Here is a 56240-nt window from a genome sequence, read left to right as displayed (position 1 = left end):
GATGAACGGCTTTCGCGCCGAACTGCTCGAGAAGATCACCAGCCTCAACGGCCATGCCGTGGTGCAGGCCTATGGCGGGCGGATCGAGGACTGGCAGCGCATCATCGCCCGGCTCGAGCGCACGCCCGGGGTGCGCGAAGCCTCGCCGCTGATCGAGCAGCCCCTGCTCGCGAGCTACGGCGGGCGGGTGGAGGCGGTGTTCGTGCGCGGCCACACCGATGCCGATATCCGCGCGCTTTCCGACAAGGTGCTGATCGGCGATATTGCCAATGTGCTCGACGGGTCAGGCCGGGTCGCGCTCGGCAGCCGGCTGGCGCAGAACCTCGGGGTGCGGGTGGGCGATATCATCACCATCATCAACCCCCAGGGCCGCACCACGCCCTTCGGCACCTCGATCCGCCAAGTGGGCTACGAGGTCGGCGCGATCTTCGAGGTCGGCATCTACACCTTCGACGAGAAGTTCGTGGTGATGCCCTTGAAGGACGCGCAGACCCTGCTGCTGATGGGCGATGCCGTGGCGCAGATCGAGGTGACGGTGGACGATCCCGACCGGGTCGGCACGATCCTTGCGCCCGTGGCCGAGAGCCTGTCGGGCAAGGCGGTGATTGCCGACTGGAAGACCATGAACGCAGCGCTGTTCGAGGCCCTGCAGGTCGAGCGCGTGGCGATGTTCTTTGCCTTGAGTTTCATGGTGCTGGTTGCGGCCTTCAATATCCTTTCGAGCCTCGTCATGCTGGTGCGCGCCAAGACCCGCGACATCGCGATCATGCGCACCATGGGGGCAACCCGGCGAAGCCTGCTCAAGATCTTCGTCACCACCGGCACCACCGTGGGGGCGATCGGCACCGCGGCGGGCCTGGTGCTGGGCGCAATCGTGCTGTTCTTCCGCGAACAGATCGTCGCGGCCATCGCCTTTGCCACCGGCCAGCAGATCTGGGATCCGGAGGTGCGCTTCCTTTCCACCCTGCCGTCGCGCACCGATCCGTGGGAGGTGGCCGGGATCATCGCGCTGGCGCTCACCTTGAGCTTCCTTGCCACGCTCTACCCCGCGCTCAAGGCTGCCAACACCGATCCGGTGCAGGTGCTGCGCTATGAATAGGGTGGAGCCGATCGTGGCGCTGCGCGGCCTTAAGCGCAGCTTCATCCAGGGGGGGGAGCGCATCGAGGTGCTGCGCGGGGTCGATCTTGACATCATGCCGGGCGAGATCGTCGCGCTGCTCGGGCCTTCGGGCTCGGGCAAATCGACCATGCTCCAGGCGGTCGGCCTGCTCGAGGGCGGGTTTGAAGGCTCGATCCGCATCGCCGGGGTCTGCGCCGAGGAGCTTTCCGCCGATGCGCGCACGCAATTGCGGCGCGAGCACCTTGGCTTTGTCTATCAGTTCCACCACCTGCTCCCCGATTTCGACGCGCGCGAGAACGTGGTGATGCCGCAGATGATCCTTGGCCGCCCGCGCGCCGAGGCCGATGCGCGGGCCGAGGCGCTGCTTGCCGGGCTTGGGCTTGGCGCGCGGCTCACCCACCGGCCCAGCCAGCTTTCGGGCGGCGAGCAGCAGCGCGTCGCCGTGGCCCGGGCGCTGGCCAACCGGCCGGCGCTGGTGCTTGCCGACGAGCCGACCGGCAATCTCGACGAGGCGACCTCGGACGTGGTGCTCGCCCAGTTCCTCGCGCTGGTGCGGGGCGAGGGCAGCGCCGCGCTGGTTGCCACCCACAACGAACGCCTCGCCGCAAAGATGGACCGGGTGGTGCGGCTCAAGGACGGGGTGCTGCACGAACAGGAAGGGCAGATGCCATGACCACGATTGCCGATTTCACCGTTACCACCAACCGCGGCGAGCCGCTCGATCTCAAGGACAAGCTCGGCAAGGTGCTGCTCGTGGTCAACACCGCCTCCAAATGCGGCTTCACACCGCAATATGAAGGGCTCGAGGCGCTCTATCAGCGCTACAAGGACAGGGGCTTTGAGGTGCTGGGCTTTCCCTGCAACCAGTTCGGCGCGCAGGAGCCGGGCAGCAACGAGGAGATCGCCCAGTTCTGCAGCGTCAACTTTGGCGTCACCTTCCCGCTGATGGCCAAGATCGAGGTCAATGGCCCCGATGCCTCGCCGCTGTTCGACTGGATGAAGCGCGAGGCCAAGGGGGTGCTGGGCACCAGCGCGATCAAGTGGAACTTCACCAAGTTCCTGATCGACCGCGAGGGCAGGGTGGTGCGCCGCTATGCCCCCACCGATACGCCCGAGCGGATCGCGCGCGATATCGAGGCGCTGCTGTGAGGCGCGCCGGGCGCGGCTGTGGACAACCCGCGCCGCGGCGGGCTGCGGGAATCGCCGCCATGGCCTAGGCTTGGCCCATGCCCTTTGCCCGCTTCGTCCCGCTGCGCGTGTTTTCGAGCTATTCGATGCTCGAGGGGGCGATCGATCCCAAGGCGATCGCCAGGCTCGCGCGCGAGCGCGGCTTTCCCGCCATCGCCATCTGCGACCGCAACGGGCTTTATGCCGCGATGGCCTTCGCCGCGGCGTGCAAGAGCGAAGGGGTGCAGCCGATCATCGGCGCGCTGCTGGGGGTGGCGCGCGAGGAGGGCGGGGCGGCGATCGATCACCTGCCGCTCTATGCCAAGGACGAGGCGGGCTATGCCAATCTGTGCCACCTCGTCTCCAGGGCCCATCTCGATCGCCCGCTCGAGCGCGCGCCGCATGTCACGCTGGCTGATCTGGAAGGCCGCAGCGAGGGTCTGATCGCGCTCACCGGGGCGGAAGAGGGGGCGCTCACCCGGCTGCTTGCCGAGGGCCAGCACGAGGCGGCCGCGCGGCTGGCCGAGCGGCTGATGCAGCTTTTTCCCGGGCGGCTCTATGTCGAACTGGCGCGCCATGGCGATCCGGTCTGCGCACGCGCCGAGGAGGCGCTGATCGATCTGGCCTATGCGCGCGATCTGCCGCTGGTGGCCACCAACCCTGCCAATTTCGCCGAGCCGCAGATGCACGCCGCGCATGATGCCATGCTGTGCATCGCCCATTCCACCCACCTTGAGGCGGAGGAGCGGGTGCGCTCGAACCCGCAGGCCTTCGTCAAGTCGGCGGCGATGATGGAGGAGCTGTTTGCCGACCTGCCCGAGGCCATCGCCAACACCTTGGTGATTGCCCAGCGCTGCGCGGTCGCCCCGCCCTATCGCAAGCCGATCCTGCCGAGCCTCGCCGGCGACCAGGCGGGCGAGGCGCGGATGCTGGCCGAGGATGCGCGCCGCGGGCTCGAGGCGCGGCTGGCCGCCTATCCCGATCTCAGCGAGGAGGAACGCCGCGCCTATTTCGATCGCCTCGCCTTCGAGGTCGAGGTGATCACCAAGATGGGCTTTCCCGGCTATTTCCTCATCGTTGCCGATTTCATCAAATGGGCCAAGCAGCAGGGCATTCCGGTGGGGCCGGGGCGCGGTTCGGGGGCGGGCTCGCTGGTCGCCTGGGCGCTCACCATCACCGATCTCGATCCGATCCGCCTGGGGCTGCTGTTCGAGCGCTTCCTCAATCCCGAGCGCGTCTCGATGCCCGATTTCGATATCGACTTCTGCGAAACCCGCCGCGGCGAGGTGATCCGCTATGTCCAGGCCAAATACGGGGCCGATCACGTCGCCCAGATCATCACCTTCGGCAAGCTGAAGGCGCGCGCGGTGCTGCGCGATTGCGGGCGCATCCTGCAGTTGAGCTATGACCAGGTTGATCGGCTGTGCAAGATGGTGCCCAACCATCCCACCGATCCCTGGACGCTGCCGCGCGCGCTCAACGGCGTGGCCGAGTTCAAGCGCGAATATGACAATGATCCCGAGGTCAGGCGCATGGTTGACCTCGCCATGCAGCTTGAAGGCCTGCCGCGCAATTCCTCCACCCATGCCGCCGGTGTGGTGATCGGCGATCGCCCGCTGGCAGAGCTGGTGCCGCTCTACCGCGATCCGCGTTCGGACATGCCGGTGACCCAGTTCGACATGAAGCATGTCGAGAGCGCCGGCCTCGTCAAGTTCGACTTTCTCGGGCTCAAGACGCTCTCGGTGTTGCGCAAGGCGGTCGATCTGCTCGCCGCGCGCGGCATTGGCATCGATCTGGGCGCCCTGCCGCTCGACGATCCGGCGGTCTATCAGCTGATGCAGGCGGGCAACACCGTGGGGGTGTTCCAGCTTGAATCGGAAGGGATGCGCCGCACGCTCAAATCGGTAAAGCCCACCAATTTTGGCGACATCATCGCGCTGGTCTCGCTCTACCGGCCCGGGCCGATGGACAATATCGACCTGTTCGGCCAGCGCAAGGCGGGGCTGGTGCCGATCGAATATCCCCATCCCAGGCTCGAGCAGATCCTCGCCGAGACCTACGGCATCTTCGTCTATCAGGAACAGGTGATGCAGGCCGCGCAGGTGCTGGCCGGCTATTCGCTGGGCGAGGCCGACCTCTTGCGCCGGGCGATGGGCAAGAAGATCAAGGAGGAGATGGACGCCCAGCGCGCCCGCTTTGTCGAGGGCTGCGGCAAGGTTTCCGATATCCCGCCCCAGCGTGCCAACGAGCTGTTCGACCTCATCGACAAGTTTGCCGGCTATGGCTTCAACAAGAGCCACGCCGCGGCCTATGCCCTGCTCGCCTATCAGACCGCCTGGCTCAAAGCCCATTATCCCGAGGAGTTCTACGCCGCCTCGATGTGCTTCGACATGCACCAGTCGGACAAGCTCAGCGTGTTTGTCGATGACGCGCGGCGCTATCCCAATGGGGCGGGCGGCGTTGCCATCCTGCCGCCCGCAATCAACGCCAGCGAGGCCGAATTCACCGTAGAGCAGACCGATGCGGGCTATGGCGTGCGCTATGCGCTCGCAGGCATCCGCAATGTCGGGGAAAAGGCGATGGAGGCGATCGTCGCCGAGCGCCGGGCGCGCGGGCCCTTCGCCAGCCTCAAGGATTTCTTCGAGCGCCTGCCCCCGGGCAGCATGAACCGCCGCCAACTGGAAGCGCTGATCGGTGCGGGCGCGCTCGATGAGCTCGAGCCCGATCGCGCCCTGCTCCACGCCAATGCCGAGCACCTGATGGCGCTTGCCGAGGCGGCCGCGCGCGAGCGCAGCAGCGGGCAGGGCGGGCTGTTCGGCGGCGATGCGGGCGAGGCCGCGGCGCTGCGCCTGCAGCCGGCCGCGCCCTGGAGCCGGGCCGAGCGCATGGCCAAGGAACGCGAGAATTTCGGCTTCTTCTTCTCCGCCCACCCGGTGCAGCAATATCGCGCCATCGCCTCGGCCAATGGCGCGCGCTCCTACCAGAGCCTGATCGAGGCCGGGGCGCCGCCGGGCGGGCGCGGCACCGCGGTAATGGCGGTGATGGTCGAAGGGCTGACCAAGGCGCGCACGCGCAAGGGCGGCGCCTTCGTGCGGGCCGATTTTTCTGATGCCAGCGGGCAGTTTTCCGCCGCCTGCTTCGAGGAGGCGCTGATCCCTTCCTTCGAGCGCTGGGCCGAGGCGGGCGAGTGCCTGTTGCTGACGGTGGAACTCGATGCCCCCAATCCCGACGAGCCGCCGCGCCTCACCGTGCGCGGGGCGCGGCCCTTGAAGGAGGTGAGCGGCACCACGCCGATGCAGCTTGCGCTCGAGATCGCCAGCATCACCGCGCTAGGCGAATTGAAGCGCGAGCTCGAGGCGGCGCGGAGCGAGGGCGAGGGCGGCAATGGCGAGGTGGTGGCGTGCCTCAGGCTTGCGGGCGGGGGGACGGCGCACGTGAGGCTCGGCACGCGCTTCGTGCTCTCGGGCGAACTTGCCGAAAGGCTCGGCGCGGTCGAAGGGATCAGCCAGGTCGCGCTCGCGCCCCTCAAGCGCCGGCCCCAGCTGCGGCTGGTGGCCTGAGAGCGCCGCAAAACAGGGGCATGCCGCGCCCTGCGGGGCTGAAGCGCGCGGGCCTTGCGCTCGCCCCTGGCGCTCAGCCGCCGCGATTGCCAAGCGCGCGGCAGGCGGGCATGAAATCGGGCGCGATTCCGCGGGGCTCAGGGCACAGCGCCCGGCCGCGCCAGCCAGACAGGGAGAGAGAAATGGCCGCCACCAGGCTCGGAGCGATGCAGGACTGGACCATGCGGGTGACCGCGGTGATCGATCATGCCGCGCGCGAGGCGCCGACGCGCGAGATCGTCAGCCGCTGGGCCGATGGCAGCATCACCCGCACCAACTGGGCCGGGATCCGCCGCGATGCCCTCAAGATGGCGCAGGCGCTCCAGCGGCTCGGGATCAAGCCGGGCGAGCGGGTGGCGAGCCTTGCCATGAACCATTCGCGCCACCTCGTCAGCTGGTATGGCGTGGCGGGCATGGGCGGGGTGCTCCACACCGTCAACCCGCGGCTGTTTGACGACCAGCTCGAATATATCGTCAATCACGCCGAAGACCGGGTGCTGTGCTACGATGCCGCCTTCCAGCCGATTGTCGACCGGATGCGCGATCGCTGGCCCACGGTCGAGCACTATATCTGCTACGATAGCGGCGCCAACGCGCCGGCCTTCGAGGACTGGATCGGGGCCGAGGACGGCGATTTCGCATGGGTCATGGGCGCCGAGACCGACCCTTGCATGATCTGCTACACCTCGGGCACCACCGGCAATCCCAAGGGGGTGCAGTATGAGCACCGCTCGACCGTGCTACACGCCCTTGCCGGCCTGCAACCGGCGGCGTTCAACTTCAGCGCCTCCTCGGTGATGCTCCCGGTGGTGCCGATGTTCCACGCAGCCAGCTGGGGCCTGCCCTATGCCGGGGCGATGGCGGGGATCAAGTTCGTCTTTTCCGCCCTCAACGATCCGGCGGTGCTGCACCAGCTGATGCTCGATGAGGGTGTGACCGACAGCGCCGGGGTGCCCACGGTGTGGCTTGCGCATTTCCAATATTGCGATGCCAACGGGCTCGATCTGCCGCCGCTCAAGGCCGCCACCATCGGCGGCTCGGCGGCGCCCCGGTTCATGATCGAGCGGCTGCTCAAGAACGGCACAAGGGTGCAGCACGCCTGGGGCATGACCGAGACGTCGCCCATCGGCACGGTGGGTGGGCCGACCTGGGACTGGGACAGCCTCACCCTTGAAGAGAAGGTCGAAAAGACCGCGATGCAGGGCCGCCCGATCTTCGGCGTCCAGCTGCGCACGGTTGATCTTGATGACATGACCACCGAACTGCCGCGCGACGGCAAGACTGCGGGCGCGCTGCAGATCCGCGGGCCCTGGGTGATCAAGCGCTATTTCAAGGCCGATAAGGACGCGGTCAACGACGAGGGCTGGTTCGATACCGGCGATGTCGGCATTCTCCATCCCGATGGCACGCTCCAGCTCACCGATCGCACCAAGGACGTGATCAAGTCGGGCGGGGAGTGGATCAGCTCGGTCGAGCTGGAAAACGCCGCCTGCGGGCACCCGGGCGTGGCCGAGGCAGCCTGCATCGGCGTGCCCCACCCCAAGTGGGACGAGCGCCCGGTGCTGTTCGTGGTGAAGAAGGCCGGGGCCGAGGTCAGCGCAGAGGACATCATCGAGCACCTGCGGCCGCTGGTGGCCAAGTGGTGGCTGCCCGATGCGGTCGAGTTCGTCGACGAGATCCCCCACACCGCCACTGGCAAGATCAGCAAGAAGGATCTGCGCGATCGCTTCCGTGACTACCAGCTCGCCTGATCCGGCGATCCGCAGAGGCGCGCCCGCCGATGCCGGCGCGATCGCGGCGATCTATGCCTGGCACGTGGCAAACGGCACCGCCACCTTCGATCTCGAGGCGCCAGGCGCCGAGGCCTGGGCAGCGAAGATCGCCGAATTTGCCGCACGGGGCTTGCCCTTCCTCGTCGCCGAGCGCGGCGGTGAGGTGATCGCCTATGCCTATGCCGCGCGCTTCCGCGAGCGGCCGGCCTATGCCCCGACCTGCGAGGACAGCATCTATGTCGCCGCCGATGCGCGCGGGCAGGGGATCGGCAGCGCCCTGCTGCCAGCGCTGATCGAAGCGGCGCGCGCGGCCGGGTTCGAGCAGATGATCGCGGTGATCGGCGGAGGCGAGCCGGCCTCGGTGGCGCTCCATGCCAAATGCGGCTTTGTCCATGCCGGGCGGATGCGCAAGGTTGGCAGGAAATTCGGCCGCAGGCTCGATACGGTCTATATGCAATACGATCTCAAAGGAAAGGGATGGGACGGGGATGACAGCCTATATTGATCCGGGCGCGGCCAATTTTGCCGCCTTCAAGGCCCTGCCGCGCGACACGCCGATCCACATGCTCAACCTGCTCGCCTATCGCGCGCTTGCCGACTATCCCGAAGGCCACGAACATGCGGGCAAGGGCTGGAGCGGGCGGCGCGCCTATGAGGAATATGGCCGCACCAGTGCGCCGATCTTCCAGCGCGTGGGCGGCAGGATCGTGTGGCGCGGACGCTTCGAGACCATGGTGACCGGGCCGGAAGGCAAGCGCTGGGATGATGGCTTCATCGCCTTCTATCCCAATGCCGCGGCCTTCTTTGCCATGATCAAGGACCCTGACTATCAAAAGGCGGTGATCAACCGCAGCGCTGCGCTTCTTGACAGTCGGCTCATTCGCTTTGCGCCCTTGGAGGCGGGCGAGGGGTTCGGCGCCTAATCCGCCGCTTCGCCTTCCTCACCTGCCGCCGGCGGGCCGAAGGGGGCAATGCGCGGGTTGGAAAACACCCCGCCCGGTTCCTCGGCCCCGGCAAAGCGCGGATCGACGCGCGCGGCCCAAGCGCGCGACACCAGCACGCAGGCGAGCCTTTCGGCCTCGTCGGTGACGATCACGCCGAAATCAGGATCGATGACGTCGAGCGGGATCGCAAAAAGGGCGGCCACGCCCTCACGGTCAGGCGGAGCTTCGCCATCATAGCGAAACTGCACCATCACCTTGTCACCCGGCTCGGGGGCATCGGCCGCGGTGTTCTCGGGTTCGGGCATGGCCGCAAGTCCTTTCTGCTTGCCTCGCGGCCTAGCCGCCGCAGCCGCATCCGCCCCCGGCGGGCCTTGCCGGGGCCGGAGCGGGCGGAGCGGTGAGCGCGGCGCCGGCACGGGCATCAACCTGGCCGAGATAATAGAACAACTCGGCCAGATCATCGAGACCAAGCTGAGAGAGGGCGCTGCCATCGCCAAGATCGAGCATGCCGCCCATCGGCGCGGCGCCTGGCCAGCCCCAGGCGTAAGGATCGCCCGCGCCGGCATCGAGCCCCGGGCGCGGCGGGATCGGCGGCACCGGGGGCACGGGCGGGATCGGCGGGATCGGGGGGATGGGCGGGATCGGCGGGATCGGGCGGCACAGTTGAGGGAAGCGCCGGCACAGGTCGGGCGGCACCGGCACCGGGCGGCACAGGTGGGGGAAGCGCCGGCAAATATCGATGACCAGCGGCTGCAACTGCCGGGCGATGGCGCAGCCATTGACCACCCCGAAGCCGTGGAGGAAATCATAGCCGCTGCTGCCAAGGTCCTCGGCGGTGCCGGTCACCAGCGCACGGATCGCCGCCGGGCTGCGCGCGGGATTGCCGGCGACGAAGGGGCGCTTGGTGCGGATCGCGGCGACCACGCCGGCCACCACCGGGCAGGCCGCCGAGGTGCCGCCATCGGCCGCATAGACCCCCGAACCGCTGAAATGGGTGTAGCCCGAAATATCGGGCTTGGTGCGCGCCAGCCGCCCGGGGCCCTTGCTCGAATAGCCCACGCGCGTCTTGCCAGTGTCCACCCCGGCGACCGAGAGCACCTCGGGGTGGCTGTTGGCCCCATAGATGGCGTTGGCGGTCACCCCCTGGCACCGGCCATCGGGGCAATCGCTGCCGCAATTGCCCGCGGCAAAGAGGATATCGGCGCCGTGGCTGGCAAGCGTGGCGACGATGCGGTTGAAGGGGTGGTTGGGGTTGTCGCTGTAATTGCCCGGGTGGCCGACCGGGAAGTCCCACGAGGGGTGGAACATGCCCCAGCTGTTGTTGACCACCAGCGAGCGGGTTTCGCCCGGGCGCCGCGGGGCGCGCATCACGGCGATGAGGTGGTTGTAGGCCCGCACCGCATCCGAAAGGAAGCCCTCCATGCGGGTGGCGCCGGTCGCGGTCGATTGCAGCAGCGCGATATCGAGCAGGGTGCACCTGGGCGCGGCGATGCAGACATCAAAGGCGCACATGGTACCGTGGCCCACCGGCAGATTGCCCGGCACCAGGCCCACGCGCGGCACCCAGCTGCGCGTTGCATCGAAGGCGGGATGCTTGCCCCTGGCGGCAAGGTGGGCAAGGTTGATGCCGGTATCGACGATCGCCACCAGCACACCTTCGCCCGTCGCCCCGGCGCGGTGCAGCGCATCGGTGCACAGCAGCCGTTCCACGGTGTGATGATCGCCGAGCGGCGGCGAGCCGGGGCAGATCAGGCAAGGCTCGATCGCGACATCGGCAAACACCCCGATCACCCCGTCCTGCGCCAGCAGCTCATCGGCGATCCTCTCGGCCTCGCCGGCCTCGCATTCGGCGCGCATCAGATATGTTTCCGAGATCGGCGGCTGCATGTCGAAGGCGGCCGGCTCATCGCCCGAAGCCGTATCGCCATCGGCCGCGGCAAACCCGGCCGCGGGGCCCCCGGCGGCGATATCGGTGACCACCGCCACCCCGAAATCGGTATCGATGCTGAGGCCCTTGACCCCATCTGCGGCGCTGACGGTCTTCGATTTCATCATCGCCTTGGCGCCATCGGCTCCGCCTTCGGCGGCGACATCGGCGGCAAAGGCGGCGGCGGCCTTGGCCACATTGGTATCGCCCGCCATCTCGATGAGTATTCTGATCTTGCCCATGATCGTGATCCTTCCCTGCGCTGGTGTTGGCGGCATGATTGCGCGACCATGTTCTTGTGCAGTTTCAATCAGGCACACGGCAGCAATCCCGAAAATCGAGTGAAATATTCAGAAATTCGAAACAGGATTGCGCCGATTCTGTTTATACAAGAAAATTGTCGGGCAAAGATGTAGAATCGCGACAATATTGATTAATACAAATAGTCAATTATTAGCTAAATATTAGTCATGTTGCTCTGGCGATCCGCCAAGGCGCCCGTGCTGGCCACGCGCCAGCAAGGTTGAGTCACCGGCGCCGGGCCGGGCGCGGTCAGAACAGCGCCAGCTGTGCGCTGCTGGCGGGCGGGCGGAAACGGGTGCAATCGAGTTCGAAGCGCACCCGCTTGGCGCCCGTGGGAATCCCCGATTTGATGCAGGCAAGGCGGATGCGGCTGCGAATGAGATCGGCCCACACCCCTTGCGCCTTCATCCGGCTAAAGAAGCGCGGATCGTTGTCGCGGCCTGCGCGCATCTCTCGCACGATTGCCATCACCTTGGCGGCACGCTCGGGGAAATGGACCGCGAGCCACTCGCGAAACAGCGGCGCCACCTCGTGCGGCAGGCGCAGCGGGATCCAGCCGACGCTTCTCACCCCCAGCGCGGCCGCGCGGGCGATGATCGCCTCGATGAATCGATCGGTGAGCGCGGGGATGACGGGCGAGAGTGAACAATGCACCGGCACGCCCGCCTCGACCAGCCGCCCGAGCGCGGCGAGGCGCTTCTCGGGCGTGGGGCAGCGCGGCTCGAGCTTTGCTGAAAGCCCAGGATCGAGGCTGGTGACCGAGATCGCCACGGCCACCAGGTTTTCCTGCGCCAGCTCTGCGAGCAGATCGAGATCGGCCAGCACCCGGTCGGACTTGGTGGTGATCGTCACCGGGTGACGCGTTTCGCGGCAGACCTCGAGCAGCTGGCGGGTGAGGCGATAGCGCCGCTCGATCGGCTGATAGGGATCGGTGTTGGTGCCCATGGCGATCGGGCGGGGCTGGTAGCCGGGCCGCGCCAGCGCCGCGCGCAGCAGCGCCGCCGCATCGGGCTTGGCGAAAAGCTCGGTCTCGAAATCAAGCCCCGGCGAAAGATCGTGCCAGGCATGGGTGGGCCGGGCATAGCAATAGATGCAGCCATGCTCGCAGCCGCGATAGGCATTGACCGAGCGGTCAAAGGGAATATCGGGCGAGGCGTTGAAGCTGAGGATGCTGCGCGCGCGCTCCTCGTGCACCCGGGTCTTGAGCTTGACCGGCGCTTCGCCCAGCATGCGCACATGCTCGCGCCAATCGCCATCCGCTTCGCGCGCGGGCAGGCCGAATCTGGCCGAAACGGCCCGCGATTGCGCCCCGCGCCCCTTGATCCGGAAATGTTCCACGTGGAACATTTACGGAACGAAAGTGCGCTTGCCAAGCCTTGGGGGCGCAGGCCGGGCCGCGCGCCGCGGCGGTGCTATTCGCCGTAGAGATAGCCGAAGAAATCGACCACCGAGCCAAACCACAGCCCGATCTGGCGGCGATAGTTCTCGCGCGTGATCCCGCCATCGGCGATGATGTACATGCGCACCGCGATGGTGCCATCGGGCTCGGTATAGGCGCGGCCGAAGTTCTCGCGGTAATTGTAAGTGTTGATCGCCGCGACGATCTGCTCATCGGTGGTGCCGTCATCGGGGGTGAAGGTGGCGAGCATCGAGCTGCCGAGGCAGTTGGTCTTCTTCTCGTTGTCCTCGCAGGCCATGAGCAGGGCATCGGCGAGCACCCCGTCATTGAAGGTGAAGTCGATCCTTTCGGCCGTGCGCGGCGAGGTGATGGTCGCCCCGGCATCGCGCAGCGCCGCCTCGAACTCGTCGCGGGTGAAGTGGGTGAGCGTGCCGCTGGCCTGTGCCAGAGCAGGTGTGCTGGCCAGGGCAAACAGCCCGGCGGCGAGAATCATTGCGGTTTTCATGGGGCCCCTCCTCGTGATGAGGCCATGGGGCTAACAGAAATCCCAAGCCTGAACAGGGGGCGCAGCGCGCGTGCGGGCTATTTTTCGCGCAGCCGCGGCATCAGTTCGACAAAGTTGCAGGGGCGGTTGCGGCTGTCGAGCTGTTCGGCAAGGATGCCGTCCCAGCCATCCTTCACCGCGCCGTTCGATCCCGGCAGGGCGAAGATGTAGGTGCCCCGCGCCACCACCGCCATGGCGCGCGATTGCACCGTGCTGGTGCCGATGGTCTTGAAGCTGATCCAGCGGAACAGCTCGCCAAAGCCGGGGATCTCGCGCGCTTCCCGGATCATCGCCAACGCCTCGGGGGTCACGTCGCGGCCGGTGAGGCCGGTTCCGCCGGTGCTGATGATGGCATCGATCGCCGGATCGTCGATCCAGGCTTCAAGCTTCGCGGCAAGCGTGGGCGCATCGTCCTTGACGATCTTGCGCGCGGCAAGCTGGTGGCCGGCACCGGTCACCCGCGCGGCAAGGATATCGCCCGAGGTGTCGGTCTCGGCCGTGCGGGTGTCCGATACGGTCAGCACCGCGATGTTGATCGGCTTGAATGGGCGGGAAGGATCGATCGCCATCAGCGCTCCAGCCGCGCGGCGCGCATCGGGCGGGCATCGGGGAAGGTCGGCCAGCGCCCTTCGGCGAGCGCCCGGCGGCTGGGCGAGGCAGTCCCGGCGAGCCGCTCATACATCCAGTAATTGCGCATCACGATCGCCACATATCCGCGGGTTTCCCAATAGGGAATCGATTCCATCCACAAGAGCGGATCGCCTTGATCGTTGATCTCGGCGTTCCAGCGCGCCACCGGGGTCAGCCCGGCGTTGTAGGCGGCCATGATCTTGGGCAGCACCCCGCCGGTGGCGGGATGGTCGCGCAGCATGGCGAGGTGGCGCTGGCCATAGGCAAGGTTGACTTCGGGATCGTTCAAATCGGCCCAGCTCGCCCCGAGATTGAGCCGCCCGGCATGATCGCGCGCAGCCGCCGGCATGATCTGCATCAGCCCGCGGGCATTGGCCGGGCTGACCGCATCGGCCCGGAAGTTCGATTCCTGCAGCGCATGGGCAAAGGCGAGCGCCGGATCGACCTGCCAGCCGCCCACCGGCTGCCAGCGCGCCAGCGGAAAGCGCAGCGCCGGATCGCTGCTGGTGCCATAGGGGGCGTTGTGGGCCATGAACAGCTGCGTGCCAGGCAGGCCCAGCTCGCGCGCCAGCCGGGCGAGCGCGGCATAATGGCTCACCGGGCCGATCTTCGCCTCGTGGCGCAGGACGGTGTCGGCGAGCGCCGGGCGGCCGATCTCGGCCAGCGCCACGGCCACCGCGACATTGCTGCGCGTGGCAAGCTGCTGCCAGTCCTCGCGGCTGAAGGGCGCGGGCGGGGCATGGGCGGGAAGCTCGATCCCGAGCTGATCGGCCGCGAGCATCCCGTAGAGCGTCTCGTGCAGCTGCGCCGCGGCGGCAAGGTGCTGCTGCGCGGCGCCCGGCTCGCGGCAGCGGATCGCAGCGCGGTGCGCCCAATAGTGGCCCGCAGCGGCGAGTTCGACATTGGCAGCGCGCCCCGCCACCCGATCAAAGGCCTCGCCCGCGAGCGCGCAATAGCCCAGCCGCCAGGCCGCGAGGCCCTCGACCCAGGCGGCCTCGGCCACCCATTCGCCGGTGCCCTCGGCGGCGGTGCGCGCCAGTTCGAGCGCGGCATTGTCGTCGTTCTCGATGTAGAAGCTCCAGGCGACGCGCTGGCGCCATTCGGCCCGGGCATCGGCGGAAAGCAGCGGATCGACCTCGGCGAGCAGCCTCTGGGCCTCGACCGGATTGTCGCCCTTGATCGCGGCGAGGATGGCGCTGGCGGTGGCGGCGGGCATGGTGCCGTCATTGACCGGTCGGGGCAGGATGCGCCGCGGCGCCGAGGGCTGGCGCACCAGCGCCTGCGCGCTCGGCAGCGCCGGCAGCACGGCCAGCCCGCGCTTGGCCCCCATGCGCACCAGCTGTTCAGCCTGGGGCAGATCGGTGCCGCGCGCAAGCCAGGCGGCGATCGCCTCGGCGCTTACCTTGGGGCTGCGGGCATGGGTGTAATATTCCGCCTCGGCCACCTGGGTGAGCACCCCGTCGGGGCGCTGGGCGAGCAGGCTTTCCACCTCAGCCCATTGTTCGGCATCGATCGCGGCAAACAGCGCGCGATAATGCGCGCGTTCCTCGGGCGAAAGCAGGCTCGGCACGGCGGCGCTGGCCTCGGCGCGCGCCTCACCGCGCCAGTCGGCCACGAGATTGCCGACCTGCGCTGCGGCCGCGCCCGGCAGGGCGAGGGCGGCAAGGCCGATCATCCCCAGCGCTGCCCGAAGGTGCCTCATGCCTCGCGCGACCATTCCATCCATCTCCGCCAGAACCGGGGCTTGAGCCGGGGCATCGCCAGCATTGCCTCGAGCGCATCGCCAATCATCACTGGAGCCTTGCCCGAAGCATGGTTGAATTCACGTAAAGACGTCCCCGCCTGCGGTGCCAGCAGCGGCCCGAGCGCGCTGCCGAGCACCAGGAGGCGCTGCGGCGCCACCAGGGCGATGTGATGGGCGAGCACCTTGTCCCACCCTTGCGCTGCGAGCGCGGCATAATCGGCAAGCGGCATGTGGCAGGGCAGGGCGCTCGCCAGATAGGTCTCGTCGGCCCCGAGGCCCATGGCGCCAAGCATATTGGCAAGCAGGCGCCCCTGCGGCCCTTCGAGCAGGGCGGCGCTATCGCCTTCCTCGGGCTGGGGCACCAGCACCATCAGGGCGGCGCCTGCCACCCCGCGCGGGGGCACGCGCGGATAGAGCCCGCGGGGGAGGAGCGCCGGATCGTTCAGCCACCATTCGCGCCAGGCGGCAAGATCAGCCGGGGGCGATTCGCCCATGAGATCGGGCTGGGGGGCGGGGGCAGCAGTGGATGGGGCGGGGGCCGAGGCTGCCGGCGATGCGGCGGGCGTGCCGCGCGGCCCTGCTGGCCCGGCAGCGCCCTGGGCCTCGTCAAGCGGCGCCTCGGCCAGCAGCGCCGTAGCGTCATCGTGGAAGGCGCAGTCCACCCCCGCGGCCTGCCACCAGGCCAGCGTTGCTGCCACATCGCGGGCGAGCGAAAGGTCTGCCAGGCTCATTGCGATCCCATGTCAAGAAAGGCAGGTCTTGACTGTCCCACACCCTGTTAGCAAGTGAGCCGCACAGCCAATTCGCCGGATTGTGCGGCGTGCGCGCCCAAACCGGCCAAGGATCAGGATAGCCCGATGAGCGAACGTGAATCCATGCCCTGCGATGTGGTGATCGTGGGCGGCGGCCCGGCCGGGCTTTCCGCGGCGATCCGGCTGAAGCAGATCAACCCCGAGCTTGAGGTGATCGTGCTCGAGAAGGGCTCGGAGATCGGCGCCCATATCCTTTCGGGCGCGGTGGTCGATCCCCGGGCGCTCGATGAGCTTTTGCCCGAGTGGCGCAGCATGGGCTGCCCCATGGCCGAAACCCCGGTGACCGACAATTGGCACTGGGTGCTCTCCAAGAGCGGCAAGACCGCGCTGCCCCATGCCTTGATGCCGCCGCTGATGAGCAATCACGGCTGCTACACCGGCAGCCTCGGCAACCTGTGCCGCTGGCTGGCCGAGCAGGCCGAGGCGCTGGGCGTGATGGTATTCCCCGGCTTTCCCGCGGCCGAGGTGATGATCGATGAAGAAGGCCGGGTTGCCGGCGTCATCACCCAAGACATGGGCGTTGCCGCCGATGGCAGCCACAAGCCCGATTACCAGCCGGGCATGGAGATCCACGCCAAATACACCCTCTTTGCCGAAGGCGCGCGCGGGCACCTCACCAAGCGGATGAAGGCCCGTTATGACCTTGAAGCCAATTGCTGCCCGCAGGTCTATGGCCTTGGCATCAAGGAGTTGTGGGACATTGATCCCAAGAAGCACGTGCCGGGCCGGGTGATCCACACCCAGGGCTGGCCGCTGTCGGAAAGCGACAGCTGGGGCGGGGGTTTCCTTTACCACCAGGCCAATGGTCAGGTGGCGCTCGGCTTCGTCACCGCGCTCGATTACAAGAACCCCTGGGTCTCGCCCTATCAGGAGTTCCAGCGCTGGAAGCAGCACCCGGCGATCCGCGAATATCTCGAAGGCGGCAAGCGCGTGGCCTATGGCGCGCGGGCAATCAACGAGGGCGGCTGGCAATCGGTGCCCAAGCTCGCCTTCCCCGGCGGCGCGCTGATCGGCTGCGCGGCGGGCTTCGTCAACGTGCCGCGGATCAAGGGCAGCCACACCGCGATGAAGAGCGGGATGCTGGCGGCCGAAAGCGTCGCCGCGGCGATCGCGGCGGGGCAGGAGAAGACCGAGCTTGCCGATTACGACGCGGCGGTGCGTTCAAGCTGGATCGCCACCGAATTGAAGCTGGTGCAGAACGCCCAGCCGGCGGTCGCCAAGTTTGGCGGCGATGTCGGCACGCTGCTTGCGGGCATCGACATGTGGATGCGCACCTTGAAGATCGGTCTGCCGATCAGCATGAAACACAAGCCCGATTATGCGCAGATGGGCCGCGCCGATCTCTATCCCAGGATCGACTATCCCAAGCCCGATGGGGTGATCAGCTTCGACCGGCTCACCAACGTCGCCTACAGTTACACCAACCACGCCGAGGATCAGCCCTGCCACTTGCAGGTCAAGGATCTGGCGCTCCAGGTGGAAAGCGAGCTTGGCGTCTATGGTGGGCCTTCGGCGCGCTATTGCCCGGCGGGGGTGTATGAATGGCTGACCGACGAGAAGACCGGCGCGCCCAGGTTCCAGATCAATTCGCAGAACTGCGTCCACTGCAAGACCTGCGACATCAAGGATCCCAACCAGAACATCAACTGGGTGACGCCGGAAGGCGGGGGCGGGCCGAACTATCCGAATATGTGAGCGGCGCCTTGCCGCTCAAGGAAACCGCCTATGCCAAGCTCAACCTCGCGCTGCATGTGCGGCGGCGGCGCGAGGACGGCTATCACGCGCTCGAGACCCTGTTTGCCTTTGTCGATGCGGGCGATGTGCTGAGGGCGTCGCCCGCCGATCAGGACAGCGTCACCACGCTGGGCGAATTTGCAGGCGTGCTCGACAACCCGCTCGACAACCTCGTCGCCCGCGCCCTCAACGCCCTGCCGCGCCCGCAGGGCCTTAGCGTGACGCTGGAGAAGAACCTCCCCGTCGCCGCGGGCCTTGGCGGCGGGTCGGCCGATGCCGGGGCGGTGTTCCGGATGGTCGAGGCGCTCCACGGCCTGCCCGATGACTGGCCCGTGCGCGCGGCCAAGATTGGCGCGGATGTCCCGGCATGCGTTTTGAGCCGCACCCATATTGGCCTTGGCACCGGCACCGAGCAGGCCGAGGTGGAAGACGATCTTGCCGGAACCCCGGTGCTGCTGGTCAACCCGCGCTTGCCGCTGGCGACCGGGCCGGTGTTCAAGGCCTGGGACGGGGTGGACCGCGGGCCGCTGCCGCAAGGCCCGGCGAGCCGCATCGCAAGGGAAGGGCGCAACGATCTTGAAGCCCCCGCCATCGGCCTGTGCCCGGTGATCGCCGAGGTGCTCGCCGCCCTGCGCGCCACCGGCCCCTGGCTTGCCCGCATGTCGGGCTCGGGCGCGACCTGCTTTGCGCTTTACGAGACGAGCGCGGCGCGCGACGCAGCCCGCGCGGCGATGCCGCAGGCGTGGTGGACCATGGCGGGGCGGCTGCGGTGAGCGGAGTCTTTCGCCAGATCGGCACGCCCGCGCCCGGCGGGATCGTCTGCGTGGTCGATCACGCCAGCAACCACGTGCCGGAAGATATCGACCTTGGGATCCCTGAGAGCCTGCTTGACGACCACATCGCGCTCGACATCGGCACCGCGGCGATCGCCGCGCGCCTCGCCCGCGATCATGCCATCCCCGCCCATCTTGCCGCGGTCAGCCGTCTCGTCTGCGATCTCAACCGCGAGGAGGATGCCCCCGGCCTCGTGCCCGAGGTGAGCGATGGGCATGCGATCCCCGGCAATATCGGGGCTGACCGCGAGCTGCGCCTCGCCCGCTTCCATCGCCCCTATCACAGCGCGCTGGCGGCGTGGCTCGAAGCGGCGCAGCCATCGCTGATCCTTTCGCTCCACTCCTTCACCCCGCGCCTTGCCAGCCGAGATGAGGCGCGCCCGTGGCAGGTCGGCGTGCTCTACAACACCTACGCGCGCGCCGCGCGCATCGCCATCCCGCTGCTGGAGGCCGAAGGGCTGATCGTGGGCGACAACCTTCCCTATTCGGGGCGCGATCTCAATTACACCATGAACCGCCACGCCGAAGGCAGGGGGCGCGCCTATCTCGGGCTTGAGCTGCGCCAGGACCTGGTGCGCACCCCTGCCGACCACGCCCGCTGGGCCGCGCGCATCGCCGGCATCGCGCAAAGGGTTGCGCAGCGGCTCGGCTGAAGGCAGGGGACATTGCGTCACACCCCGCGCAACAGGACATTCCATGTCGCACACCTTCGACAAGACCAGGCTGCCGAGCCGCCATGTCTCGCTCGGGCCCGAGCGCGCCCCGCATCGCTCCTATTACTATGCCATGGGCATGAGCGAGGAGGAGATCAACCGCCCCTTCGTTGGCGTGGTCAGCGCCGGGAACGATTCGGCGCCCTGCAACACCACCCTCAATGCCCAGGCCGATATCTGCCGCGAAGGGGTGATCGCCGGCGGGGGCACGCCGCGGCGGTTCAACACCATCACCGTGACCGATGGCATCGCCATGGGCCACCAGGGGATGAAAAGCTCGCTCGTCAGCCGCGAGGTGATCGCCGATTCGATCGAGCTTTCGGTGCGCGGCCATTGCTATGATGCGCTGGTGGGCTTTGCCGGGTGCGACAAGAGCCTGCCGGGCATGATGATGGCGATGCTGCGGCTCAACGTGCCGTCGATCTTCGTCTATGGCGGCTCGATCCTGCCCGGCACCTATCGCGGCGCGGATGTCACCGTGGTCGATGTGTTCGAGGCGGTGGGCCAGCACGCCGCGGGCAAGTGCCCCTTGAGCGAGCTGATCGCGCTCGAGAAGGTCGCCTGCCCGGGCCACGGCGCCTGCGGCGGACAATTCACCGCCAACACCATGGCCTGCGTGGGCGAGGCGATCGGATTGTCTCTGCCCAACAGCAATATGGCGCCTGCACCTTACAAATCGCGTGAGGAAATCGCGATTGCCGCGGGGCGCCAGGTGATGGAGCTGGTGGCGCGCAACCTGCGCCCGCGCGACATCTGCACCCGCGCCGCCTTCGAGAACGCCGCGCGGGTGGTGGCGGCCACCGGCGGTTCGACCAATGCCGCGCTGCACTTGCCTGCCATGGCCAATGAATGCGGCATCGAGTTTGATCTTTTCGATGTCGCCGAAATCTTCAAATCAACGCCTTACATCGCAGACCTCAAACCCGGCGGCAAGTATGTCGCCAAGGACATGCACGAGGCCGGCGGGGTCTATATGGCGATGAAGACGCTGCTCGATGGCGGCTTTCTCGATCCCAACCCCATCACCGTGACCGGCAAGACCATCGGCGAGAACCTCGAGGAGATCACCTGGAACCCCGATCAGAAGGTGTTCTATGACGTCAAGACGCCGCTTTCGCCCACCGGCGGGGTGGTGGGGCTCAAGGGCAGCCTTGCGCCCGATGGCGCGATCGTGAAGGTCGCCGGCATGGCGCGCCTGCAGTTCTCCGGCCCGGCGCGGGTGTTCGAATGCGAGGAGGATGCCTTTGCCGCGGTCGAGGCGCGCGAGATTGCCGAAGGCAGCGTGATCGTGATCCGCTATGAAGGGCCCAAGGGCGGCCCCGGAATGCGCGAGATGCTCTCCACCACCGCGGCGCTCTATGGCCAGGGCATGGGGGAGAAGGTGGCGCTGATCACCGATGGGCGCTTCTCGGGCGCCACCCGCGGCTTTTGCATCGGCCATGTCGGGCCCGAGGCGGCCGATTGCGGCCCGATCGCGTTGGTCGAGGATGGCGACATGATCCATATCGATGCCGTGGCGGGCACGATCGACCTCGACGTGCCCGAGGAGGTCCTGGCCGCGCGGCGGGCCCGCTGGCAGCCGCGCCAGAACGACTATGGTTCGGGGGCGCTGTGGCGCTATGCCCAGAACGTTGGCCCGGCGCGCTATGGGGCGGTGACCCATCCCGGTGCGCGGGAGGAAACCCATGTCTTTGCGGATATCTAGCGCGCTGCTGCTCGGCCTTGCCGCGGTGGCTTGCAGCGAGGCCAGCCCACCGCCACCGGGCGAGAAGGTGGCCTGCGCGATCGGGGGCGCGCGTGACTTTTCCGAGGTCTGCACGCTCGAGCGCGTGGCGGGCGGCGGTGATTTCGTCATCCACCATCCCGACGGCGGCTTTCGCCGCTTCACCCGCGATCCCGCCAGCGGCGCGCTGAGCGCTGGGGACGGGGCCGAGGCGCTGGTGCGCGAGGAAGGCGCGGCGGGCACGCTCGCCTTTGCCGTGGGCGCGGATCGCTATCGCGTTCCGGCAGAGCTGCTCGCTGCGTCCGCGCGGCCGTGAGCGCGGCGCAGATCCTCACCGCCGCGCAGATGCGCGCCGCCGAAGAGGCGCTGTTCGATGCTGGCACCAGCGTTGGCGAACTGATGGAGATCGCCGCCGGGGGCGCGGCCGAATGGGTGCGGCGCGCCGCGGCGGGCCGGGCGGTGACGGTGCTGTGCGGGCCCGGCAATAATGGCGGCGATGGCTATGTGATCGCGCGCCGCCTGCGCGAGGCGGGCAATGCCGTGACGGTGGTCGCGCCGCTCACGCCCACAACCGCGGCGGCGCAGGAGGCGCGGCAGCGCTGGGGCGGCGCGCCGAGCGCGCCCGAGGCGGCGAGGGGCGAAGTGCTGGTCGATTGCCTGTTCGGCTCCGGCCTCACCCGCCCGCTCGCCGGCGATCACGCGCGGCTGATCGCCGGCCTCGCCGCGCGCCACCGCCTCAAGATCGCGATCGATCTGCCCTCGGGCATTGCCAGCGACAGCGGCGCGGTGCTGGCCGAGGGCCTGCCATGCTTCGACCTCACCCTCGCGCTCGGCGCGTGGAAGTTTGCGCATTGGAGCCTGCCGGGCCGGGCGCTGATGGGCGAAAAGCGGCTGGTGCCGATCGGGATTGCTCCCGTGGCGGGCGCGGCACGGCTGGTGACGTGCCCCAGGATCGCCGCGCCGGGGCTTGAGGCGAACAAATATTCCCGCGGCTTGCTCGGCATTGTTGTGGGCGCGATGCAAGGCGCGAGCCTGCTTGCCGCTGCCGCCGCCCAGCGCGCCGGGGCGGGCTATGTCAAGCTGCTGGGCGCGCCGCCGGGGCTCGCGGCGCCGCCCGATCTCGTCGCCGATCATGCCCCGCTCGGCGCGGCGCTGGCCGATCCGCGGCTCGCGGCGGTGCTGATCGGGCCGGGGCTGGGCCGGGATGAGGCCGCGCGCGCGGCGCTCACCGCGGCGCTCGGCGGGGCGCGGGCGCTGGTGCTCGATGCCGATGCGCTGATGCTGCTCACCCCCGACCAGCTTCCCGCCGGGTTGCCGCTCATCGCCACCCCGCACGCGGGCGAGCTTGCCGCGCTGCTTGCCGCTTTCGGCATTTCCGGCGGGGATCGGCGCGCGCAGGTGCTGGCGCTGGCCCGGGCGAGCGGCATGGTGGTGCTGGCCAAGGGACCGGACACGCTGATCGCCGCGCCCGATGGCCGCCTCGCGCTCGCCCCGCCGGCGCCAAGCTGGCTTTCGGTCGCAGGCAGCGGCGATGTGCTCGCCGGGATCGCGGCGAGCCGCATGGCCTGCGGCGCCGATCCCTTCACCGCGGCCTGCGAAGCGGTGTGGCTCCACGGCGCGGCAGCCCGGGCGGCGGGGCCGGCCTTCACCCCCGCAGCGCTCGCCGCGCAGGTCTCCCACGCGCTGGCGGCCTGCCTGTGAGCGCGCCCGAGCCGATCATCCGCCTCGCCGCCAAGGGCGACGGGGTGACCGCCTCGGGCCGCCACGTTCCGGGAGCGGTGCCGGGCGATCTCATCGATGCGGCAGGGCAGGTGATCCCTGGCCCGCATCGCCAAACCCCGCCCTGCGAACACTTTTCAAGCTGTGGCGGGTGTCAGCTCCAACATGTTGACGAGGAAGCACTTGGTGCTTTCGTGCATGATCGCGTGGTGCATGCGGCAAGGGCGCAGGGGCTGGAGGCGCGGGAGGTGCTTTCCGTCCACCTTTCGCCCCCTGGCAGCCGCCGCCGGGCCGCGCTTCATGGCTTGCGCACCGCGGGCGGGGCGGTGCTGGGCTTTCGCGCGGCCGGCTCGCACCGGATCGTCGATCTGTCCGCCTGCCCGGTGCTCCACCCCGCGCTCGCCCGCCTGATCGGCCCGCTGCGCGCCTTTCTTGCCGCCTGGGGGCCGCGGGAGATGGTGGGGATCGACCTTGCCCTTGGTGATCAGGGGGTGGATGTCGCGCTCGGGCCGCTGGCGCTCGAGGGGCTGGAGGCGACCGAGGCGGCGCTTGCTTTCGCCCGGGAGCAGGGCCTCGCGCGGCTCGCGTGCGATCAGGGCTTTGGGGCCGAAACCCTGTGGGAGCCGGAGCCGGTGACCATCACCCTCTCGGGCACGGCGGTAAGCCTGCCGCCCGGCGCCTTCCTCCAGGCCACTGCTGACGCCGAGGCGCGGATGGTGGGCGATGCGGCGCAATGGCTCGCGGGCGCGGGCACGATCGTTGATCTCTTTGCCGGGCTTGGCACCTTTGCCTTCGGCCTTGCCGGTAGGGCGCGGGTGCTTGCGGTGGAGGCCGATCGCGCCGCGCATCTCGCGTGCAAGGCTGCGGGCGCGCGCGCTGGCGGGCGGGTGCTGGCGCTCCACCGCGATCTGTTCCGCAATCCGCTGCGGCCCGAGGAGCTTCAACGCTTCGATGCGGTGCTGCTCGATCCCCCGCGCGCCGGCGCCCGCGCGCAGGTGGCCGAGCTGGCGGCAAGCCGGGTGGAGCGGATCGTCTATGTCAGTTGCAACCCGTCAAGCTGGGCGCGCGATGCGGCGGTGCTGGCCGCAGCGGGCTATCGCCTCGCACGGCTGCGCCCGGTCGGCCAGTTCCGCTGGTCAACCCATGTCGAACTCGTCAGCCTGTTTCAGCGCTAGGTCTCGAGCACCGCGCGGATCTCGGCCGCAAGCCAATCGCGGTGCGCGGCTTCAACAAAAGCATGGCCCGCCTCGGGACAGCGGCGGATGCGCGGGTCGGCCCGGTCCCACGCGCTTTCGAACACCTGCGCGGTGCGGTCGGCCCCGGCCAGCAGGATGCGCACCGGCCCCGCGAAGCCGGACAGCCCCGCACGCATCTCGTCGGCGAGGCTCGACGGCGGTGGGGCCGGGCGCAGCGCCCGGGCAAGCCCGCGGGCGAGCTTGCCGAGATCGACCCCGCCGGTGATGAGGCGGGCGATCTCGCGCGGGTTCCTGAGCTTTTCGGCATAGCGCGCGCGGATCGCCGCGGGGGGCGGGGTGGGGTGCTCTGCGCCGCCCTGTTCCTCCTCAATCGTCCAGGGGTTGGAGAGCACCAGCGCATCGCAGCCGCCCCCGCGCGCCAGCATCAGCGCCGAGGCGGCATCGCAATTGCCGAAGCCAACGACCCGGCCAAGCTGCGGCGCGAGCGCGCGGAAGGTCTCAAGTGCGGCCCTTATATCTTTGTCTGAATGGCGAAAGCCGCGGTTATCGCCCTCGCTGTCACCAACCCCGCGGCGGTCGAAGCGGAACACCGGAAAGCCGACCGCGGCGATCCGCCGGGCCAGCTCGGCCTGACCGCTGAAGGCGCCGCTGCGGATCTCGTTGCCGCCCGAGACGATCAGCAGCCCGGTGCTGCCCGGCGCTGGATCGAGCGTGCCGGCGAGCATCGCTCCTTCGCAGGCAAAGGCAAGGTGCAGGCGGGTCATGCTGCGCCCCCGGCAAGATCCTGCGCGATCAGCGCGGCGAGGGCATCGGCCTGGGCCGCATCCTCATCGGGTTCGGCGCGCAGCCACAGGCCGCCGCCCGCGCCGAGCATGGCCTGCGTGACGGGGCGCTGGGCCGGGCCGGGCGCAGGCTCGGCGGTTTCGAGCGCGCGCAGCATTGGCGCGCCGATCGACCATCCGCCAAGCACCAGGCCCTGGCCGCGACCGATTTCGAGCAATTCTTCCGAAGTCTCGAAAATCCCGGCCTCGCGCGCGGCAAGGCTGCGGGCGCGCAGCATCGCGCGCAAGAGCTTCGGGCCGGAGAGCGCGGCATAGTGCCAGCCGGGCAGGGCGGGAGGGGCGATCAGGCATCCGGCGCGGATCGCCAGCACGTGGCTTGCCTTGCAGGCGGCCGCGGCAGCCTCGGCGGCGCGGCGCCAGCCATCGAGGCTTTGCTCAGCAAGTGGGGCGAGGCTCTCGTTGCAGCCGGGCAGATCGGGCAGGAAGCTGTCGATCCCGGCGCGATCGAGCCGCCGCATCACCTCGAGCGTGAAGCGCCTGAGCTTGTTTGCTTCGTCAAACCACGCGGGCAGCACCAGCACGCGCGCGCTGCGAGCGCGATCAAAGGCGATCAGCAGTTCCTCGCGCGGCGAGCCGCCTGCATCAGCCGGACAGAGCCAGGAGGAAATCACGGGGCAACCGGCCCGCGCAGGCTAGGCGGGGCGCCTCGCCTCGGCGAGCTTCGCCCGGGCAAAGTCCAGCAGTGCGCCATAGGTTTCGAGCATGGCGCCATCGACATCCTCGTCCTCGATGGTGATGCCGAGCCGGTCTTCCATCTCGGTGAGCAGCCCTGCCACCGCCATCGAATCAAGCTCGGGCAGGTGGCCGAACAGGCCGGTCTCCGGCCCGAAGGCGGCGGCGCGATCGGGATCGAGCCCGAGCACTTCGGCAATCAAGCCCTTCATTTCCCGATCGAGCGCGGCCTCGCCGTCAAGGATGGGAATGCTGGTCATCGGCAGTCTCGGTCCCCTGCCGGCCGCATCCGGGCGGCCGTGGGCGCGGGGCTTAGCCAGCCCCACGCAGGCGCGCAAGCCCTGCGCAAAAGGCGCTTGGCAAGCGCCGGCCAGGCGCGCGGGTCGGCAGGATCGAGGCAGTCGATGCGGTAACGCGGGCGGATGGTGTCCATCCAGTCGGCCTTGTAGGGCTGGTCGCCCGTGCCGAAATCGACCAGCTCCACGCCATCGACATCGATCACATGGGCAAACAGCGCCGCGGTGAGCGTGGTGCCGGCCGAAAGGTGCCGGTGGCTTTCGCGGTGGGCGAGCTTGTGGATGTAGGCGATGGCGTTCTCGACCGTCCAGCACTGGGCTGCCACTGCCTGGCCATCAGCGCGCGCGACGCCGAGCCGCAGCCGGCCCGCGGCGCCTTCGGCCTCGGCAAAGGCGCGCAGCATCGCCGGGTGATCCTCGGCCGGTTTCCAGCTTGCCGCATAGATCGCCTCATACTCGGCCCAGACGGCGGGATCGAAGCGGGTGAGCACCTGGGTTTCCACCTTGCGGCCCTTGCGCTTCACCGTGCTGCGCAGCGCCCCCGGGCGGCTCTGCCAATATTCGGCAAAGCTGCGCCCCTTGACCGCAAGCACGTGGTTGATGTCGCATTGCTCCACCGCCACCTGCCAGCCGGCGGCGCGAAAGGCGCGCGCGAGGCGGGCGGCCGAGCCATCCTCGCCCGGCACGGGTTCGAGCGTGACGCGCCAGCCGCGCGCGCGCAATTGCCGGGCGATCGCCGCAAGCAGAAGGTCGCCCGAAGGGCCGGGCGGGGCAAGCTCGCGCCAGGTGAAGCTGTACCAATTGCGCAGCGGCACGATCCGCCCGCCGCTTTCGGTGAGCGCGAGGGCCGCGCTGTTTTCGCCATCGCTGGCAAGCGCGATCAGCGGGACCAGCCCGGTTTGAGCGAGCAGCCCATACCACTCGGCCCGGTCGAACGGGGCGGCGGCGGGCGCATTGAGCGCTTGCAAGACATTAACGCTCTCGTGATACCGCGCTTCGATCACTGGAAAACCGCTCCTCATCATGGCCCAAGCCCCTGACCCCACCCCCTTCCCGCTCGATCACCTCGCCGAAAGGGCCGAGGCGGCGGGGCTGGGCGCGCGGCCGGCGCTGGTGCTGCGCGGGGAGGTGCTTAACCACAATCAGTTAAGACAGCGTGTGGCGCGCCTTGCCGGGTGGCTCGCTGCGATGGTGCCCGAGCCGGGTGCGCGGGTGGCCACCTGGGCGGCCAAGGGCGAGCTTTCCTGCCTGATGCCGCTCGCCGCGGCGCGCGCGGGGCTGGTGCATGTGCCGATCAACCCGCTGCTCAAGCGCGCGCAGGTGGCCCATATCCTTGCCGACAGCGGTGCGCGGCTGCTCATCGGCACGCCGTCACGCCTTGCCAGCCTGGCAAGCGGCGATCTGCCGCCCGGCTGCGCGGCGCTGGGCGAGGGCGAAGCTCTGGCCGCTGCCGCGGCGGCAGCGCGCGAGCTGGGGCCATCGGCAGCCGATCCCGAAAGCCTTGCCGCGATCCTCTACACCTCAGGCTCGACCGGGCGGCCCAAGGGAGTGATGCTGAGCCATGCCAATCTCTGGCTCGGCGCGGTGAGCGTGGCGCATTATCTCAACCTGGCCGAGGATGACGTGACGCTGGCGGTGCTGCCGCTGTCCTTCGACTATGGGCAAAACCAGCTGCTTTCCACCTGGTATGCCGGGGGCTGCGTGGTGCCGCTCGACTTTCTCTTTGCCCGCGATGTGGTCAAGGCCTGCGCCGCGCACGGGGTGACGACGCTTGCCGCGGTGCCGCCGCTGTGGGTGCAGCTGGCCGAGACCGACTGGCCCGCCGCGGCGCGCGCCGGCCTGCGCCGCCTCACCAACAGCGGCGGGGCGCTGACGGTCGATCTGGTGCGGCGCCTGCGCGCGCTGCTCCCCGAGGCGCGCCTGTTTGCCATGTATGGGCTGACCGAGGCCTTCCGCTCGACCTTTCTCGATCCGGCACTGATCGATCACCACCCGACCTCGATGGGTAAGGCCATTCCCTTTGCCGAGGTGCTGGTCATCAATGATGCCGGCGCGCTCGCCGCCGATGGCGAGGAGGGCGAACTCGTCCATTGCGGGCCGCTGGTGGCCAAGGGCTATTGGCGCGATCCTGCGCGCAGCGCCGAGCGCTTCCGCCCGGCCCCGGCAGCCTCCACCTATGGCGGCATGGCGGTGTGGTCGGGCGACAGGGTGCGGCGCGACAAGGACGGCCTGCTCTATTTTGCCGGGCGGCGCGATGCGATGATCAAGAGTGCCGGCAACCGCATCAGCCCGCAGGAGATCGAGGAGGCGGCGCTCGCCACCGGGCTGGTGGCCGAGGCGGTGGCGCTGGGGGTGGCCGATCCCCGGCTCGGCCAGGCGGTGCACCTGGTGGTGCGCGGCGATGTGGCGCGCGAGGCCGAACTGGCCGAGAAATTGCAGCGGGAGCTGCCCAATTTCATGCAGCCCAAGGCGATCCACTGGCGCGCCGCGCTGCCGCTCAACCCCAATGGCAAGATCGATCGCGCCGCGCTTCAGGCCGAGCTTGACCGGGAACATGCCTCATGAAGCCCGTCGGCCCCATCCCCTCCGGCTATGAGGTGATCGAAGGCGAACTAGCGATCGGCGGCAGGACGGCGCGCGCGCTGGTGGATGAGGCCGGGGGCACGCCGCTGTTCGTCTATTCGCGCGCGCATCTCGATGCCCGCATGGCTGAGTTGCGCGCCGCGATCCCGCCGCGGGTGAGGATCAACTATGCGGTCAAGGCCAATCCGCACCCGGCGGTGGTGGCGCACATGGGCAGGCTGGTCGATGGCTTTGACATCGCTTCGGCGGGCGAGCTTGCGCTGTGCATGGCCGCCGGGATCGATCCGGCGCGCATCAGCTTTGCCGGGCCGGGCAAGCGCGACAGCGAACTCGAGGCGGCGATTGCAGCCGGCGTCACGCTCAATTGCGAGAGCGAGGGCGAGGCGGCGCGCGCGCTGGTTATCGGCGCGCGGCTGGGCAAGGCGCCGCGGCTGGCGATCAGGGTCAATCCCTCTTTCGTGATGACCGGATCGGGGATGAAGATGGGCGGCGGGGCCAAGCCCTTCGGGCTCGATGCCGAGCGCGTGCCGGCTCTGGCGCGGCATGTCATCGCGCAAGGGGCCGAATGGCGGGGGCTGCACATCTTCACCGGCAGCCAGACGCTTGCGGCCGAGGCGATCATCGAGACCCAGGCCAATGTGCTGCGTCTTGCGGCCGAGCTTGCCGAGGCGATCGGCGCGCCGTGCCCCAAGCTCAACATGGGCGGGGGGCTTGGCATTCCCTATTTCCCCGGCGATACGCCGGTTGATCTGGCGCGGGTGGGGGCGGCGCTGGCCGAACGGGTGGCCGCTTTGCCCAGCGCACTGGCCGGGGCCGAGCTGTGCCTGGAGCTGGGGCGCTTTCTCGTTGGCGAGGCCGGGGTCTATCTCGCCCGCGTGGTCGATCGCAAGGTGAGCCACGGCGTCACATTCCTCATCACCGATGGCGGGTTGCACCATCAGCTGGCCGCCTCGGGCAATTTCGGCACGGTGGTGCGGCGCAACTATCCGGTGGCGATCGCCACCCGATTTGACGCCCCGGCGGAAGAAGAGGTCAACATCGTCGGCTGCCTGTGCACCCCACTCGATCGGCTGGCTGACAATGCGATGATGCCGCGCGCCGAGGTGGGCGATCTGGTGGCGGTGTTCTGCGCCGGGGCCTATGGCGCCAGCGCCAGCCCGGCGGCCTTTCTCGGCCATGGCCCGGCGGCTGAAATCCTGGTGTGAAACCGCCGCGTTAACCTGCGCCCAGCCGCTGTCCCGGAACGGGATGGGGCGGGATTTGGCGTTGTATAACTAACCAGATGTTCACCATTTCCAGCCAGAACCGACCCGACATGCCCGGAGGTCAGGTGTTGCAGGTCGCTCCTGCAGCATGGTGCAGGTCTCCCGGCAAGCACTGGCCAAGGATCCGCACATCATGTTCCACCGTCTGCCTCTCGTCCCGCTCGCCGCGCTGGGGCTGGCCGCGCCGCTTCTGGCCGCCTGTGCGGGCAGCGGCCCGCAGCTGCCCAGCGCCAGCTATTCGAGCAGCACCATCGCGCCAAGCGAGGAATACACCATCGGCCCGCTCGACGAGATCACCATCCATGTGTGGCGCAATCCCGAACTTTCCGCGGACAAGGTGCGTGTGCGCCCCGATGGGCGGCTGACCATCCCGCTGGTGCAGGACATCCCGGCGGTGGGCAAGACCGCCACGCAGCTGCAGGAATACATCGCCGCGGAGCTTTCCAAATATATCGAGCAGCCGATCGTCTCGGTGATCGTCAACGTGCCCGAGGGCAATTTCACCCAGCAGGTGCGGGTGATCGGGGCGACCGAGAAGCCCGCCTCGCTGCCCTTCCGCGCCAACATGACCGTGCTCGACGCGATGATCGCGGTGGGCGGCCTCAACGAATTTGCCGCTGGCAACCGTGCCAAGCTGATCCGGCTTGATCGCGAGAGCGGCAAACAGGTGGAATATCGCCTGCGCCTGTCCGATCTCATCCGCCGCGGCGATGCCAGCGCCAATGTGATGCTGATGCCGGGCGATACCATCATCATCCCCGAGAGCCGGTTCTAGGGCGGGCGCGGCGCCGATGAGCGAGCTTCTCGAGGAACTGCGCGCGGCGCTGTGGGCGGTCTGGCACCGCCGCTGGATCGCGCTCGCCACCGCCTGGGGCGTGTGCCTCATCGGCTGGCTGGTGATCTCGCTGATCCCCAATTCCTATGAATCGAAGGCGCGGGTCTATGTCGATGTGAAGGATGTGCTCTCGCGCCAGCTCGGCTTTGCCGGGGACGGCAAGGAGGAGATCATGCGGGTGCGCCAGACCCTTTCGAGCGCCAAGAACCTCGAAAAGGTGATCACCGCCACCCGGCTGGGCGAAGGCATCACCGAGCGCGGCGCGCTCGATGCGGCGATCGCCGAGCTCGACAAGAAGGTCAAGGTGACGAGCGAGCAGGACAACCTGTTCGAGATCACGGCAACGATCGGCCTGCGCAATCTGAGCGATGCGGAAAACGCGGTGCTGGCGCGCGATGTCGTGCAAAAGCTGCTCGACATCTTGCGCGAAGAGCACATCGTCGGCAACCGCGCCGGGATCAGCACCGCGATCGCCGATCTTGACCGCCAGCTCGAGGAACGCAAGCGCGAGCTGGAAGAGGCCGAACAGCGCCGCCTTGCCTTCGAGGCCCAATATCCCGATCTCGTCGGCGGTTCGGAGAGCCTCTCGAACAAGGTCCAGCAGGCCCGCGCCGAGCTTCGCGATGTCGAGGCCAATCTCGCCGCGGCCGAAAGCGCGCTCGCCTCGATCACCGCGCAGATCGCCAGCACCCCGCGCACCCTGGCGAGCACAGGGCGCGATGCCACCGGGCCCAAGGCCGCGCTGCTTCAGGCCCAGACCCAGCTTGCCGAGCTGCGCGCCCGCGGGCTGACCGACAACCATCCCGATGTGGTCGCCGCCACGCGCCAGGTGACGCTGCTGGCGAGGCAAGCCGCCGCGGCGGGGGATGATGGCGGCGGCACGCCCAATCCCGCCTATGCCTCGCTGGTGGCGATCCGCAGCGAGCGCCAGGCCAATGTCGAGGCGCTGCAGGCCCGCCGCGCCGCGCTCCAGAGCAATTTCGCCGCGCTGATGGCGAGCCAGGCGAGCGAGCCGGCCGTGGCCGCCGAGGCCAACCGCATCAGCCGCGACTATGACGTGCTGCGCAAGAACTATGAAAAGCTGCTCGAGGACCGCGAGGCGCTGCGCACCCGCGGCAAGGTCGAGGACAAAGCCAGCCAGTTCCGCTTCGACGTGGTTCAGCAGCCCAGCGTGCCGCAAAAGCCCGCCGCGCCCAACCGCCCGCTGCTGCTGCTGGGCGTGCTGGTGGTGGGGATCGGCGCCGGGGTGGCGGCGGCCTATGCCATGGCCCAGCTCAAGGCCGGCTTTGCCACGCCCAAGAAGCTCGAGGCCGCGCTCGCCCTGCCGGTGATCGGGGCGATCTCGCTCAACCTCTCCGATGCCGCGCGCGCGCTCGAGAAAAAGCGGCTGACGCAGTTCTTCGGCGCCTGCGGGGGGCTGCTGGCGGTGTTCATGGTGCTGATCGTGATCGAGGTGATCACGGTGCGCACGCTGGTCTGAGGCGGGGGGAGAGGCGATGACCGAACAGCGCAGGATCGACCCCGCCAAGGCTCGCCCGGCTTCGCTGCTCGAGCGTGCCGATGCGGCCTTCGGGCTTGGCCCGGTGGGCCGCGCGCCGCGGGTGCCGCCGGTGCCCGAGGCGCTGCGCCGCGCCCCGCTGCGCCCGCAGCCGGGGCCTGCGCCTGCCGGTGCAGCAGAACGTCCGCAAGGCGCCGCAAGCACGCGCCCAGCCGCATCTGCGCCGGCCCCCGAAGTGCCGCGCGCGGTGGCGCTGTGCGGGCCGATGGTGGCAATCGACCGCGATCACCTGCGCGCTGAGGGCCTGATCGTGCCCGAGGATCCGGTCACCGGCCTTCTCGAGGAGTTCCGCATCGTCAAACGCGAGCTCCTCGCCGATGCCCGCGCCTCCGCCTCGCCGCTGGCGCGCCGCATCCTCGTGTGCTCGCCCCATTCGGGCGAGGGCAAGACCTATTGCGCCACGAACCTTGCCATTGCGCTCGCCGCTGAGCCGGGACTCGAGGTGCTGCTGGTCGATGCCGATGTGGTCAATCCCGCGATCACCGCCAGGCTCGGCCTTCCCGAGGGGCCGGGGCTGATGGATGCGCTCGCCGATCCGGCGATCCGGCCCGAAACCCTGGTGCTGCGCAGCGACATTCCCGGCCTCTTCGTGCTGCCCGCCGGCAGCGCCACCAACCGCGATGCCGAACTGCTTGCCAGCGCCCGCACCGGCGCGGTGCTCGACCGGCTGACCGCCGGGACAAGCGACCGGATCGTGATCTTCGACACCCCGCCCGCGCTTGCCGCCTCGCCCGCGGCCGCGCTCGCCCAGCATGTCGGCCAGGCGCTGCTGGTGGTGCGCGCCGAGGAGACCGGGCGCGCCGCGCTCGAGGATGCGCAGCAGCTGCTTTCGGCCTGCGGGGATATCAAGCTGCTCTTGAATGCCGCGCGCTACAGCCCCTCGGGGCGGCGCTTCGGCACTTACGGCACGAGGGGGAGATAGCCATGCGTGCCCGCATCCTTCAGCTTGGCACCCTGGCCGCGGCAGGCGCCGCGCTGGCCCTGTCGTCTGCGCCGGTGTGGGCGCAGGCCATGGGCGCGGGCGATGGGGCAGGCGCCCCGGCCCGCCGCGCCGGCGTGATCCAGCCTTATATCGAGGTCGCCCAGGTGCTCTCGGCCGAGATCGCCCCTGGCGATGACGTGCTCACCTTCACCCAGGTTGCCGTGGGCGTGGACATCAATGTGCAAGGCCGCAACAGTGGGGCGGCGGTCTCGCTTCGCTATGAGCGCAACATCGGCTGGGGCGAGGACAGCATCGACACCGACACGCTGAGCGGGATTGCCCGCGGCACGCTGGCGGTGATCCCCAATGCGCTCAGCCTCGAGGCCGGGGCGCTGGCGGCGCGCACCCGCGCCGATGGCGGGGGCGGGGCGAGCGCCAATCCGCTGGTGCGTGAGGATGCCGAAAGCCGCATCTACAGCCTCTATGCCGGGCCGAGCCTCAAGACCCAGGTCGGGCGGGTCGGCATCGAGGGCGTGGCCCGGGTCGGCTACAACCGCTTCGAGACCGACGCGGCGATCATCAACCCCCAGGGCGCGCTGGTCGATGCCTTCGATGACAGCGTCACCTATCTCGGGCAGCTGCGCGCCGGGGTGCGCGCCGGCGAAGTGTTGCCCGTGGGCCTTGCCGTGACCGCGGGCGGTTTTCAGGAGGATATCGGCAATCTCGACCAGCGGGTGCGCGATCTTTACGTGCGCGGCGATGTCACCGTGCCGCTCAGCCCCAGCCTCGCGCTGGTGGCGGGCGCGGGCTACGAGGACGTGCAGATCTCGAGCCGCGATGCGCTGCGCGATGCCAATGGCAACCCGGTGATCGGCAGCGATGGCCGCTTCGTCACCGATCCATCCTCGCCGCGCCGGATCGCCTTTGATGTCGATGGGTTGCTGTGGGACGTGGGGGTGCTCTGGCGCCCCTCCTCGCGCACCAACCTCGCCGCGGCGGTGGGGCGGCGCTATGATTCGACCACCTATTACGGCACCTTCACCTACACCCCCAATGCCCGCAGCGCGCTGGCGATCGCCGCCTATGACGGGGTGAGTGGCTTTGGCGGGGTGATCAACAATGCGCTCGCCGGGCTCGACAGCGATTTCGAGGCGATCCGCAACCCCGTCACCGGCGATTTCGGCGGCCTTGTCAGCGGCACCCAGGGTCAGGCGCTGGTCGGCAGCCTCGGCTCGGTGCGCTCGGCCGCCTTCCGCGGGCGCGGGGTGCGCGCCTCCTACCAGCGCCAGTTCGGGCGCACCACCGCAGCGCTTGGCGCGGGCTATGACCGTCGCACCTTCATCGCCGCGGCCGGCACCGCGCTGGCGCCCGCCGATGGGCTGACCGACGAGAGCTATTACGTGATCGGCGGGCTCACCCGCCAGCTCGGGGCCAATGCCAGCCTCACCACCAATGCCTATGTCAACTGGTTCGACGGGGCCGGCAACAATGACGTGACCGCGCTTGGCGCCTCGGCCGCCTACAGCCAGGCGATCACCCGCCGGCTCTCGGGCCGGGCGGCGCTGGCGGTCGACTATTTCGACAGCGAGTTCAACGCGCAGGACTTTGCCTATGCCACCGCGCTGGTGGGCCTGCGCTACGATTTCTAGCCGGGGGAGCCTCACGCCTCATGTACGAACAGTTCTACGGTTTCAGCGGCAGGCCCTTCCAGCTCACCCCTGATCCGCACTTCTATTTCGAAAGCGCCAGCCACAGGAAGGCGATGAGCTATCTCGGCTATGGGCTTGCCCAGGGCGAGGGCTTCATCGTCATCACCGGCGAGATCGGCGCGGGCAAATCGACCCTGGTGGCGCATCTGATGGAGCGCATCGATCCGGGTGCGCTTACCGTGGCCCAGGTGGTGACCAGCGCGCTTGACGGGGCCGAGATCGTCCATGTCGTTGCCCAGGCCTTTGGCCTTGCGGTCGAGGGCCACGACAAGGCCGCGGCCCTCGGCGCGATCGAGCGCTTCCTCCAGGACGAGGCGCGCGCCGGGCGGCGCTGTCTGCTGGTGGTCGACGAGTGCCAGAACCTTGATCTTGCCGCGCTCGAGGAGCTGCGGATGCTCTCCAACTTCCAGCTTGGTGCCCACCCGTTGCTGCAATGCCTGCTGCTCGGCCAGCCCGAGTTCCGGCGCACCCTTGCGCATCATCCGGGCCTCGAGCAATTGCGCCAGCGGATCATCGCCTCGCACCATCTCGAAGCGCTCGATGCTGGCGAAGTTGCCCATTACGTGCGCCACCGGCTGGCGCAGGTGGGCTGGCAGGGCCACCCGCGCTTTGCCGAAGGGCTGCTCGAGGCGCTCTATCGCCACACCGACGGGATACCGCGGCGGGTCAACCAGGTGATGAACCGGCTGCTGCTGCTCGGCGCGATCGAGGAGCGCGACGCGCTTGATAATGCCATGCTCGATGCCGTGATCGCCGAGATGAAGGCCGATCAGACCCGCGGCGCCGGGGGGGCGCGAAGCCATGCCGATCTGCGCGCCGCGCCCGAGGCCGCGCCAGCGCCCGCCGCGCCTGCGGCGGCGCCCGAGACCATGCCCACCGCCGAGGTCGCCGCGCTGCTGGCTGACCGCGACGCGCGCACCGCCGAGCTTGAGGCAGCGATCAGCGAATTGCAGGCCGCCGGCCGCGCCCAACCGGCCGGGGTGGGTGATGGCGTCGATGAGGAGGCCGAGGCGCGCCTTGGCACAGCGCTGGCGCGGATCGAGGCGCGGCTCGAGGAACAGGAGCAATCCTTCCGCCACGTGCTCACCATGCTGATCGAGTGGCTCGAGGATCGCCCCTCGCGCGAGGCGGCCTGACCATGATGGCACAAGCCGATGGTGCAGGTCAGCCGGCCATTCTCAACGGCCTGTCGGTCGATGTTGAGGACTGGTTTCAGGTCGGCGCCTTCGAGAACGTGATCGCCCGCGACGAGTGGGACAGCATCAAGACCCGCGTGGCCGACAATATCTATCGCGTGCTCGATCTTTTCGCCGAGGCCGAGGTGCACGCCACCTTCTTCACCCTTGGCTGGGTGGCGCAGCGCCATCCCGAGATGATCCGCCGCATCGCCGATGCGGGGCATGAACTGGCGAGCCACGGCTTTGACCATGCCCGGGTGTTCACCTTCACGCCGAAGGAATTTGCAGCGGATATCCGCAAGGCGCGCGCGGTGATCGAGGATTGCGCCGGGGTGGCGGTGCGCGGCTATCGCGCCCCCAGCTTCTCCATCGACCAGCGCACGCCCTGGGCCTTTGCCGAGCTTGCCGCGCAGGGTTATGCCTATTCCTCGAGCGTGGCCCCGGTGGTGCATGACCACTATGGCTGGCCCGAGGCGCCGCGCTTTGCCTTCCGTCCGCTGCCCTGGGCCGATCTTATCGAACTGCCCGTCACCACCGCCATGCTCGGCGGACGCCGGGTGGCGGCGGGGGGAGGGGGCTTCTTCCGGGTGCTGCCCTATGCCTTCTCGCGCTGGGCGATCCGCCAGGTCAACCGCCGCGAGGGCCGCCCGGCGATCTTCTATTTCCACCCTTGGGAGATCGATCCCGATCAGCCCCGCCTCAGCCACGCGCCGATGCGTGCGCGCCTGCGCCACTACACCGGCCTTGCGCAGATGGCGGGCAAGCTGAAGGCGCTCGTTCACGCCTTCCGCTGGGGGCGGATGGATCTGGTGGCGCATCGTGAGGCCGCGCGCCTTGCGGCAGAGACAGGCCAGATCACCGGAGTGGCGGCATGAACGCGCCGCTCGCCCTCGGCCACAGCGTGCGCGCGGCTGATCTTGCCGATGCCGCCACGCGTCGGCGGATCGAGGGCTTCGTGGCCGAAAAGGCGGGAAGCCTGTTCCACCGCCCGGCCTGGCTCATGGCGGTCGAGGCTGGCACCGGCCAGCGCGCCGCAGGCCTGGTGTGCGAGCGGCTCGGGGTGATCACCGGATGGCTGCCGCTCACCGAGGTGCGCTCGGCCCTGTTCGGCAAAGCACTGGTCTCGAGCGGCTTTGGCGTGGGCGGGGGGATCATCGCCGAAAGCGAGGCGGCCGCGCGGGCGCTCGCCAGCGCCGCCGAGGCGCGCGCCAGGGCCGACGGTTTTGCCACGATCGAGCTGCGCGGCGGGCCGATCCCCCAGGGCTGGGAGGCCTGGAGCGACCGGCATTGCGGCTTTGCCCGCCCGCTCGCGCCGAGCGACGAGGCCGAGCTTGCCGCCATCCCGCGCAAGGCCCGCGCCGAGGTGCGCAAGGGCCTTGCCATGGGCCACCGCATCACCATCGGGCGGGGTGCAGGCGATTTGGCCGCGCATTACGCCTGCTACAGCGCCAGCGTGCGCAATCTTGGCACCCCGGTGTTTCCGCGGCGGCTGTTTGCCGCCATGCTCGATGCCTTTGCCGAGGAGAGCGACATCCTCACCGTGTGGGCGGGGGAGCGGCCGCTGGCGAGCGTGCTCAGCTTCTATCACGCCGGCGCCGTGATGCCGTTCTGGGGCGGGGGCGTGTTTGCCGCCCGCGTGGCCCGGGCCAATGAGGTGATGTATTACGCCCTCATGGGCCATGCCCGCAGCCGGGGCATGGCGCGTTTCGATTTCGGCCGCTCCAAGACCGGCAGCGGCCCCTATCACTTCAAGAAGAACTGGGGCTTCGCGCCCGAACCGTTGACCTATGCCGCCTGGAGCGCGGCAGGCGCACCGGCGCGCCGGGCCGATCCCACCGATGCCGCCTATTCGCGCAAGATCGCGCTGTGGAAGAAGCTGCCGCTGCCGATCGCCAACACCCTGGGGCCGTGGATCGCGCGTGGGCTGGCGTGATGGGCGAGATCCTGTTTCTGGCCCACCGCGTGCCCTTTCCGCCCGACCGCGGCGATCGCATCCGCTCGCACCATCTCCTCCAGGCGCTCTCCCGCCTCGCCCCGGTGCATGTCGGCTGCTTTGCCGAGGGCCATGACCCTGCGGCCGAGGCCGCGCTGCGCGCCCTTGCTGCTTCGGCTTGCGTGGTGCGCCGGGCAAAGCCGCTGCTTCTTGCCGGGGCCGAGGCGGTGCTGACGGGAAGGCCGGTGAGCCTTGCCGCCTTTGCCAGCCGCCGCCTTGCCGCCTTCGTGCGCGCGACGCTGGCCGCACGCCCCATCAGCGCGATCGTGGTGTTCTCGGGCCAGATGGGCCAGTTCGTGCCCGATGATTATCCCGGCAGGGTGGTGGTTGACCTGTGCGATGTCGATAGCGCCAAGTTTGCCGCCTATGCCGCCGCGGGCGAGCGGGTGTGGCTCAACGCGCGCGAGGCGCGGTTGCTCGCCGCCGAGGAGGAGCGCCTCGGCCACCGCGCCCATGCCACCCTGCTGATTTCAGAGAACGAGGCAGCGCTCTATCGCAGCCGCCTGGACGCGCCCGGGAAGGTCAATATCCGGGTGATCGGCAATGGCATTGATGCGGCCCGTTTCGATCCCGCCGCAGCCCAGCCACATCCGGCACTTGCGCGCGCCCCGGGGCCGCATTTCGTCTTCACCGGACAGATGGACTATCGCCCCAACGAGCAAGCGGCGCTGTGGGTGATCGAAGCGCTCATGCCCCAGCTGCGCGCGCGCTGGCCCGAGGCGTGCTTTCACGTGGTCGGGCGCGCGCCCACGGCGCGGCTGCGCGCCGCAGCGGGCCAAGCGGGCGTGCGGGTATGGGGCGAGGTTCCCGATGTGCGCCCCTTCCTCGCCGCGGCCGATGCGGTGCTCGCCCCGCTGATGATCGCGCGCGGGGTGCAGAACAAGGTGCTCGAGGCCATGGCCATGGCCCGGCCCGTGGTGCTCACCCCCGAGGCGGCGACGGGAATTGCCGCGCGCGACGGGGTCCATTGGCTGGTCAGCCCCGCCGACCCCGTGGCGATGGTGGGGCGCATTGCCGACCTGCTTGCCGATCGCGAGGCTGCCGGGCGCCTCGGCGCGGCGGCGCGGCGCTTCGTGATCGCGGAGCACGGGTGGGAAGCCATGCTCGCCCCGCTTGCCGGCCTCGTCGGGATCGAAGGGGAGCGGGCGCGACATGCCGCCTGAGCCGCTCGCAACCGCGCCTGCCCCGGCGATGCTGGCCGCGCTGCCCGCCACCTGGCGCGCGCCGCTGGTCACGCTCGGCGCAGCCGTGCTGGCGCTCGTTGCCGCCACCGCCCCGAGCTGGGGCGAGATGCTCCACCAGTGGTGGAACATCGACACCTACAATCACCTGCTGCTCGTGCCCTTCATCGTCGCGTGGCTGGTGCGGCTCAAGGCCGGCGCGCTGGCGCGCCTTGCCCCGCAGCCCTTTGCCCCCGGCCTTGCATTGGTGGCAGCGGCGCTGGCGCTGTGGCTGATCGGGCGGGTAAGCGGCATCAACCTGCTCGCCCATGCCGGCGCGGTGGGCGCTCTCCAGGCCGCGGTGCTCACGCTCCTCGGCCTGCGCGCCAGCCTCACACTCGCCCTGCCGCTGGGCATGGGCGCCTTCCTCGTCCCCTTTGGCGATGAGATCATCCCGCCGCTGCAAGTGATCACGGCCAAGATCACCATTGCGCTCACCCATTGGAGCGGCATCCCCGCGCGGATCGAGGGGATCCACATCCACACCCCTGCCGGGCTGTTCATCGTGGCCGAGGCCTGTTCGGGGGTGAAGTTCCTGGTGGCGATGGTGACGCTCGGCGTGCTCGTCATCTTCACCCGTTTTGTGAGCTGGCAGCGGCGCGCGGCCTTCCTGATCGCCTGCTTGATCGTGCCGATTTTGGCCAATGGCGTGCGCGCCTGGGCGACGGTCTATGTCGCGCAGTTCATCGGCGCCGAGGCGGCAACCGGGTTCGATCACATCGTCTATGGCTGGGTGTTTTTCGCGCTCATCGTTGCCGGGCTGCTTGCCGCGGCCTGGCGCTGGTTCGAGCGCGAGCCTGAAACCTATGGCTGGCCGCCCGAGGCGCTGGCGCAGTGGGGCTGGCTCGCCCGGGCCGAGCGCATCACCCTGCCGCCCGCCGCCGGTGCGCTTGGCATTGCGGTGCTGGCCGCGATTGCCGCAGCGCTCGCCATGCTCTAGGCCCAGCACGCGCGATGTGCGGAATTGCCGGGATCTTCCATGCCGAAACCCCCAAGCCGGTTGATCCCGCGCGCCTCGTGCGCATGTGCGATGCGCTCGCCCACCGCGGGCCGGACGGCTCGGGGGTGTGGACCGATCACGGGGTAGGGCTCGGTCACCGGCGCCTCTCGATCATCGATCTGGCCGGATCGCCCCAGCCGATGGCCTCGGCCGATGGCCGCGCGGTGATCGTCTTCAACGGCGAGATCTACAATTTCCGCGCCCTGCGCCGCGAACTCGAAGCGGCGGGCCATGTGTTCCGCACCAGCGGCGATACCGAGGTGATCCTTGCCGCCTGGCAGCAATGGGGCACGGATTGCCTTGCGCGGCTCGATGGCATGTTCGCCTTTGCCCTGTTCGACCGCGAAAAGCGCCAATTGCTGCTTGCGCGCGACCGCTTTGGGGTCAAGCCGCTCTACACCGCAGCGCTTTCCGATGGCAGCATTGCCTTTGCCTCCGAACTCAAGGGCCTGCTCGCCCACCCGCTGCTGCGCCGGCGTTTGAGCCCGCAGGCGATCGAGGCCTATCTGGCCTGGGGCTATGTACCCGATAGCCACGCCATCCTTGCCGGGGTGGAAAAGCTCCCCGCCGGGCATTTCCGCCTGCTCACCCAGGGCAAGGTGCCCCCGCCGCCGCAGCGCTGGTGGGAGATTTCCTTTGCCGAGCGCGAGACCGGCAGCACCGCCGATCTTTCGGCCCGGCTCGTCCACCTGCTGCGCGAGGCGGTGCAGGCGCGCATGGTTGCCGATGTGCCGCTTGGCGCTTTCCTCTCGGGCGGGGTCGATTCCTCCGCTGTCGTCGCGCTGATGGCCGAGGCGAGTGCCGCCCCAGTGCAGACCTATTCGATCGGCTTTGATGTCGCTGCCTATGACGAGACCTCCCATGCCCGGCAGGTCGCGGCGCGCTTTGGCGCCGATCATGCCGAGCGGATCGTTGCCACCAATGATTTCGCCGCGATCGATAGGCTCGCCGCGATCTTCGATGAGCCCTTTGCCGATGCCTCGGCGCTGCCCACCCTGCGGGTGTGCGAGCTGGCGCGCGAGCGGGTGACGGTGGCGCTCTCGGGCGACGGGGCGGACGAGGCCTTTGCCGGCTATCGCCGCCAGGTGTTCCACCATCATGAGGAGCGCCTGCGCGCGCTGCTGCCCGCGGGGTTGCGGGCCGGGGTATTCGGCACGCTCGGGCGCGTCTGGCCCAAGGCCGATTGGGCGCCGCGCCCGCTGCGCGCCAAGACCACGCTGCTCGCGCTCGCCGAAAGCGGCGAGGAAGCCTATGCTCGGGCGCTGGCGATCACGCCGCCCGAGCAGCGCCGCGCGCTCTATACCGACAGCTTTGTCGCTGAGCTTGGCGGCTTTCGCGCCGAGGATGAACTCGTGGCGCTGATGCGCGCTGCGCCGGCGCGTTCGGGGCTCGACCGGGCGCAATATGCCGATCTGGCCTTTTGGCTACCGGGCGATATCCTCACCAAGATCGACCGCACCAGCATGGCGGTGAGCCTCGAGGCGCGCGAGCCGCTGCTCGATCATCGCCTTGTTGCCTTTGCCGCGCGCCTGCCCGAGCGCGAAAGGGTGCGCGGCACCATCGGCAAGGCGCTGCTCAAGCACACGCTCACGCGCTATCTGCCCCACGAGGTGCTTTACCGGCCCAAGCAGGGCTTTGTCACCCCGATCGCCGAGTGGCTCAAGGGGCCGCTCGCCGGCGCGGCGCGGGGGATCGCCAGCGGCGGGCTGGCGCAGACCGGCATGTTCAAGCCCGAGGCGATCGCCGCCATGGCCGAGGCGCATATCGCCGGGCGGGCCGACCATGCTCGTAGCCTGTGGCAATTGCTGATGTTGGAAAGGGCGCTCGCGCGGCTTGGCCCTGCGGCCTAGGCGCACCTAGTCTTGCGCCCCGTGGCCGAGCGCCATGTAGCTGTCGGACTGCATTTCCTTGAGCCGGCTCACCGTGCGGGCAAACTCGAAGGCGCCATCGCCTTCGGGATAGAGCGCCTCGGGCGCGGCGGCGGCGGTGGCAAAGAGCTTGACCCGGTGCTCGTAGAGCGCATCGATCAGCTTGGTGAAGCGGATCGCCTCGTTGCGCTGCTCCGGCCCCATGCGCGGGATGCCAACAAGGATCACGGTGTGGAAGGCGCGGGCGATGGCAAGATAATCGGCCGCGCCGCGGTTTTCGCCGCACAGCTTCCTGAAGCTGAACACACCCACGCCCTTGAGGCTCTTGGGCACGTGGAGCACCCGCCCGCCGCCAAGATCGAGCGCGCCCGAAGGCACGTGGGCGGCATCCTCTGGCGCGAAATCGGTGAGCCGGAAGAAGGCCTCGCGCACCTGCGCGGTGGCGGCATCGCCAAGCGGCGTGTGCCAGGTGGCAAGACCCCCGATCCGCTCGAGCCGGTAGTCGGTCGGGCCGTTGAGGCTGAGCACATCCATCTCGCGCTCGACCAGCTCGATGAAGGGCACGAACAGCGAGCGGTTGAGCCCGTCCTTGTAAAGATCGCGTGGGGGGCGGTTCGAGGTGGTGACGATCACCGTGCCGCTTGCCATCAGCGCGGTGAAGAAGCGCCCCATGATCGCGGCATCGGCGGTGTTGGTGACGACCAGCTCGTCAAAGGCAAGGCAGGCAAGGCCGCGCCCCATCTCCTGCGCGACGCTGGTGAGCGGATCGGCAATGCGCCCCTCGCGCGCCGCGGCAATGCGCCGATCGACCTCTAGCATAAAGGCATGGAAGTGGACGCGGCGCTTGGCGGCAATGCCGAGGGTCTCGACGAAAAGGTCCATCAGCATCGATTTGCCACGCCCGACGCCGCCCCACAAATAGATGCCGCGCGGGGGCGGGGCGGGCTTGCGGCCGAGCAACCTGCCGACGAAGCCGGGGGGGGCAGGCGGGGCCTCGAGCGCGCCCTGCAACGCGGCCAGCCTTTCGGCGGCGGCACGCTGGTCGGCATCGGGGCGCAATTCGCCGCTGGCGATGAGCGCGTCATAGCGGGAGATGAGGCCTGGCATCGGCGCCTCAGGCGCGCGCGCGCATCTTGCGCACGATGCCCGAATAGGCGGCGATCACGTCCTCACCGCCATCGGCGCGGGGCTGGGTGGCAAAGCCGCGCAGGAACAGCATCCGCCCGGTCTCGCGCACGATCTCGCTCACCGCATCGAGCGGGCGGGTGGGATCGCCCGCGCCGACGAACTGGGTGGATAGCTCGACCGTCACCGAAGGCCCGGCCTCGCCGCTGCCGTTGATGTGCATCGCCGCAAACAGGGCAATGTCGATCAGCCCCAGCGTCACCGCCCCGTGGATATTGTCGCCAAGATTGGTGTGCCGCCGTTCAGGGAACATGCGCAGGCGACACTTGTCGCCCTCGCGCCGCACCCGCATCTCGCCCAGCACCGCGGTGTTGAAGCGAGTGCGATCAACGAGGTTCCAGGTGAACCAGCCCTCTTCGCCGCCACATTCCTCGGGCGCGAGCGGGCGATATTCAAAGGGCAGCGCCCGCTCGCCGACATCTGCCATGAGCCAGCCCCGCGCCGCGGCTCAGATGGCCCGCTCGGCCAGCATCTTCTTGGTCTCGGCAATCGCCTTGGCGGGCGAGAGGCCCTTGGGGCAGACATTGGCGCAGTTCATGATGGTGTGGCACCGATAGAGCCGGAACGGATCCTCGAGCGCATCGAGCCGCTCGCCGGTCATCTCGTCGCGGCTGTCGGCAAGCCAGCGATAGGCCTGGAGCAGGATCGCGGGGCCAAGGAATTTGTCCGAGTTCCACCAATAGGACGGGCACGAGGTCGAGCAGCAGGCGCACAGGATGCACTCGTAAAGCCCGTCGAGCTTCTCGCGCTGCTCGGGGCTCTGCAGCCGCTCCTTGCCCGAGGGCGCGGGGGTGACGGTCTGCAGCCACGGGCGGATCGAGGCATATTGGGCATAGAAATGGGTGAAATCGGGAACGAGATCCTTGATCACGTCCATGTGCGGCAGCGGGGTGATGCGGATCTCGCCCTTCAAGTCCTCGATCGCGGTGGTGCAGGCAAGGCCGTTCTTGCCATTGATGTTCATCGCGCACGAGCCGCAGATGCCCTCGCGGCACGAGCGGCGGAAGGTCAGCGTCGGGTCGATCTCGTTCTTGATCTTGAACAGCGCGTCCAGGACCATCGGCCCGCATTCATCGAGATTGATCTCGAACCGGTCATAGCGGGGGTTTTCCCCGCTGTCGGGATCGTAGCGGTAGATCTTGAACGCCTTCACCCGCCCGCCGCTGGCCTTGTGCACCTTGCCGGCGGGGTTGATCTTCGAGTTCTTGGGGAGAGTGAAGGTCGCCATTGATTGATCCCTGTGCCTGACGCGGCCCTGTTTAGCGCGATTGGCGGGGCGCGCAAGCGGGGGGTGTTGCAGCCTTTTTAACAGGGGTTGAACCGCGCACAGCAAGCGCCGGGCAAGGGAACCCCGGGGCCGCCCAGGCGCTTTGGCCAGCATGGACGAGACAACCAATGCCCCGCGCGCCGTGCCGCGCACGGCCTGCGTGTTCGGCGCCTCGGGCGGGATCGGCAAGGCCTTGTGCGAGAAGCTGGCGGCGCTTGGCTGCGAGCGGATTTACGCCGGATCGCGCCGCGGCGCTGCGCCGACAGGATCAGCCTTCACGCCCTTCGCCTTCGATCTCAATGACGAGGTGAGCATCGCCGCGGCGGCAGCGATGATGAAGGACGATCCGCCCGAATGGGTGATCGTGGCGAGCGGGGTGCTCACCCTTGCCGATGGCACCGGGCCGGAGCGCACCTACAAGCGGCTCGATCCACGAGTGATGGCCGAGGTCTTTGCGCTCAACACCATTGGCCCGGCGCTCATTGCCAAGCATTGCCTTGCTCTCATGCCGCGCAGCCGGCCTTTCGTTTTCGCTGCGCTCAGCGCCCGGGTCGGCTCGATCAGCGACAATCGCCTTGGCGGGTGGCATTCCTACCGCGCCAGCAAGGCCGCGCTCAACATGCTGATCCGCAATTTCGCGATCGAGATGGCCCGCACCCACCCGCAAGGGATCGTCGTGGGGCTGCACCCGGGCACGGTCGACAGCGCGCTCTCGCGCCCGTTCCAGGCGGGGCTTGCCCCGGGGCAGTTGACCGCGCCCGAGCTTGCCGCCGAGAGGCTGATTGGTGTGCTCGCAGGGCTGAGCCCGGAACAATCGGGCCGGGTGTTCGACTGGCGCGGCGCCGAAGTGCCGGCCTAGTCAAACAAATCCACGGCGAGATGGGCCCAGATGGTGAGGAATATCAGCACCGCCATCAGCCCCGCACCGATCCGCCAGCGCGGCGTCTCGAACAGGTGCAGGGCGGCCTCGATCCCCGCGCACAGCCCTGCGAGCAACAGGGCAAAGACGGCAAAATCCTCAGGCCCCCAGCGCACCTCGGCGCTCATCACCATCGCCAGCGCCGGAAAGGCAAGAAGCAGCGCCGCGCCGAGCCAGAGCATCGGGTGGAGGCGCAGCCGGCGCTTGGGATTGGGGGCGGTGTTGAGGGTCATCATGGCACTCCCCGGCACGAAGCGGTTTGGCAAGGGAGGCGAGATATGCCACGCATGGGCCCGGCGCGATAGGGGCATTGAGGAGCGCGTGATGGGGCTCAAGGATTGGTACGAGGCGCGGATCATGCCGCGGCTGATCACCTGCGCCTGTAGCCAGCCTAAGGTGATGAAACGCCGCGCCGAAGTCGTGCCGCGCGCCCGCGGCGATGTCTTTGAGCTGGGCTGCGGGGGCGGGATCAACCAGGCTTTCTATGATCCGGCGGCGATCACCACCTATGCCGGGATCGACCCGCACGCCGGCCTGCTCGATGGCGCGCGCGCAGCAGCACAGCGCAAGGGCTGGGCGGCAGACATCCGCGAGGGGCGAGGCGAGGCGATCCCCTTTGCCGATGCCAGCTTCGATTGCGTGGTGTGCACCTTTACGCTGTGCTCCGTGGAAGATCCGGCGCAGGTGATGCGCGAGCTGCGCCGCATCCTGCGCCCCGGCGGCGAGGTGCTGTTCCTCGAACATGGCCGCGCGCCCGATGCCGGCGTGCGGCGCTGGCAGGAGCGCATCGAACCCTTGTGGAAGCGCCTTGCCGGGGGCTGCCACCTTACCCGCCCGATCGCAAGCGCGCTCGCACACGCGGGCTTTGTCGTCGAGCGTCTGGGGGAGGGCTATACGCCCAAGGCCCCGCGGATCGCGGGCTGGATGGAATGGGGGGTGGCGCGCAAGGCCGGCTGACAGGGTGTGCCTTGCCCGCGCAGGCACCTGCAGCGCTTGCGTCCCGGCGCGATTGGCGAACAGCAGGGCGGCTTGCGCGCCCGCCAAGTGAACGCGGGCAGGAAGGGCCAGGCCTTCCCGCCCGCTTTACTTTTGTCCGTGAGGCCTATTCCCCGAAGGTGCGTTGCCACCAGCCGCGGCGCGGCTTGGGTTCAGGTTGGGGTTCAGGCTGGGGTTCAGGCTGGGGCTCGGGCTGAGTCTCAGGCTCGGGCGCAGCCGGGGCTTCGGCCTGCGGCGCCTCGGCCGGTTCGACCGACTCAGCCGGGCTGGCGGCGGCGGTTTCCACCGCTCCGTTCTCGGCCTCGGCAGCCTTGGCCTTGCGCGGCGCGCGCTTGCGCTTGGGCTTCTCCTCGGCAGGCGGGGCGGCTTCCTCGGCGACTTCGGCGGGCTCGGCAGGCGCGGCTTCGGCCCCGGCTTCGCGTGCCGTCTCATCGGCGACGGCGGCCTTGGTCTTGCGCGGCGCACGCTTGCGCTTGGGCTTTTCCGCCGCCGCCTCGCCTTCATCGGCCGGGCCGGCGGGCGTCACCTCCTCGGGCGCAGGGGCATCGGCAGCAGGTGCGGGGGCTTCCTCACCGCCCGCACGCGTCTCCTCGCCATCCTGCTCCTCGCTGGTGGACACCTCTCCGGCCTCGCGCCGCTTGCGCCCGCGTCCGCCGCGGCGGCGCTTCTTCTTGGGGCGCGCCTCGCTGTCCGCGGCGCTCTCATCGCCTGCCGCCTCGGCCGCATCGGCATCGCCTGTTTTGGCCTCGCCCGCGGCAACCTCGTGCGCGCTGCCTTCGTCACTCTCGCGGTTGCGGCCACGCCCACCGCGGCGCCGGCGGCGCTTCTTCTTGCGCCCGCCGCCGTCCTCGTCATCCTGCCGCGCGGCGGATGCATCCGCGGCCTCCTCGGCGGCCTCGTCCTCCTCCTCGGAGAGCTCGTCGTCGTCCTCGTCGATAATCGGCGCGAATTTCGGGGCCTGGAGCGGGCGCGGCCCCAGGCTCGTGATGCTCATCTTCGCGCCTTCCTGCTCGCCCTCGGGCACCACCTCGACGCTGACGCCGTAGCGCTGCTCGATCTCGATGAGGTCGGCGCGCTTCTCGTTGAGGAGGTAGATCGCCGCCTCGGTGCTGGCGGCAAGGCGGATGCGCGTGCCCTTGCCCTTGGCCGCCTCGTCCTCGATCAGCCGCAGCGCCGACAGCCCGGCCGAGGAGGCGGTGCGCACCAGGCCCGTGCCATCGCAGTGCGGGCAGGGGCGGGTGGTCGCCTCGAGCACCCCGGTGCGCAGCCGCTGGCGGCTCATCTCCATCAGCCCGAAGGAACTGATGCGGCCCACCTGGATACGCGCCCGGTCGTTCTTGAGCGCCTCCTTCATCGCCTTCTCGACCTTGCGGACGTTGGAAGGATATTCCATGTCGATAAAGTCGATCACGATCAGCCCGGCCATGTCGCGCAGCCGCAGCTGGCGGGCGATTTCCTTGGCGGCCTCGAGATTGGTGTTGAGCGCGGTCTGCTCGATATTGTGTTCCTTGGTCGACCTGCCTGAGTTGATGTCGATCGAGACCAGCGCTTCGGTGGGGTTGATGATGATGTAACCACCGCTCTTGAGCTGCACCATCGGATCATACATCGCGCGCAGCTGGTCCTCGGCGCCATAGCGCTGGAACAGCGGCACCGGATCGGAATAGGCCTTCACCCGCCGTGCGTGGCTCGGCATCAGCAGCTTCATGAAGGCCTTGGCCGACTTGTAGCCCTCCTCGCCCTCGACCACCACTTCCTCGATATCGCGGTGATAGATGTCGCGGATCGCGCGCTTGATGAGATCGCTGTCGGAATGAATGAGCGCAGGGGCGGTGGAGGCGAGGGTCTTCTCGCGGATCTCGTCCCACAGCCGCGCAAGATAGTCGAAATCGCGCTTGATCTCGGGTTTGGTGCGGCTCATCCCGGCGGTGCGGACGATAAGGCCCATGGTCTTGGGCAGTTTGAGATCAGCGACCATTTCCTTCAGCCGCTTGCGATCGGCGGCCGAGCTGATCTTGCGGCTGATCCCGCCGCCGCTGGTGCTGTTGGGCATCAGCACGGTGTAGCGCCCGGCGAGGCTCAGATAGGTGGTGAGCGCGGCGCCCTTGTTGCCGCGTTCCTCCTTGACCACCTGCACCAGCAGCACCTGGCGGCGCTGGATTACGTCCTGGATCTTGTAGCGGCGGCGAAGCTCCAGCCGCCGGGCCCGCAGTTCATCAACCAGCTTGGCGCGGCTGCGGCTCTTTTCGCTGGCCTTCTCGCCGCCCTTGCCCTGGCGCCGGCGCCCGCGGCGCGCACGGGGCTGCTCATCGCCCTCATCGCTCTCGGCGCCTTCGGCCTCACTCTCCTCAGCCGTCTCGTCCTCGTCGGAAACCCCGTCCTCGAGTGTGGCTACCTCGTCCTTGTCCGAGGTGTCGACTTCCTCGACCCCGTTTTCGGCCAGATCCTCGGCCAGCGCCTCACCGCTGTCGTCGGCAGCGTCATATTCGGCGCCCGGCGCGATGCCCTCGGCCTCCTCCTCGGCGCGCAGCCGCTCCTCCTCGGCCGCGGCCTCGGCATCGGCCGCAAGCAGCGCCTCGCGATCGGCCTTGGGGATTTGGTAGTAATCAGGGTGGATTTCGCTGAAGGCGAGAAAGCCGTGGCGGTTGCCGCCGAAATCGACAAAGGCCGCCTGCAGCGAAGGTTCGACCCGGGTTACCTTGGCAAGATAGATATTGCCCTTGATCTGCTTGTGTTCGGCAGATTCGAAATCGAATTCCTCAATCCGGTTGCCCTGCAGAACCGCCACCCGGGTTTCTTCCGGGTGGCGCGCATCGATAAGCATGCGCGTTGCCATTCAATCGTCTCCATGCGCCCGGCCGGGCCCGCATCGGGGCCGCAGGGGGGCGCGCATTGTGGGGTGAACCGGCGCGCCGCGCGGGCGTGCCGGAAGGGAGTGCCGCGCTCGACCGGCCGGGGCCGGCAAGTGCGAAGCCTGTGTCTGCAGTAGCAGGCGTGCGGCACGGCGCCGCGCCTTGGCCCGCACCCGCGCCCGCGCGCGCCGGGCGCCGGGTGCATGGAAGCGGGGAAAGACATCCTGTCACTGCATCAACCTGTATTCGAGCCGCTGCCCGGGGAAGAATTGGGCGATGGGGCGGGAAAGACGGACGGTGGGGACGCGTGGGTGCGCCTTGGTGCGGCCTTTCAATCTCATGCGCTAGCATTGTGGGACAAACCCCGCAACTCTCTTGCGCTTGGCCCGCACAAAACCGTAAGCGCCGCTCGTAATGAGCCTGCGCAGCCTTGCCCTCATCGTGCTGCTGGTGCCGCTGGCTGTGTTCGGCGCGGCCGGGCTGATGGGTTGGCGCGTGCCGGTGCCCGTCTGGGGGCGCGATTATGTGGTGCACGTGGCGCTGGGCGCCGCGCGCGCGCCGCTGGTGCTGCCCCCGGTCGAAGGGCCGGCCGATCCCTCCCGCCCGCTGGTGGTGATCGATGCCGGGCACGGCGGGCGCGATCCCGGCGCGATCGGCACCGATGCGGCAGGGCGCCGGGTTGCCGAGAAGGACATTACCCTTGCGCTCGCCCAGGCGCTGCGCGCCGAGCTGTTGCGCGGCGGCGGGATTCGCGTGGCGCTCACCCGCGCGGATGACCGCATCCTGCCGCTCGCCCACCGGCCCGAGATCGCCCGGCGGCTCGAGGCCGATCTGTTCGTCTCGATCCACGCCGATTCCGCCGGAGACAAGGCCGAGGTGGGGGGGGCGAGCATCTACACCCTGTCCGAGGCCGCCTCGAGCGAGGCGGCGGCGCGCTTTGCCGCGCGCGAGAACGATGCCGACCGGCTCAACGGCATCGCCATTGCCGGCACCAGCCCGGCGGTGAGCGCGATCCTCGTCGAATTGTCGCAGCAGCGCACGCAGGAAGCTGCGCTTACCTTTGCCGATTTGGTGCTGCGCGAGGGCGGGAGCGCGATCGCCTTCCATCCCCAGCCGCAGCGCAGCGCCGCGCTCGCCGTGCTGCGCGCCCCCGATGTGCCCTCCGTCCTGTTCGAGAGCGGCTTTGTCACCAACACCACGGATCGTGCGCGGCTGACCACGCCCGAGGGCCGCGCTGCCTATGCCGCGGCGCTGGCGCGGGCGATAAGGGTCTTTCTTGCGCGCGAGGCGGCCCGGGCACCGGGCTAAGGCGATGGGAAAGCGGCTAGCCTTCAGGCCTGCGTCCATGCTAGGGGCGCGCGGCGCGCATGAGTGAAGCCTCCGCCCCTTCCGAAGCCCTCGGCCTTTGGGCCTATCTGCGCTACCGGGTGAACCGTGATCTGCGCGGGGCAGGGGCGTGGTTTGTCGCGCGCTGGCGTGCGAGCCGCCTGTTCCGCCTCGGCGCGATCGCGCTGGGGCTGGGCTTGAGCCTGTGGATCGCTCTGTTCGTATGGCTGGCGAGCGATCTGCCCGAGGCCGAGGCGCTGCTCACCTATGAAACCCCGCTGCCCACGGTGGTGCGCGGCGTGGATGGCGAGATCGTCCACTCCTATGCGCGCGAGCGGCGGGTGCAGCTCCAATATGCCGATTTTCCCCCGAAGCTGATCGAGGCCTTCCTCGCCGCGGAAGACAAGAACTTCTTCAGCCACGGCGGGATCGACTATCTTGGCACGCTCAACGCCGTGTTCGACTATGCCCGCAAGCTCGGCTCGGGCGAGCGCGCGGTGGGCGGCTCGACCATCACCCAGCAGGTCGCCAAGAACCTGCTGCTTGGCGATGAATACTCGATCACCCGCAAGCTCAAGGAGATGATCCTTGCCGGGCGCATAGAGGCGGTGCTGACCAAGCAGGAGATCCTCGAGCTTTATCTCAACGAGATCCCGCTCGGGCGGCGCAGCTTCGGGGTGCAGGCCGCCGCGCGCGCCTATTTCGACAAGGATGTGGGCGATCTGGCGCTGCACGAGATGGCCTTCCTTGCCACCCTGCCCAAGGCGCCCGAGCGCTATGGCCGCAAGGGGCAGGAAAAGGCCGCCTATGCCCGGCGCGCCTTCGTGCTCGATCAGATGGCGTCCAATGGCTTCATCACCGAGGCCGAGCGGCGCGAGGCTGCGGCCAAGCCGCTCGGCCTTGTCACCCAGCGCCAGGAGCGCAGCGTCGATGCCGGCTATTTCCTCGAGGAGGTGCGGCGTGAGCTGATCGAGCGCTTCGGCGAGACTGCCGAGGATGGGCCCAATTCGGTCTATGCCGGGGGGCTGTGGGTGCGCACCTCGCTCGATCCCGAGATCCAGCGCGCCGCCCGCGATGCCCTGCGCGAGGGCCTGTTGCGCTATCACGGCGCGCGCGGATGGGCCGGGCCGATTGCCACCATCGATGTGCGCCGCGGCGATTGGGCGCGTCAGCTCCAAAGTTCGCCGCTCGGCATCAGCTACAAGGACTGGCGCGTCGGCGTGGTCACCAGCCGCAGCGGGCCGAGCGCGCGGATCGGCTTTGCCGATGGCAGCGAGGCGCCGCTCACGGGCCTGCCCGATCGCCTGAAGGCAGGCGACGTGATCGCCGCCAGCCCAGCCGGCAATGCCTGGCAGGTGCGCACCATTCCCGAGGCGCAAGGCGCGCTGGTGGTGGAGCAGGCGCAGACCGGGCGGGTGCTGGCGATGCAGGGCGGGTTCGATCACCGCTTGTCGGACTTCAACCGCGCCACCCAGGCGCTGCGCCAGCCCGGCTCGACGATCAAGCCCTTCGTCTATGCCGCGGGGCTCGATTCCGGAATGACGCCTTCGACCCAGATCGACAATTCGCGCTTCTGTTATTACCAGGGCGCAGGCCTCGGCGAGAAATGCATCCGCGGCGGGCGCGGCGGGCAGTTCCCGATGCGCTATGGCCTTGAACAGTCGCAGAACATCATGACCGTGCAGATCGGCATGAGCGCCGGCATGGCCAATGTCGTGAAAGAGATCGAGAAGGTCGGGATCGGCAAGTTCCCGCCCTATCCCTCGACCGCATTGGGCGCCGGCGAGACAACGCTGATCAAGATGGTTGCCGCCTATGGCGCGCTCGCCAATCACGGGCGGCTCAACCCGCCGACGGTGATCGACTATGTCCAGGACCGGCGCGGCAAGGTGCTCTGGCGCGCGGACACGCGCGAGTGCCGCGGCTGCAACATGGCCAAGTGGGATGGCAAGCCGATGCCGCGCCTGGGCATGCGCGGGGTGCAGGCGATGGATGCGCGCACCGCCTTCCAGGTGATGCACATGCTGCGCGGCGCGGTGAGCCGCGGCACCGCCACAGTGCTCAATTCGCTCGGCCTGCCGCTGTTCGGCAAGACCGGCACCACCACCGGCCCCAAGGACGTGTGGTTCATCGGCGGCACCCAGGCGATGATCGCCGGGGCCTATGTCGGCTTCGATCGCCCGCGCAACATGGGCGGCTATGCCTATGGCGGCACGATTGCCGCGCCGATCGTGAAAAGCCTGATCGAGAAGACCCGTTCGCGCTGGTCCGATCTGCCGCCGGTGGCGCCCTATGGGGTGCGCATGGTGCGGGTCGATCGGCGCTCGGGCAAGCGCGTGTTCGAGGGCTGGCCGAGCGATGATCCCAAGTCGGCGATCATCTGGGAGGCCTTCAAGCCCGATACCGAGCCCGAACGCTTCACCCGCCAGGATGCGATCGCGGCCAAGCGCAACGAGATCATCGCCCTCATCCGCGCCGGACGGCGCAACGCCGAAAACGCGGTGGTCGATGCCGAGGAGGAGCCGATCGACGATATCGGCCTCGATCCGGCAGGGCTTTAAAGTTCGGGCCTGAAGATTTCGACAAGGAACCGGCGGCAGGTGTTGCGGGTTGGGCGGGTATGATCAGGCCTCTGAAAAACCTCACCGCCGCGCTTGTGTCCGGAGCGCTTGCGCTCATTTCCGCCCCCGCCGCTGCCGAACTCGCCGAAGGGGCAACAGCGCCGGTCTTTGCCACCCGGGCGGCGCTCAAGGGCAAGGAATTCGGCTTTGCCCTGCGCGCCGCGCTCGCCAAGGGACCGGTGGTGCTCTATTTCTACCCCAAGGCCTTCACCCAGGGCTGCACGCTCGAGGCCAATGCCTTTGCCGAGGCCATGCCCCGCTTCAAGGCCGCAGGGGCAAGCGTGATCGGCATGTCGGCCGACGATATCGAGACCTTGAAGCGCTTCAGCCGGGAGGAATGCCGCGATGCGTTTCCGGTGGGGGTGGCGAGCCGGAAGATCATCGCCGCCTATGACGTGGGCATGGGCACTTCGGGCCTGGCGCGGCGCACCTCCTATGTGATCGACCGCGATGGCCGGGTGGTGCTGGTCCATTCCGATCCCGACTATCGCAGCCATGTCGAAAAGACCCTCGCCGCGGTGCGCAGGCTGGCGAAGAAGTAGCCGCACGGCGGCCAGCCCGGCGCGGCGCTTTACAATCGCGCCGCCAACGCTAAGCGGGGCCGCCTGATCAGCTTGCGGATGCGAAGGAAGACCCATGCGGGCCGAGGCCCAGACCTATGTCAACCGGATCGAGGCGGCGCTGGCGCTGGTGCGCCAATCGCTCGACTGGGAACGCGCGCTCAGGCGCCTCGATGAACTGAGCGCGCGGGTGCAGGATCCGGCGCTCTGGGACAACCCCAAGCAGGCCCAGGCGATAACCCGCGAGCACAAGCGGCTCGAGACCGCGATCGGCACGGTCAACGAGATCGCCGCCGAGATGGCCGATGCGATCGAGTTCATCGAGCTGGGCGAGGCCGAGGGTGAGGAGAGCATCATCGCCGAGGGGCTTGCCACGCTTGCGCGCCTCGCCGAGCGCGCCGATGCCGACAAGGTGCAGGCGCTGCTTTCGGGCGAGGCCGATGCCAACGACACATATCTTGAAATCCACGCCGGGGCGGGTGGCACCGAAAGCCAGGACTGGGCCGAGATGCTGCTGCGCATGTATGTCCGTTGGGCCGAGCGGCGCGGCTTCAAGGTCGAGACGGTGGAATACCAGGCGGGCGAGCAGGCCGGGATCAAGTCGGCAACGCTGCTGATCAAGGGCGAGAACGCTTATGGCTATGCCAAGACTGAAAGCGGGGTGCACCGGCTCGTCCGCATCAGCCCCTATGACAGCTCGGCCCGGCGCCACACCAGCTTTTCGAGCGTCTGGGTCTATCCGGTGATCGACGATAGCTTCGAGGTGGAGATCAACCCGGCCGACCTCAAGATCGACACCTACCGCGCTTCGGGCGCGGGTGGGCAGCACGTCAACACCACCGATTCGGCGGTGCGCATCACCCATGTGCCCACCGGCATCGTGGTGGCGAGCCAGCAGGATCGCAGCCAGCACAAGAACCGCGAGATCGCCATGAACATGCTCAAGGCGCGGCTCTACGAGGCCGAGATGCGCGCGCGCGAGGAAGCCGCCAATGCCGAGCACGCCTCCAAGAGCGATATTGGCTGGGGCCACCAGATCCGCTCCTATGTGCTCCAGCCCTACCAGATGGTGAAGGACCTGCGCACCGGGGTGGTCTCGACCTCGCCCAATGACGTGCTCGACGGGGCGATCGATCCCTTCATCTCGGCCGCGCTTGCCCAAAGGGTGACGGGCGAGAAGGTCGAGATCGAGGATGTCGAATAGGCCATGGGCACGCGGGGCCTTGCTCTGCTGATGGCGGTGCTGGCGCCGCTCATTGCCGGCTGCGATGCGGTGGTTCCGGTCGCGGCCGAGCGGCCCGAAAGCGCGCTCAGCTTTCCCCGGCCGAGCCGCCCGGTGGTGCGGGTGGTTGCGAACGAGTTTTCCAACGAGGATGACCGCGACGAGCGCGGCGAGGCCAAGGTGGTGATGGACCTTGCTGATATCCGCCCCGGCATGACCGTGGCCGATATCGGCGCGGGCGAGGGCTATTACACCGTGCGCCTTGCCGAAAGGGTGGGCCCCGAAGGCCGGGTGCTGGCGCAGGACATCAGCCGCGAAGCGCTCGAGCGGCTCGGGCGCCGGGTCGAGCGCGAGCGGCTCGAGAACATCTCGATCAAGCTCGGCCAGCCGGACGATCCGCAGTTGCCGCCGGACAGTTTTGACCGCATCTTCATGGTGCACATGTATCACGAGGTGAGCGAGCCCTATGCCTTCCTCTGGCGGCTGTGGCCGGCACTGGCGACGGGCGGGCAGATCATCGTGGTAGAAAGCGAGCGCCCGGTGGGTGAGCACGGGCTGCCGCACGGCCTCTTGTTCTGCGAGTTCGAGGCGGTGGGCTACGTGCTCGCCGAATATATCGAGCGGCCCGATATCCAGGGCTATTATGCCCGCTTCGAGCGTGGCAAGGCGCGCACCGCGCCCGAGGCGATCAAGGTGTGCAGCGCCGATTGAGGCCGTCTGGGGCGCAAGGTTGCGATGCGCGGCGGCGCGCATTATGGCAAAAACCGGAAAGTGCGCGCGGGGCGGCTCTCGCGCTGAAGGGGATCATAATTGTTCAAGGGACTTAGCCCGATCCTTTACGGCGGGCGCGAAGTTTGGCCTTTGGTTGAGGGCGGCAAGGGCGTTTCGGCCACCAATCATGCAAGCTCTGGCGCCTGGGCGGCTGCGGGGGGCATCGGCACGGTCAGCGCCGTCAACGCCGACAGCTATGATGCCGACGGCAATGTCATCCCGCAGATCTATCATGGTCGCACCCGCGAGGAGCGCCACCAGGAGCTGATCCGCTATGCCATCGAGGGCGCGGTCACCCAGGTGAAGAAGGCCTACGAGATCGCCAGCGGCAGGGGCGCGATCAACATTAACGTGCTGTGGGAAATGGGTGGCGCCCAGGCGGTGCTCGAAGGCGTGCTCGAGCGCACCCGTGGGCTGGTTGCAGGCGTTACCTGCGGGGCGGGAATGCCCTACAAGCTGGCCGAGATCGCCGCGCGCTTCAACGTCAATTATCTGCCGATCGTCAGTTCCGCCCGAGCTTTCAGGGCCTTGTGGAAGCGCTCCTACCATAAGGTTGCCGAGCTGATGGCGGCGGTGGTCTATGAGGATCCCTGGCTCGCCGGCGGGCACAATGGCCTTTCCAACGCCGAGGACCCGACCAAGCCCGAGGATCCTTATCCCCGGGTCAAGCTGCTGCGCGAGACCATGCGCGCCGAAGGCGT

50 protein-coding genes (2 of these 50 running past the window's edge) are annotated in these 56240 nt (G+C 68.8%); 34 read left to right on the top strand and 16 right to left on the bottom strand.

Features of this window, described 5'->3' with window-relative positions; all coding sequences use genetic code 11:
* From G524_RS0101595 to G524_RS0101565, 7 genes are all read left to right on the top strand, one after another.
* Window positions 1-1099, top strand: the 3' portion of a protein-coding gene (locus tag G524_RS0101595; protein WP_027442138.1) for a lipoprotein-releasing ABC transporter permease subunit. Its footprint begins 140 nt before the window's first position; only the last 1099 of its 1239 coding nucleotides appear in the window; the start codon falls outside the window, past its left edge; it ends in the stop codon at window positions 1097-1099.
* Window positions 1092-1793 (top strand): ABC transporter ATP-binding protein, encoded by a 702-nt coding sequence (locus tag G524_RS0101590; RefSeq protein ID WP_027442137.1) that lies wholly within the window; start codon window positions 1092-1094, stop codon window positions 1791-1793. Before G524_RS0101595 ends, G524_RS0101590 begins: the two co-directional genes overlap by 8 nt.
* On the top strand, window positions 1790-2269 hold the full coding sequence (locus tag G524_RS0101585; RefSeq protein ID WP_027442136.1) for a glutathione peroxidase: 480 nt from the start codon (window positions 1790-1792) through the stop codon (window positions 2267-2269). Before G524_RS0101590 ends, G524_RS0101585 begins: the two co-directional genes overlap by 4 nt.
* Before the next feature lie 77 nt (window positions 2270-2346).
* Window positions 2347-5847 carry a DNA polymerase III subunit alpha gene (gene dnaE / locus G524_RS0101580; RefSeq protein ID WP_027442135.1) on the top strand — a complete coding sequence of 1167 codons (3501 nt, stop codon included), beginning with the start codon at window positions 2347-2349 and terminating at the stop codon, window positions 5845-5847.
* A gap of 182 nt (window positions 5848-6029) precedes the next feature.
* Complete coding sequence (locus G524_RS0101575) at window positions 6030-7637, top strand: long-chain fatty acid--CoA ligase (RefSeq protein ID WP_036857073.1); 1608 nt, start codon at window positions 6030-6032, stop codon at window positions 7635-7637.
* Entirely contained in the window at window positions 7618-8163 is a 546-nt protein-coding gene (locus G524_RS0101570; RefSeq protein WP_245561257.1) for a GNAT family N-acetyltransferase, read from the top strand. The genes G524_RS0101575 and G524_RS0101570 overlap by 20 nt, the downstream gene beginning before the upstream one ends.
* Window positions 8147-8581, top strand: coding sequence for a DUF1330 domain-containing protein (locus G524_RS0101565; protein WP_027442132.1), 435 nt, complete (start codon window positions 8147-8149; stop codon window positions 8579-8581). The genes G524_RS0101570 and G524_RS0101565 overlap by 17 nt, the downstream gene beginning before the upstream one ends.
* Here the strand turns inward: G524_RS0101565 and G524_RS0101560 are convergent.
* From G524_RS0101560 to G524_RS14635, 7 genes are all read right to left on the bottom strand, one after another.
* Entirely contained in the window at window positions 8578-8907 is a 330-nt protein-coding gene (locus G524_RS0101560; protein ID WP_027442131.1) for a hypothetical protein, read from the bottom strand. The two genes, G524_RS0101565 and G524_RS0101560, sit on opposite strands and share 4 nt — an antisense overlap.
* 31 nt (window positions 8908-8938) lie before the next feature.
* Window positions 8939-10771, bottom strand: coding sequence for a S8 family peptidase (locus tag G524_RS14645; protein WP_051220816.1), 1833 nt, complete (start codon window positions 10769-10771; stop codon window positions 8939-8941).
* Window positions 10772-11081: 310 nt separating this feature from the next.
* Window positions 11082-12179, bottom strand: coding sequence for a PA0069 family radical SAM protein (locus G524_RS0101550; RefSeq protein WP_027442130.1), 1098 nt, complete (start codon window positions 12177-12179; stop codon window positions 11082-11084).
* Between the two features lie 65 nt (window positions 12180-12244).
* Window positions 12245-12736, bottom strand: a complete 492-nt coding sequence (locus G524_RS0101545; protein ID WP_027442129.1) for a YbjN domain-containing protein — start codon at window positions 12734-12736, stop codon at window positions 12245-12247.
* 77 nt (window positions 12737-12813) lie between these two features.
* Complete coding sequence (gene moaB / locus G524_RS0101540; RefSeq protein WP_027442128.1) at window positions 12814-13344, bottom strand: molybdenum cofactor biosynthesis protein B; 531 nt, start codon at window positions 13342-13344, stop codon at window positions 12814-12816.
* Complete coding sequence (locus G524_RS14640; RefSeq protein WP_084625019.1) at window positions 13344-15107, bottom strand: lytic transglycosylase domain-containing protein; 1764 nt, start codon at window positions 15105-15107, stop codon at window positions 13344-13346. Before G524_RS14640 ends, moaB begins: the two co-directional genes overlap by 1 nt.
* Window positions 15104-15880, bottom strand: coding sequence for a uracil-DNA glycosylase family protein (locus tag G524_RS14635; protein ID WP_036857068.1), 777 nt, complete (start codon window positions 15878-15880; stop codon window positions 15104-15106). Before G524_RS14635 ends, G524_RS14640 begins: the two co-directional genes overlap by 4 nt.
* Window positions 15881-16006: 126 nt before the next feature.
* Here G524_RS14635 and G524_RS0101525 point away from each other — a divergent pair, with 126 nt between their 5' ends.
* The 7 genes from G524_RS0101525 to G524_RS0101495 are packed head-to-tail and all read left to right on the top strand — an operon-like array spanning window position 16007 to window position 23858.
* Window positions 16007-17656 carry an electron transfer flavoprotein-ubiquinone oxidoreductase gene (locus G524_RS0101525; RefSeq protein WP_027442127.1) on the top strand — a complete coding sequence of 550 codons (1650 nt, stop codon included), beginning with the start codon at window positions 16007-16009 and terminating at the stop codon, window positions 17654-17656.
* Window positions 17657-17664: 8 nt separating this feature from the next.
* Window positions 17665-18468 (top strand): 4-(cytidine 5'-diphospho)-2-C-methyl-D-erythritol kinase, encoded by an 804-nt coding sequence (locus G524_RS0101520; protein ID WP_027442126.1) that lies wholly within the window; start codon window positions 17665-17667, stop codon window positions 18466-18468.
* Window positions 18465-19181, top strand: a complete 717-nt coding sequence (locus G524_RS0101515) for an N-formylglutamate amidohydrolase (protein ID WP_027442125.1) — start codon at window positions 18465-18467, stop codon at window positions 19179-19181. Before G524_RS0101520 ends, G524_RS0101515 begins: the two co-directional genes overlap by 4 nt.
* A 43-nt stretch (window positions 19182-19224) precedes the next feature.
* Complete coding sequence (ilvD, locus tag G524_RS0101510) at window positions 19225-20946, top strand: dihydroxy-acid dehydratase (protein WP_027442124.1); 1722 nt, start codon at window positions 19225-19227, stop codon at window positions 20944-20946.
* A complete protein-coding gene (locus G524_RS0101505) occupies window positions 20927-21280 on the top strand; it encodes a hypothetical protein (protein ID WP_156893972.1) in 354 nt (117 codons plus the stop codon). The genes ilvD and G524_RS0101505 overlap by 20 nt, the downstream gene beginning before the upstream one ends.
* Window positions 21277-22665 (top strand): NAD(P)H-hydrate epimerase, encoded by a 1389-nt coding sequence (locus G524_RS0101500; RefSeq protein WP_027442122.1) that lies wholly within the window; start codon window positions 21277-21279, stop codon window positions 22663-22665. Before G524_RS0101505 ends, G524_RS0101500 begins: the two co-directional genes overlap by 4 nt.
* Window positions 22662-23858 (top strand): class I SAM-dependent RNA methyltransferase, encoded by a 1197-nt coding sequence (locus G524_RS0101495; protein WP_027442121.1) that lies wholly within the window; start codon window positions 22662-22664, stop codon window positions 23856-23858. Before G524_RS0101500 ends, G524_RS0101495 begins: the two co-directional genes overlap by 4 nt.
* On the opposite strand, the gene G524_RS0101490 is transcribed toward G524_RS0101495, so the two are convergent.
* Genes G524_RS0101490 through G524_RS14630 form a run of 4 tightly spaced genes read right to left on the bottom strand, consistent with a single transcriptional unit; the run spans window position 23855 to window position 26693 of the window.
* Entirely contained in the window at window positions 23855-24643 is a 789-nt protein-coding gene (locus G524_RS0101490) for a hydrolase 1, exosortase A system-associated (RefSeq protein ID WP_027442120.1), read from the bottom strand. The two genes, G524_RS0101495 and G524_RS0101490, sit on opposite strands and share 4 nt — an antisense overlap.
* Window positions 24640-25332 carry an alpha/beta hydrolase family protein gene (locus tag G524_RS0101485; RefSeq protein ID WP_027442119.1) on the bottom strand — a complete coding sequence of 231 codons (693 nt, stop codon included), beginning with the start codon at window positions 25330-25332 and terminating at the stop codon, window positions 24640-24642. Before G524_RS0101485 ends, G524_RS0101490 begins: the two co-directional genes overlap by 4 nt.
* Window positions 25333-25353: 21 nt before the next feature.
* A complete protein-coding gene (locus G524_RS0101480; protein ID WP_051220813.1) occupies window positions 25354-25653 on the bottom strand; it encodes an acyl carrier protein in 300 nt (99 codons plus the stop codon).
* Window positions 25650-26693: a GNAT family N-acetyltransferase gene (locus tag G524_RS14630; RefSeq protein WP_245561256.1), complete on the bottom strand. Its 1044-nt coding sequence runs from the start codon at window positions 26691-26693 to the stop codon at window positions 25650-25652. Before G524_RS14630 ends, G524_RS0101480 begins: the two co-directional genes overlap by 4 nt.
* A 19-nt stretch (window positions 26694-26712) precedes the next feature.
* On the opposite strand from G524_RS14630, the gene G524_RS0101470 reads away from it, so the two are divergent.
* From G524_RS0101470 to G524_RS0101415, 12 genes are all read left to right on the top strand, one after another.
* Complete coding sequence (locus G524_RS0101470; protein ID WP_027442117.1) at window positions 26713-28254, top strand: acyl-CoA ligase (AMP-forming), exosortase A system-associated; 1542 nt, start codon at window positions 26713-26715, stop codon at window positions 28252-28254.
* Window positions 28251-29477 (top strand): pyridoxal-dependent decarboxylase, exosortase A system-associated, encoded by a 1227-nt coding sequence (locus G524_RS0101465; protein WP_027442116.1) that lies wholly within the window; start codon window positions 28251-28253, stop codon window positions 29475-29477. The genes G524_RS0101470 and G524_RS0101465 overlap by 4 nt, the downstream gene beginning before the upstream one ends.
* Before the next feature lie 193 nt (window positions 29478-29670).
* Window positions 29671-30312, top strand: coding sequence for an XrtA/PEP-CTERM system exopolysaccharide export protein (locus G524_RS0101460; protein WP_051220863.1), 642 nt, complete (start codon window positions 29671-29673; stop codon window positions 30310-30312).
* Between the two features lie 16 nt (window positions 30313-30328).
* Window positions 30329-31852, top strand: a complete 1524-nt coding sequence (locus G524_RS0101455) for an XrtA system polysaccharide chain length determinant (protein WP_027442114.1) — start codon at window positions 30329-30331, stop codon at window positions 31850-31852.
* Window positions 31853-31868: 16 nt separating this feature from the next.
* The gene (locus G524_RS0101450; protein ID WP_027442113.1) at window positions 31869-32852 is read left to right on the top strand and encodes a nucleotide-binding protein; all 984 of its coding nucleotides are present in this window, start codon (window positions 31869-31871) and stop codon (window positions 32850-32852) included.
* 2 nt (window positions 32853-32854) lie between these two features.
* Window positions 32855-34501, top strand: a complete 1647-nt coding sequence (locus G524_RS0101445; RefSeq protein WP_027442112.1) for a porin family protein — start codon at window positions 32855-32857, stop codon at window positions 34499-34501.
* A gap of 20 nt (window positions 34502-34521) precedes the next feature.
* The gene (locus G524_RS0101440; RefSeq protein ID WP_027442111.1) at window positions 34522-35697 is read left to right on the top strand and encodes an XrtA/PEP-CTERM system-associated ATPase; all 1176 of its coding nucleotides are present in this window, start codon (window positions 34522-34524) and stop codon (window positions 35695-35697) included.
* A 2-nt stretch (window positions 35698-35699) separates the two neighbouring features.
* A complete protein-coding gene (locus G524_RS0101435; protein ID WP_245561255.1) occupies window positions 35700-36614 on the top strand; it encodes an XrtA system polysaccharide deacetylase in 915 nt (304 codons plus the stop codon).
* A complete protein-coding gene (locus G524_RS0101430) occupies window positions 36611-37672 on the top strand; it encodes a FemAB family XrtA/PEP-CTERM system-associated protein (protein ID WP_027442109.1) in 1062 nt (353 codons plus the stop codon). Before G524_RS0101435 ends, G524_RS0101430 begins: the two co-directional genes overlap by 4 nt.
* Complete coding sequence (locus G524_RS0101425) at window positions 37672-38895, top strand: TIGR03087 family PEP-CTERM/XrtA system glycosyltransferase (protein ID WP_027442108.1); 1224 nt, start codon at window positions 37672-37674, stop codon at window positions 38893-38895. Before G524_RS0101430 ends, G524_RS0101425 begins: the two co-directional genes overlap by 1 nt.
* A complete protein-coding gene (xrtA, locus tag G524_RS0101420; RefSeq protein ID WP_084625001.1) occupies window positions 38885-39892 on the top strand; it encodes an exosortase A in 1008 nt (335 codons plus the stop codon). The genes G524_RS0101425 and xrtA overlap by 11 nt, the downstream gene beginning before the upstream one ends.
* Before the next feature lie 14 nt (window positions 39893-39906).
* The gene (locus G524_RS0101415) at window positions 39907-41802 is read left to right on the top strand and encodes an XrtA/PEP-CTERM system amidotransferase (protein ID WP_027442106.1); all 1896 of its coding nucleotides are present in this window, start codon (window positions 39907-39909) and stop codon (window positions 41800-41802) included.
* 6 nt (window positions 41803-41808) lie between these two features.
* Here G524_RS0101415 and zapE read toward each other — a convergent pair whose 3' ends face one another.
* From zapE to G524_RS0101400, 3 genes are read right to left on the bottom strand one after another with little or no spacing between them, the layout of a single operon-like run.
* Window positions 41809-42927, bottom strand: coding sequence for a cell division protein ZapE (zapE, locus tag G524_RS0101410; protein WP_027442105.1), 1119 nt, complete (start codon window positions 42925-42927; stop codon window positions 41809-41811).
* 7 nt (window positions 42928-42934) lie between these two features.
* Window positions 42935-43432 (bottom strand): PaaI family thioesterase, encoded by a 498-nt coding sequence (locus G524_RS0101405; RefSeq protein WP_027442104.1) that lies wholly within the window; start codon window positions 43430-43432, stop codon window positions 42935-42937.
* Between the two features lie 21 nt (window positions 43433-43453).
* Window positions 43454-44233, bottom strand: a complete 780-nt coding sequence (locus tag G524_RS0101400; RefSeq protein WP_027442103.1) for a succinate dehydrogenase iron-sulfur subunit — start codon at window positions 44231-44233, stop codon at window positions 43454-43456.
* A 151-nt stretch (window positions 44234-44384) separates the two neighbouring features.
* Between G524_RS0101400 and G524_RS0101395 the strand changes: the two genes are divergently transcribed.
* A complete protein-coding gene (locus tag G524_RS0101395) occupies window positions 44385-45131 on the top strand; it encodes an SDR family NAD(P)-dependent oxidoreductase (RefSeq protein WP_051220812.1) in 747 nt (248 codons plus the stop codon).
* On the opposite strand, the gene G524_RS0101390 is transcribed toward G524_RS0101395, so the two are convergent.
* On the bottom strand, window positions 45128-45427 hold the full coding sequence (locus G524_RS0101390) for a hypothetical protein (protein ID WP_084625000.1): 300 nt from the start codon (window positions 45425-45427) through the stop codon (window positions 45128-45130). The genes G524_RS0101395 and G524_RS0101390 overlap by 4 nt on opposite strands.
* 88 nt (window positions 45428-45515) lie before the next feature.
* Between G524_RS0101390 and G524_RS0101385 the strand changes: the two genes are divergently transcribed.
* Entirely contained in the window at window positions 45516-46148 is a 633-nt protein-coding gene (locus tag G524_RS0101385) for a class I SAM-dependent methyltransferase (RefSeq protein ID WP_027442100.1), read from the top strand.
* Between the two features lie 145 nt (window positions 46149-46293).
* On the opposite strand, the gene G524_RS0101380 is transcribed toward G524_RS0101385, so the two are convergent.
* Window positions 46294-49023, bottom strand: coding sequence for an Rne/Rng family ribonuclease (locus G524_RS0101380; protein WP_027442099.1), 2730 nt, complete (start codon window positions 49021-49023; stop codon window positions 46294-46296).
* A gap of 430 nt (window positions 49024-49453) precedes the next feature.
* Between G524_RS0101380 and G524_RS0101375 the strand changes: the two genes are divergently transcribed.
* From G524_RS0101375 to G524_RS0101350, 6 genes are all read left to right on the top strand, one after another.
* Entirely contained in the window at window positions 49454-50347 is an 894-nt protein-coding gene (locus G524_RS0101375) for an N-acetylmuramoyl-L-alanine amidase family protein (RefSeq protein WP_027442098.1), read from the top strand.
* Window positions 50348-50406: 59 nt separating this feature from the next.
* Window positions 50407-52926 (top strand): penicillin-binding protein 1A, encoded by a 2520-nt coding sequence (locus tag G524_RS0101370; RefSeq protein WP_027442097.1) that lies wholly within the window; start codon window positions 50407-50409, stop codon window positions 52924-52926.
* A gap of 59 nt (window positions 52927-52985) precedes the next feature.
* Complete coding sequence (locus G524_RS0101365) at window positions 52986-53528, top strand: peroxiredoxin (RefSeq protein ID WP_027442096.1); 543 nt, start codon at window positions 52986-52988, stop codon at window positions 53526-53528.
* Between the two features lie 94 nt (window positions 53529-53622).
* Entirely contained in the window at window positions 53623-54750 is a 1128-nt protein-coding gene (gene prfB / locus G524_RS0101360) for a peptide chain release factor 2 (RefSeq protein ID WP_027442095.1), read from the top strand.
* A gap of 3 nt (window positions 54751-54753) precedes the next feature.
* A complete protein-coding gene (locus G524_RS0101355) occupies window positions 54754-55479 on the top strand; it encodes a class I SAM-dependent methyltransferase (RefSeq protein ID WP_027442094.1) in 726 nt (241 codons plus the stop codon).
* A 99-nt stretch (window positions 55480-55578) separates the two neighbouring features.
* On the top strand, window positions 55579-56240 hold the start of the coding sequence (locus tag G524_RS0101350) for an NAD(P)H-dependent flavin oxidoreductase (protein ID WP_027442093.1). The gene runs 742 nt beyond the window's last position; the window shows 662 of its 1404 coding nt (coding positions 1-662); it begins with the start codon at window positions 55579-55581; the stop codon falls past the right edge of the window.

Source organism: Erythrobacter cryptus DSM 12079, from assembly GCF_000422985.1.
Classification (GTDB): Bacteria; Pseudomonadota; Alphaproteobacteria; order Sphingomonadales; family Sphingomonadaceae; genus Erythrobacter; species Erythrobacter cryptus.
This window is presented reverse-complemented; position numbering and strand designations above follow the sequence as displayed.

Excerpts from the sequence above, each read along its gene's own strand:
- G524_RS0101460 (WP_051220863.1), top strand. The coding sequence starts at position 29,671 with ATGTTCCACCGTCTGCCTCTCGTCCCGCTCGCCGCGCTGGGGCTGGCC.
- G524_RS0101470 (WP_027442117.1), top strand. The coding sequence starts at position 26,713 with ATGGCCCAAGCCCCTGACCCCACCCCCTTCCCGCTCGATCACCTCGCC.
- G524_RS0101380 (WP_027442099.1), bottom strand. The coding sequence starts at position 49,023 with ATGGCAACGCGCATGCTTATCGATGCGCGCCACCCGGAAGAAACCCGG.
- G524_RS14640 (WP_084625019.1), bottom strand. The coding sequence starts at position 15,107 with ATGAGGCACCTTCGGGCAGCGCTGGGGATGATCGGCCTTGCCGCCCTC.
- G524_RS0101575 (WP_036857073.1), top strand. The coding sequence starts at position 6,030 with ATGGCCGCCACCAGGCTCGGAGCGATGCAGGACTGGACCATGCGGGTG.
- G524_RS0101400 (WP_027442103.1), bottom strand. The coding sequence starts at position 44,233 with ATGGCGACCTTCACTCTCCCCAAGAACTCGAAGATCAACCCCGCCGGC.
- G524_RS0101565 (WP_027442132.1), top strand. The coding sequence starts at position 8,147 with ATGACAGCCTATATTGATCCGGGCGCGGCCAATTTTGCCGCCTTCAAG.
- G524_RS0101560 (WP_027442131.1), bottom strand. The coding sequence starts at position 8,907 with ATGCCCGAACCCGAGAACACCGCGGCCGATGCCCCCGAGCCGGGTGAC.
- G524_RS0101440 (WP_027442111.1), top strand. The coding sequence starts at position 34,522 with ATGTACGAACAGTTCTACGGTTTCAGCGGCAGGCCCTTCCAGCTCACC.
- G524_RS0101395 (WP_051220812.1), top strand. The coding sequence starts at position 44,385 with ATGGACGAGACAACCAATGCCCCGCGCGCCGTGCCGCGCACGGCCTGC.
- G524_RS0101375 (WP_027442098.1), top strand. The coding sequence starts at position 49,454 with ATGAGCCTGCGCAGCCTTGCCCTCATCGTGCTGCTGGTGCCGCTGGCT.
- G524_RS0101505 (WP_156893972.1), top strand. The coding sequence starts at position 20,927 with ATGTCTTTGCGGATATCTAGCGCGCTGCTGCTCGGCCTTGCCGCGGTG.
- xrtA (WP_084625001.1), top strand. The coding sequence starts at position 38,885 with ATGCCGCCTGAGCCGCTCGCAACCGCGCCTGCCCCGGCGATGCTGGCC.
- G524_RS0101490 (WP_027442120.1), bottom strand. The coding sequence starts at position 24,643 with ATGACCCGCCTGCACCTTGCCTTTGCCTGCGAAGGAGCGATGCTCGCC.
- G524_RS0101585 (WP_027442136.1), top strand. The coding sequence starts at position 1,790 with ATGACCACGATTGCCGATTTCACCGTTACCACCAACCGCGGCGAGCCG.
- G524_RS0101480 (WP_051220813.1), bottom strand. The coding sequence starts at position 25,653 with ATGACCAGCATTCCCATCCTTGACGGCGAGGCCGCGCTCGATCGGGAA.
- G524_RS0101455 (WP_027442114.1), top strand. The coding sequence starts at position 30,329 with ATGAGCGAGCTTCTCGAGGAACTGCGCGCGGCGCTGTGGGCGGTCTGG.
- G524_RS0101550 (WP_027442130.1), bottom strand. The coding sequence starts at position 12,179 with ATGTTCCACGTGGAACATTTCCGGATCAAGGGGCGCGGGGCGCAATCG.
- G524_RS0101415 (WP_027442106.1), top strand. The coding sequence starts at position 39,907 with ATGTGCGGAATTGCCGGGATCTTCCATGCCGAAACCCCCAAGCCGGTT.
- G524_RS0101590 (WP_027442137.1), top strand. The coding sequence starts at position 1,092 with ATGAATAGGGTGGAGCCGATCGTGGCGCTGCGCGGCCTTAAGCGCAGC.
- G524_RS0101370 (WP_027442097.1), top strand. The coding sequence starts at position 50,407 with ATGAGTGAAGCCTCCGCCCCTTCCGAAGCCCTCGGCCTTTGGGCCTAT.
- moaB (WP_027442128.1), bottom strand. The coding sequence starts at position 13,344 with ATGGCGATCGATCCTTCCCGCCCATTCAAGCCGATCAACATCGCGGTG.
- G524_RS0101545 (WP_027442129.1), bottom strand. The coding sequence starts at position 12,736 with ATGAAAACCGCAATGATTCTCGCCGCCGGGCTGTTTGCCCTGGCCAGC.
- G524_RS0101450 (WP_027442113.1), top strand. The coding sequence starts at position 31,869 with ATGACCGAACAGCGCAGGATCGACCCCGCCAAGGCTCGCCCGGCTTCG.
- G524_RS0101405 (WP_027442104.1), bottom strand. The coding sequence starts at position 43,432 with ATGGCAGATGTCGGCGAGCGGGCGCTGCCCTTTGAATATCGCCCGCTC.
- G524_RS0101430 (WP_027442109.1), top strand. The coding sequence starts at position 36,611 with ATGAACGCGCCGCTCGCCCTCGGCCACAGCGTGCGCGCGGCTGATCTT.
- zapE (WP_027442105.1), bottom strand. The coding sequence starts at position 42,927 with ATGCCAGGCCTCATCTCCCGCTATGACGCGCTCATCGCCAGCGGCGAA.
- G524_RS0101435 (WP_245561255.1), top strand. The coding sequence starts at position 35,700 with ATGATGGCACAAGCCGATGGTGCAGGTCAGCCGGCCATTCTCAACGGC.
- G524_RS0101465 (WP_027442116.1), top strand. The coding sequence starts at position 28,251 with ATGAAGCCCGTCGGCCCCATCCCCTCCGGCTATGAGGTGATCGAAGGC.
- G524_RS0101355 (WP_027442094.1), top strand. The coding sequence starts at position 54,754 with ATGGGCACGCGGGGCCTTGCTCTGCTGATGGCGGTGCTGGCGCCGCTC.
- G524_RS14635 (WP_036857068.1), bottom strand. The coding sequence starts at position 15,880 with ATGAGCCTGGCAGACCTTTCGCTCGCCCGCGATGTGGCAGCAACGCTG.
- dnaE (WP_027442135.1), top strand. The coding sequence starts at position 2,347 with ATGCCCTTTGCCCGCTTCGTCCCGCTGCGCGTGTTTTCGAGCTATTCG.
- G524_RS0101385 (WP_027442100.1), top strand. The coding sequence starts at position 45,516 with ATGGGGCTCAAGGATTGGTACGAGGCGCGGATCATGCCGCGGCTGATC.
- G524_RS0101365 (WP_027442096.1), top strand. The coding sequence starts at position 52,986 with ATGATCAGGCCTCTGAAAAACCTCACCGCCGCGCTTGTGTCCGGAGCG.
- G524_RS14645 (WP_051220816.1), bottom strand. The coding sequence starts at position 10,771 with ATGGGCAAGATCAGAATACTCATCGAGATGGCGGGCGATACCAATGTG.
- G524_RS0101445 (WP_027442112.1), top strand. The coding sequence starts at position 32,855 with ATGCGTGCCCGCATCCTTCAGCTTGGCACCCTGGCCGCGGCAGGCGCC.
- G524_RS0101425 (WP_027442108.1), top strand. The coding sequence starts at position 37,672 with ATGGGCGAGATCCTGTTTCTGGCCCACCGCGTGCCCTTTCCGCCCGAC.
- prfB (WP_027442095.1), top strand. The coding sequence starts at position 53,623 with ATGCGGGCCGAGGCCCAGACCTATGTCAACCGGATCGAGGCGGCGCTG.
- G524_RS0101390 (WP_084625000.1), bottom strand. The coding sequence starts at position 45,427 with ATGATGACCCTCAACACCGCCCCCAATCCCAAGCGCCGGCTGCGCCTC.
- ilvD (WP_027442124.1), top strand. The coding sequence starts at position 19,225 with ATGTCGCACACCTTCGACAAGACCAGGCTGCCGAGCCGCCATGTCTCG.
- G524_RS0101525 (WP_027442127.1), top strand. The coding sequence starts at position 16,007 with ATGAGCGAACGTGAATCCATGCCCTGCGATGTGGTGATCGTGGGCGGC.